Raw genomic sequence first — 56593 nt, forward strand, 5'->3', positions numbered from 1 at the left:
GGTCAAGGCCAACAAGCTCGCCATCGTGTACCTGACCTACAAACTGGCCGACGGACGCATCGTCCTGCACGGCCACGTCGGCGACATCGACAAGCCCTGAGTTGGCCACCATGAACCGGAAGAGCAGCGGGTCCATGACTTTAGATAACAGATCTCAGGATGACGTGGAAATGGACAATCGCAAGGGCGATGCAGTGGTGTCTAAGACCGCCGATGCCGTCATAACTCGTGAGGCCGCAATCGGCAGCGAGGCTAGGCTTTCGTGGCTGCTTTCGGGACTTGCGGGCATGGTCGGCGCGGTCGCCTTCCTGCACAGCGCAGGCTACTTCGTGACATTCATGACCGGAAACACCGAACGTGCGGTGCTGACGTGGTTCAAGGTCACCGACAAACAGCAGGTGGCGGGTGCGGGTCCGATTGCCGCTATCTCGATGATCGGGGCCTTCCTGTTCGGGGTGATCGTTGCCTCCTTCTGCCGGAGAAAATTTTGGAAGAATCATCCGCACGGTGCGACGGTGCTGACCACGGTGGGTCTCCTCGCGGCTGCCGCGGTCGACTTCTATCAGGACCGGAGTTTCACGGCGAACATTGACGTGCATTTCACGCCGATTCTGTTGTTGGCCTTCTCGATTGGAGCACTCAACACGTCGTTTGTGAAGAAGGGTGAAACCGCCATTCCCTTGAGCTATGTCACGGGAACCGTGGTCAAGTTGGGGCAAGGAATCGAACGCCATCTCTTTGGCAAGGGTTCGGTCTTTGAATGGCTTGGGTACGCAATGCTCTACCTGTCGTTCATCCTCGGTGCTGCAACAGGCGGGGTCATTGCCTCGGTCTACAGCGGATCCAAGGTGATACTCACTGTCGGATTAATATGTGGTGCAACGACACTCATCACATTCTTCCACTCGGATCGCAAGACCATTCTCGGTTGAGTGATACGGCGACCCTTGCCGGTTGCATCCCCAGATCGATTTTCCAGAACAGTTGTTCAACCAAAGTAGGAAGGAAGCGCGGCATGGAGCCCGGATTTCAGATTTACGAGTCCCACAAGGCTGAATCGAGCAGCCCCATCGAGCACATGAACGACCTCGCCACGGCGATGATCATTGCGGTCCTTTTCATCGCGCTGGGAGTGGCCAAGTTTGGGCCGCTTTGGCTCATCAACTACTGACCCTGCCTTGTCAACCGCGGTAACTCCTGTCTGGCCTGTGGGGTGATTCGCTATGGAACTGAGGCAGCTTGAGTACTTTCTCGCGGTCGCGGAACACTCGAATTTCACCCGCGCCGCGGAGGCTTTGCATGTCGCTCAGCCTTGGGTAAGTGCTCAGGTCCGGAGACTGGAGCGGGAGCTCGGCCACGAGCTTTTCGACCGTTCGAGCAGAGCGCTCAAGCTGACCGAGTTTGGCAAGATGTTGTTCCCGCTCGCCGAAACGGCACTTCAGACCGTGGGCAAGATACGGTCGACCGCAAGCGCCATGGCGGGTGTCCTGTGTGGGCATCTGGCTATTGGAACGGTCGATCATCCGCTGCCGTTACTCGCCGATGCCTTGGCCGCGTTCCACCAAGCGCATCCCGCAGTGTCGATCACACTGACCGAAGCGCGATCGGATCAACTCACGGCGGCGGTGCTAGAACGCAAACTCGACGTCGCCGTGGTCGGGCAGGGCTCGTCAACGCCCCCGCTGTTACGCGAGCAGCTTCTCACCCAACAGAACATCGTGGCCATCGTCCATCGCGACGACCCCTTGGCATCGCGTGCGTCGATCAGTCTTGAGGATCTGCGCAACCGTGCGCTCATCAGTCATCCGCAGGGGTCCGGGGTTCGGAAAATTCTTGATCAGGCTTGCCTGGCACAAGGATTCGTTCCTGACATCGCCTTCGAGACGAGCTCAGTCGACATGATGAATCACCTCGTTACCCGGGATCTGGGCGTCGCCGTAGCGCCGGAGTTTCCTGCTGATCGTCTGGACCGAGTTCGCCAGATCGACCTGTCCGATGAGGTGATGCGCGGGCGCCTCACGCTGGTGTGGAGAGAAAAAGGCGCCACGCCGGAAGCTGAGGCCTTCGCCGCGTATGTGAGCGAATTGTGCAGCGCGCAGACCGATCTCGTGGGTGTGCCGTAGTCACTGTCCGGAGGTCGGCAACGCGTACCACTCGAACGCGACGAATACCGCAAGCACGATGAGGATCACGTTGACCATGGTCAATTTCCATTCATTGCGGCGGACATGAACACCAAAGGCCCCCGCCTGTAACACTGCGAGTCCGGCAGCGGCAAGCGGACTCAGCACCGGGGCGATCCCGGTGGCGTGCGGGAGGACCACGCCGATTCCGCCGAGCACTTCCATCCCGCCGATCGCCTTGACCACGTGAGGTGTGAAATCGGTGGCCCAGGCGAGGTTGGGATTGGCGGCGATCTTTTCGTACGGGGTGATCAGTTTGAACACGCCCGCGCCGAGATGCACCACGGCGAGCACACCGGCGCAGATCCACAACCAGGTATCCATCGCGCCAGTATGCCCGGCGTAACGGTGGCATTCGGCAATCCCGATAAAGATCATGACCGTTGTGCGGAAGGCCTGAACGCGATTGCCAGCCAATGGGGGGATGATGGTTGGGAAGGAAGGATGTGGCGGATTTCGTGACTGAAGCGGGTGAGTTGACGCGGCGCCCTCGTGGCCGGCCGCGCAAAGGCGGCGAGGGAGTGTCGGCCGACGCGATCTTCACCGCGGCGCTGCAAGCGTTCGCCACGCACGGCTATCAGGGCATGTCGATGCGCACCCTCAATCGTGAGCTGGGCGTAAGCCATAACCTGCTACATCAACGTTTTTCGTCCAAGGAACAGCTGTGGTACGCGGCCGTCGACTGGGGATTTCAGGCGATCGTCGACAAGGTGCTGGCAGATGACGACGAGAGCCTGAATTCCGCGGAGCGGATCAAACGATTCATCAAGATGTTTGTGATCTTCGCGGCCGAACACCCCGAATTGATCCGGATCATGGACATCGAGGCGGGCCAGGACAGCGAGCGGCTGCAACACATCTGTCAGGCCTACGTCATCCCCATGCAAGAACGACTCGGGCCGGTGTACGAGGAGGCGGTCAAGGCAGGAGAGCTGCGCGATGTACCGCTGCAGACCAGCTTCTTTCTCATCACATCCGGCACCGCCGCCTTGTTCAGTAGCGGAGCGCTGGCTCGTACCGTCTTCGGCGATGCCGTGTTCGATCCGGATCAGGTGCACGCGCACGCCGAGGCCGCCGCAGAGCTGATCGTCAGGGGCATGCTGCCCTGACGAGGGCGCCCATTCACGGGCATTCCTCCGTATAGTCAAGGCAATTGACATGGAGGATTCGACGCAGGAGGCGATATGGCACGCCCGCTCCACGAGTTACAGGTCGTTCGCACCGAACAAGTGACTCCGCACATCACCCGGGTGGTGCTTGGCGGTAACGGATTCGACGGTTTCGAGGCCAACGCGGATACCGACAGCTACGCCAAGCTGATATTCCTTCCCGAGGGCCACGAAGGGCCTGGTCCGCGCGACATCGATCAGGCGCGCGACATGCAGGCCACGGTGCGCACGTACACCATCCGTTCCGTGGATGCCGACCGTCGCGAGATCGCCATCGACTTTGTGGTGCACGGCGACACTGGGGTGGCGGGCCCGTGGGCTGCACGGGCCACGGCAGGTGACAAGTTGTATCTCACCGACTCGCACGGCGCCTACTCGCCAGATCCCGCCGCTGACTGGCATCTGCTCGCCGGCGATGAATCGGCCGTCCCGGCGATCACCGTCGCCCTGCAAGCGCTTCCAGAGGGCGCCCGCGCCAAGGTGTTCATCGAGGTAGCAGGCCCGCAGGATGAGATCGCCTTCGACACCCGCGGCGATGTCGAGATTGTCTGGGTTCACCGGGGCGCTGGTGCCGACGAGGTCGATGAGAGCCTGGCGGGGGATAACGCCCCGTTGGTGGCAGCGGTGCGCTCGGCGGAGTGGCTGCCCGGACAGGTGCAGGTATTCATCCACGGCGAGGCTCAGACCGTCATGCACAACCTGCGGCCGTACATACGCAAGGAACGTGGGGTCGCACCGAAGTGGGCCGCCTCGATTTCGGGCTATTGGCGCCGTGGGCGAACCGAGGAGACTTTCCGCGTGTGGAAGCAGGAGCTAGCGGCCGCCGAAGCTACCGTGAGGGAGTGACTCCGCAGCTGACCGCGATTCTCGACGAGTTCGCCGAGCATCTGGCGCTGGAGCGCGGACGGTCGGTACACACCCAACGGGCCTATCGTGGCGATCTCACCTCGTTGTTTGATCACTTGTCGGCGACCAATCCGCAGGCGTCCCTGGCTGATCTGTCATTGCCGGTGTTGCGGTCATGGCTCGGCGCTCAGGCCCGGCAGGGTGCGGCGCGGTCTACGGTCGCGCGGCGTACTTCGGCGGCGAAGATTTTCACCGCGTGGGCGACCCGTCGCGGATTGATGAAGACGGATCCCGCGATACGCCTACAACAGCCCAAATCTCGACGCACCCTCCCTGCGGTGCTACGACAAGACCAGGCCGTGGCGGCGATGGAAGCCGCGCATTCGGGTGCCGAGCAAGATGATCCGATGGCACTGCGGGATCGGCTGATCGTGGAGATGCTCTACGCCACCGGGATTCGGGTCAGTGAGCTTTGCGGTTTGGATGTGGACGATATCGATAGGTCGCGAAAGGTGTTGCGCGTCTTGGGTAAGGGCGACAAGGAGCGCACCGTGCCGTTTGGAGGTCCCGCCGCCGATGCGCTGACGGCGTGGCTGGAGCGCGGTCGGGCGGATCTCGCCAACTCGGGCTCGGGTGCCGCGCTGCTCCTGGGTGCGCGTGGCCGGCGTATCGATCCGCGTCAGGTTCGCACCGTGGTGCATCAGACCATGTCCGCCGTGCCAGGAGCCCCGGATATCGGCCCGCATGGTCTGCGGCACAGCGCCGCAACGCATCTGCTGGAAGGCGGTGCGGACTTGCGTGTCGTTCAGGAGCTGCTTGGACACTCCACGCTGGCCACCACGCAGCTGTATACCCATGTCACCGTGGCGCGTCTACGAGCCGTCCACGATCAGGCGCATCCGCGGGCGTGATGTCGTGAGGCACTCAGGTCTCGTGCTCGTGTTTCCGTCGGCATGCCTGAGCAGGGTGGACGCGACTCCTCCAGCGTTGCCGTCGGTTACGGCGGGTTCGCGCCTCCAAACTCGCCTTTTCTTGCCGTGATTGCTTGCGCATCATGCGGTCCACTTCGCGTTGGTAGTAGCTCATCGACCCGCCATTCCCACCGGCCGCCCACAGGGCCACCACCACCAGGAACAGAAGCACTGCGGCGAACCCGGCTCCCGTAAGCACGGCCGTTACCCGCGGTTCCAAGCGTGCGGTGTGACAATGCTGAGCTGTAGTGGGCCGAGGTTCAATTCGCACCTGTGGTCATCGAGATATCTTGTGCCTAAGCGCATCTCGACAGAGGTGTGGGTTCCACCGGTTGATGAAAGGCCGCGCCACCGCATGTGTTGCTCACCTGCCTTGGTATTGAGCGGAATCCGCGTATGTCATCGCGACGCACCTACGAGCTGTGCGTGATCGTGCGGGCCCGAGGGCGTCGCGCCCTGGCGGACCGCGTCGCGGCTGGCGGCTCTGTCGTGTATCACCACTGGCCACCAGAACCAGCGGCCCAGCAGGGTCGCGATGGCGGGCACGAGGAACGATCGCACGATCAGGGTGTCCATCAGCAGGCCGAGACCGACCGCCGTACCGAGCTGGGCGATGTTGCGGGCCGGCGCAACGATCATCGCGAACATGGTGAAACCGAAGACCAGGCCCGCGGTTGTCACCACCCCGCCGGTGTTGGCCATAGAGCGGATGACACCCGTCTTGATGCCCGCGTGTATCTCTTCCCGGAACCGGGCCACCAGCAGCATGTTGTAATCGGCGCCGACGGCGACAAGGAACACGAATGACAGTGGTGCCACCGACCAATGCAGCGGGATGCCAACGAGGTCCTGCCAGACAAACACGGTGAGGCCCAGCGCCGAGACGTAGGACAGCGCGACAGTCCCGATGACCACCATCGCGGCGACGAGGCTGCGCAGCAGGATCAGTATCACGCAGAACACGAAGGCGAACGCGGCCACGGCGCTGGTAATGAAGTCCTCACGGGTGAAGGCCTCGATGTTCAGCAGGGTGCCGCCCGGCCCTCCGATACTCACCGTGCTGCCTGCCAACGATGTGCTCTTGATGGACTGCAGTGCCGTCGGGATGATCTCGGAGCTCAGGTCCATGGCCTCCTGGCTGAACCCCTCCTTTTCCGGAGTGACGACCATCCGGGTCACTTTGCCGTCGGGGGAGAAGAAGTACGGCATAGCGCTTTTGAAGAGTGGATTCTCGAAGGCCTGCGTGGGTATGAAGAAGGAGTTGCTCGGGTCGCCTGCCGTGAAGCTCTTGCTGAGGTCATCGGTGAACTGAGTGATCTCGGTGACCTGGGGCAGCAGGACTTGCAGGGTGCTCTGCAGTGGTGCGATAACCGCGTTGACCTGGGTGATGAAGTCCTTGAGTCCCGGCAGCTGCGCACCGAGTGCAGGCAAGGTCTGTGCCAGCGTGCCGGTTCCGTTCACCAGATTGCCGACAAGCCCGTCGAAACGGTGCAGATCGTCGAAGAGGGAGAACCCGGTGAGTGCGGCCTGGCAATAGTCGTTATCGCGGCAGTTCGGGATCCCGCCGATGAAGTCCTCGGCGGGTTTGGCCGTCCCGCGCAACGAGTCGACCTTCTGCACCACGGCGGCCAGGCTGGTGCGTAATTCCGTTGCACCTGAATGTATCTGGGTCGCACCTACGGTGCCGGTGCGCAGCGCCTGTTCCAAGCCCCGCACTGTCAGCGAAAGTTGGCCCACCCGGCCGCTGAGAGCGGTCAGGTCCTCGATGCGCTGCGTAAGCAGTTTGGTCATTTGGGTCAGCCGCCCACCGACATAACCGGCTTGCGCGGGCAGTGTCCCCAGTTCCAAGGGGGCCGCCAGCGGCCGGGTGATGCCCTGCACGTTGCTGATGCCGGGGATATTCAGTACGGCATTGCTCATTTTCGCCAGGGCGATCAGATCCGCGGAGTTGCGCATGTCGTGGTCTGCTTCCACGATGAAGACGCTGGGGGACATGATATTTGGCGGCAAATGACGGTCCGAGGCGGCGAAGCCGACGTTCGCGGGGGAGTCGCTGGGCTGAGCTTGCCGCTCGTTGTAACTGGGCCGGAACCCGGGTACCGCCAGAAATGCGATCGCGAGCACGGCCAAGCTGCCTGCCAACACCGGCCCCGGCCACCGCACCACGTACGTGGCGATGCGCCGCCACCGGCGCTGCGACTTCTCTTCGCGCGGCTCGAAGAATCCGAATCTGCTACCCGCAGCCAGCGCGGCGGGCGCGAGAGTCAGCGCTGCGGCGAGGGTGACCACCACCGCAACCGTGCAGGGCAGCCCCGACGTACTGAAGATGGCCAGGCGGGTGAAGACCATGCAGGCTGTCGCCCCGGCAACGGTGAGCCCCGAGGCGATAATGATGTGTTGCACCCCTGCCAGGGCCGTGTAGTAGGCCTCGACCGGGTCTTCGCCGGCTCGCCGTGCCTCCTGGTATCTGCCCAAAAGGAAAATGCCGTAGTCGATTCCGGCGCCCAGCACGATCACCGCCAGTAGCGCCGAGGCGAAGATCGACACGCCGATGACTTGGTGTTCGCCGAGGAACGCGACGATGGGTCGACCGACGGCAAGCCCCGCTCCCGCGACGAGTAGTGGCAGTGCGATGGTGATCGGCGAGCGGTACACCACCAACAAGATGAGGCCCACCAGCCCCGCACATGCGATCAGCAGGATCAGGATCGAGTCGTTGATTGACACCAGCTCGTCGTTCACCACCGCGGAGGGGCCCGTCAGGTGCGCGGTGATTCCTTTGGGCGGCGGGTACTGGGCGATGAGTTCGCGGATCTTCGCGGTCGATTCCATGGCCAGGGCAGTCCCCATATTGCCCTTGAGGTTGATCAGGACGTATGCGGCCTTCCCGTCGGCACTTTCGTTGGCCGGCGCGAACTGCGGATCCGACCACAGATCCATGGAGGAGTTGACGTGCTTCTTGTCCTGGTTGATCCGATCAAGGATCGACGAGTAGTACTGGTGCGCCTCGGCGCCCAGCGGAGCTTCGCCCTCGAGGAGGAGATAGACAAAGTTGTTGGTACCGGAACCGCCGAAGTAATCGCCCATCTTCGAGATCGCCTGTACAGAGGCGGCGTCATCGGGCAGAAACGAGCGGGCGTGCTGTTTGATCACCGTTTCCAGCTGGGGCACAGCGAGATTGAGAATGCCGGCCGCACCAAGCCACACCACGAGGATAGGTATGGAGAACCGGTAGAGCAGCCGCGCCAGCAGCGGTCGTCCCGGTGTGGGTGCCACGTCGGCGGGGCCGGCCCACAACTTGTCCCATACCTGTACGCGAAACTTGTCCAAGAGATTCACGCCACCGCCACCTGACAGGAGACGGCCGATGCGTCGGCCGCGCTTTGGTCACGTGTGAGCCCGTCGATCGTGATGCGACAAGACATCTGTCCCGAACTGGATTGCGCGACGAGTCCCGCTGGGACGACAAGTTGTTTGGCGTGCAGGGTGGTCTGCCAGGGGAGTGTCCCCGACACTTCGCGGACGGCGCCGTCGACGTCCAAGTAGGACGCCGTGATCGCGCTGCCTGCGGGCCCGTCGAGCCGGTATTCGACGACCTTGTCCCGTGGCTTGCCGATGACTGGGGGCTTGGCCGAATGGCCGATGGCAGGGTCAGGAATGTCGCTGAGCCGCAGATGGGCTATGTAGGCCCCGGCGATACAGAGGACCGCCGTCGATACCAGATACACCCACGCGCCACGCATTCCAGCTCCTCATTGATCCGGTTGGTGAGCGTTGACGTTAACTGGCCGATTGTTAATTTAACAGTTGGTCATATGAACATCACACCGATCGGTCTACTGTGATGCCGCGCACATGAATACTCGGCATGGGAAGGCTTGAGGCTGGTACAAGGGACTGGTGACACGGGCAGGTACCAAGGGCATGCCCCGCGCCGAGCGGGAGCAACAGATCCTCGATGCCGCGTGCCAGGAGTTCGGCCGCAGCGGATACGCGGGCATGTCCCTGGCGGCGGTGGCATCGGCGGTCGGCGTGTCCAAGCCCATGGTGCTGGCATATTTCGGGTCCAAGGAGCAGCTGTACATCGCGTGTGTGCAGCGCGCTGGAGCGATCGTCGGTGACCACATCGCTGCTGCAATGGAGGCGGCTCCGCCCACACTCGCGTTGCCGCGGGCCGTGCTGCAGGTCATCTTTCAGGCGTTGGCACCCCGCCCATCTGATTGGCTGGTGATCTGGGATCAGACGCTGCCCGAGGGCAGTGATGCGCTGGCGGCTGCCCGGATCGCCAGAATGCGTCTCGCTGCTCTGGCCGGCCAGGGCGTGGCCGCGGTGGGAAGTGCGGCCACCGAGTTGCGCGACCCGCAGGACATCGGTGTGCTCACGCAGGGCTGGATGGGCATGGTCGGCGCCATGATCACCTGGTGGATCCGGCATCCCGAGCAGAGCGCGGAGCAGATGGCCGAGCGTGCCGGCCGACTGATCACGATCATCGCCAGTGCCGGGATATCGGAGGCGGAGTCGCCCGACGGGGTTGCCACGCCACGCCCGGGCAAGCCCGTGCGGGGGTCCGGTTCCGGGCAGCCGCTCAACGCGGCATTCGACCTTTTCGGTCGCCGTTGGGCCATTCTGGCGCTCTGGGAGCTGCGGTCCGGGTCAAAGACCTTTCCGGAGCTCAGGCAGCATATGAGCGAGGTCGGGGAGGTATCGAGCGGCGTCCTCACCGCACGCCTTAGCGAGCTGACCGCCGCCCACATCGTGCGGAGCCAAGATGGGCAGTACTCGCTGACGGCGGTGGGCAAGGCGTTGCTCGTCGCGCTGGCCCCGCTGGAATTGTGGGCAAGGGCCTGGTCGAAATCGGTCCGATGATTAGAGTTCCAAGCATGCGCGCCGGAATTCTGGTGGCGGCCACTACCGCCTTTGTAGGCCTCGGACTCGTGGTACCGGGAACGGCGACCGCTGATGTGTACCCGCCGTGGTGGGTGTGCATGGCCAACGGCGGTGAGATGCGTGCGTTCTACCAAGTGGTCAGCGAACAGGACGCACTCGACAGATTCCATGACGCGGTCACCAGGCTGTCGCAGGCCACTGGAAAGCCCGCGCACGTCGACATCTGTCAGCCCGCCTGAAGCGGTTTGAGCCGTAGCGGCGTAGCGGCCAACAGTCCCAGCGGATCCAGGTAGTTCGCCGCTGAAGCAGGCCCGCGCAGCGCGCCCCAGTGCAAACAGGCTGCACCATCGCAGCCGGGATGTCCGGGCCGTAGTGTCCCGATGACCGATCCTTCGCTCACGCGCTGACCAGGCTTGACCAGCGGGGTAACCGGCTCGTAGGTGGTGCGCAGGCCGCCGACGTGTTCGATCGAGACCAGCGTCCTACCGGCGAGAGATCCTGCATACACCACGATGCCCGGCCCAGCCGCGGCCACCCGCTGATCGGGGAAGCCGGCTAAATCGACCCCGCGATGGCCCCGGTTCCAACGCTCCCGCGGCTTGTCGAAGTGCCGGGTTACCGCAGGTTGAGGACGTAGTGGCCAGCCGAAACGATCACCCGTGTCACCCGGTGCGGTGGTGGCCGCGGGGGAGGCGGTCAGCGCCACGGCCAGGATCAGTCCAGGACAGCCGACCCTTCTGAACCTCACGACATCATCGTGACCGGACGATTGTGGTGGAGGAAAGAGCCATTCCGGCCCTGTGGACAACCTCCGGGGTCCGCGCGCCCGATGCTTCGGTGCGTGGCGAAAAGCACTCGTCGCAGCATGTAAACTCATGACCGCAACTCGCCTAGCGGGTTGACTTCGCGCGTCTGTACACGAACTCGTGACCAGCATGCCGGGCGGTCCCATCCAGGGTTTCCTTCGGGAATCGAGGAATGGGTTCCGGCATCAGCAGACGCTAGGGCCCAGGATCACCCGATCCGGGGCGACAACCGACAAAAGGAACCATGGACTCATGGCTGTAGTAACTATGAAGCAGCTGCTTGACAGCGGCGCGCACTTCGGGCACCAGACCCGTCGTTGGAACCCCAAGATGAAGCGGTTTATCTTCACCGACCGCAACGGCATCTACATCATCGACTTGCAGCAGACGCTGACCTACATCGACAAGGCGTACGAGTTCGTCAAGGAGACCGTCGCCCACGGTGGGTCGGTCATGTTCGTCGGCACCAAGAAGCAGGCTCAGGAGCCCATCGCCGAAGAGGCGACTCGCGTTGGCATGCCTTACGTCAACCAGCGCTGGCTGGGCGGCATGCTCACCAACTTCTCCACTGTTCACAAGCGTCTGCAGCGCCTCAAGGAGCTGGAGTCGATGGAGCAGACCGGTGGCTTCGAGGGACGCACCAAGAAGGAAATCCTCATGCTCACGCGTGAGAAGAACAAGCTTGAGCGCAGCCTCGGCGGTATCCGGGACATGCAGAAGGTGCCGTCGGCGATCTTCGTGGTGGACACCAACAAGGAGCACCTCGCCGTAGCCGAGGCCCGCAAGCTGAACATCCCGATCATCGCGATCCTGGACACCAACTGCGATCCCGATGTCGTCGACTACCCGATCCCGGGCAACGATGACGCGATCCGCAGCGCCGCGCTGCTCACCAAGGTCGTCGCTTCCGCGATCGCCGAGGGCCTGCAGGCCCGCTCCGGCCTGGCCGGTGGCGACGAGAAGCCAGAGGCCGCCGAGCCGCTTGCCGAGTGGGAGCAGGAACTGCTTGCCTCCGCTGTCGCAACCACCGATGACGGTGCTGCGCCCGCGGCCGAGACCACCGAAACCACAACCGAGGAAGGCTAAATGGCGAATTTCACAGCCGCCGATGTGAAGCGGCTCCGGGAACTGACCGGTGCCGGAATGCTCGACTGCAAGAACGCCCTGGCCGAGTCCGACGGTGATTTCGACAAGGCCGTCGAGGTGCTGCGCATCAAGGGTGCCAAGGACGTCGGCAAGCGTGCCGAGCGTGCCACCGCCGAGGGCCTGGTTGTCGCGCGTGACGGCGCACTTGTCGAGCTGAACTCCGAGACCGACTTCGTCGCCAAGAACGCCGAGTTCCAGGGCCTGGCCGACGCCATCGTCGGTGCGGCCGCAGCCGGCAAGATCGGCGAGGTCGACGCCCTCCTGGCCGCCAAGGTCGAGGACGGCCGGACCGTTGAGCAGGCGATCGCCGACCTGGCCGCCAAGATCGGCGAGAAGTTGGAGCTGCGCCGGGTGGCGTACTTCGATGGAACTGTCGAGGCATACCTGCACAAGCGCGCCGCGGACCTGCCGCCGGCCGTGGGCGTGCTGGTCGAGTACACCGGTTCAGACGAGGGTGCCGCGCACTCTGTGGCGCTGCAGATCGCTGCGCTCAAGGCCAAGTACCTGACGCGCGAAGACGTTCCGGCCGACGTGGTCGAGAATGAGCGTCGCATCGCCGAGGAGACCGCCAAGGCCGAGGGCAAGCCCGAAGCCGCGCTGCCCAAGATCGTCGAGGGACGCGTGACTGGCTACTACAAGGATGTCGTGCTGCTGGATCAGCCGTCGGTATCCGACAACAAGAAGTCCGTCAAGGCTCTGCTTGACGAGGCCGGTGTCACCGTGACCCGCTTTGCGCGGTTCGAGGTCGGCCAAGCCTAGGTTTCTCAAAACAATTCGGCCCCGCCAGGATTCGTTCCTGTGCGGGGCCGAACTGTTTGTGCGCTAGCCTCGGGCAATGCCAGCTGTTGGGCCTGATGCAAAGCGGTATCCCAAAGGGGAGGCCAAGCGCCGGGAGATCCTCGCCGCGGCGTTGACGGTGTTGGAGCGCGACGGGGAGGCCGGCGCCTCGATGCGTGTCATCGCCAAGGAGGCCAACATCAGCCTGGCCGGGCTCATGCACTACTTCCCAACGCGCGATGTGATCCTCACCGAGATCCAGCGCGATGCCGATGCCAGATTTGAACATTGGTATGGCAATTCGGACTCCGAGATCGACCCCGGCGAGGTGCTCGCACAAGCGATGCTCGACAAGGCGAGTAAGCCCGGCTCCGGGACGGTGTATCTCTCACTGGCGGCCGCCGCGGCAGTTGACCCGGGCCACCCTGCCGGCGCTTACCTGCGGGACAGGTACGAAAGGATGCGCACACTCATCGCCGAGTACGTGCGAGGGCGCCAGGCCGCGGGCGAGGTTCCCGAGCATGTCGATGCCGAATTCGCTGCGGCGGCGCTGATCGCGGCCGCAGACGGCATTCAGATCCAGTGGATGTCGGATCCATCCATCGACATGGGCAGTCACATGCGGCGGGTGTGGGAGCGGCTACTGGCCTAGAAAACCATACAGTGTATGGTTTTCGTATGAAATGGATCGTCTCCGTAGTGGCATCGGCAGTCGTAGTGGCATTGGGATTGGCCGCTTGCAGCCCGCAGCAGGAGAGTTCGAAGGACGATTCCGCTTGGGATCGCGGGTTCTACTGGGGTACTGCAACTGCGGGCTACCAGGTGGAGGGCAGTGCTCCCGACAGCAATTGGCGACGCTATGTCGATCGCACCGCCGGTAGGCCGGTAGAGCCCGGGGCTGATCCACTAGGGGCTGGCCCGGTCGACCCGTACCGGCAGGCCGATGATTTCCGCCATCGATACGCCGAAGACATCGCCAATGCTCATGCCATGGGCGTCAATACATTTCGATTCGGGCTGGAGTGGTCGCGGGTGATGCCCGAGCCGGGCAAATGGGACGAGAAGGAACTGGCGTACTACGACTCCATCGTCGCGACGCTACGCGAGAACGGCATGACCCCGATGATCACGCTCATGCACTGGGTATACCCGGGCTGGGTCGCCGACCGCGGCGGCTTCATGAACAACATCGCGGCGTTCGAAGACTTCGCCAAGGCAATCACCAAACGCTATGCCGGACAAGGGGTGCTGTGGGTCAGCATCAACGAGCCGCTGGCTTTCGGGGCGATGGAGGTGCGCACCGGCGCGATCAAACCCAATCAGTTCGAAGGCTTCCTGGATCGTCTTGCGCAGGCTCATCGTGCGGTGTACCGGGCCGCGCACGACGCCGACCCCAAGGCCAAGGTGACCACCAACGAGGCCTACATCCCCCCGGATGTGTTGGCGCAGTTCGCAGGCTTCGGAGTGAAGGGTCTGGAGGGTTCGTTCTTCGACCGGGTCCCCGGCAGCCTGGATTACCTGGGCTTCGACTACTACACCGGCACCGCCCTGGACAATCCAGCCTCGGCGCAGAGCATGGCCGCACGCTGGAACATAAAGTTGCAGCCCGAGGACATCTACTACGTGTCGCGGCATTACGCGCAGCGATACCCCGGGCTGCCGATCTACATCGTCGAGAACGGCATGGTCACCGACAATGGAAAGCCGCGCTCTGACGGCGTGACCCGATCGCAGTACCTCAACGACACCGTCTTCTGGCTACAGCGGGCCAAGGCCGACGGTATCCCGATCATCGGGTACAACTACTGGTCGTTGGTCGACAACTACGAATGGGGAAGTTACCGGCCACGTTTCGGCCTCTACACCGTAGACGCGCTGGGTGATCCGGCACTGAAGCGCGTGCCCACCGATGCCGTCCAGACCTACACCCAGATCACCCGGGATGCAGGCACCGCAGTCGGCTACCGCCCGGCGATCCCGGCGGCGAAATGCTCCACGACGGTAGGGCAGGACAGCTGTGCGCCACTTGACCCGAACGGGCCGACGGTGCCGTTGCGCTAACGGCCGAGCAGGAAGTCGCGGTCGGGGTCGTCCGGTGGCACCGCGGGATCGCCGTCGACGATGAGGTCGGCGCGTGCCGCGGTGGGATCCCGACGGAAGTGCGCTTCCTCCTCGTTGAGCCACAATCGCCAGAACTCGCGGAGCTCCTCGCCATCGCGCACCTCAGCGCGGCGCCTACGGGTCAGTTGGCCGGTCTGCACCCAGATCAGCGAACTCAACCAGCGGCCGGCGGCTGCGCGGCCCGAGCCGACGCCCTCGAGAATCAGCACCGACGGCGGTGCGCACTGCTCCGGTGGGCCGAATTCTCGGGTCGTCCAGTCGTAGCGCTGGTACCGCGCCAAGTTGCCGTGCGCCCAGGGCGCGAGAATCTGCTCCTCGAACCGCGGCCACCACCCGAAGAACGTCTCCCAGGACGCGAAGTCGTCGGTGTGCAGCAGCGCCGTAGACGGGGTTGTCGCCGATACCGCTGCGTGTAGTCGTGCAGCAAAGGTGCTCTTGCCGGCGGCGCCCCTGCCGTCGATGGCCACAACACGCACATCGCCGCAGTGTGGCTCGCTCTCGCTGATGATCGTGGCCAGCCACGCGAAGCTTCGCAGTGGTGCCGGTGTCGCCATGGCGCGAGCTTACTGGTGCTCGGCTAGCCTGTTGCGGTGGACTGGACAGAGCTAATCGGCAGCCTGGCCGGTGTGCTGTTCGTGATCCTCGCTGTCCGCCAGAATATTTGGACCTTCCCGGTCGCGATCGTCAGCTCGCTGTTCTACATCGTGGTCTTTAGCCGGCAGACCCTGTACGCCGACGCTGCCCTGCAGGTCATGTTTATCGCGCTGGCCGCTCAGGGCTGGTACCTGTGGCAGCGGGGAAGCCCGGATCGGCATGGTGTCGCGGTGCGGCGGACGCCACGGCGGGCGTGGCTGCCGTTGGCGTTGTCCCTGGCGGTCCTGGTGGCGGGACTGTATGGGTTCCTGATCACGTTCACCGATTCCAATGCCCCTCAGCTTGATTCGGTGATCACCGGGCTCAGTATCGTCTCCCAATTCATGATGAACCGAAAATGGATCGAGAATTGGGCACTCTGGATCATCACCGACACGTTCTCCGTAGGTGTTTATCTGTTCAAGGGGTTGAACCTGACGGCAGGTCTATACGCGTTTCTCACCGTGATGGCCGCCGTCGGGCTATGGAGCTGGCGCAAAGAATTGCGGACGGAGACGACCGTCGACTCGGTATAACAACCTGCCCCTTCCAACATATATCGGACAGGGGGCCTTGCGGCAAGGCCCCGGTCATACCGCACAATCGCTGGCCGAACGTCAGATGCCATGAATGAGAACGGAAACGGGGAAGTCCAGTTGACGACATACGAGGAAGAACTGGAATCCGAGCGGGAGTACATCGCTGGGCTCTATGTGCGGCTCGACGCCGAGCGTGCGCGCGTTAAGGGGCGATACCGCAGCACCCTGCGTGCGCCTGTCGATCAGCAGAACGGTGCGGCCATGGTCGAGCGCGACGACGAGGTGCGCGCACTGGCCAGTCAGGCGCAACGCTTGGACGTCGCCGACGACGGACTGTGCTTCGGCCGGCTGGATGCCGTCTCGGGAGAGCGGTCCTACGTCGGACGCATCGGTCTTCTGGACGAGACGAATGACTACGAACCACTGTTGATCGATTGGCGGGCTCCGGCAGCGCAGGCCTTCTACATCGCCACCGGGGCCAACCCGGAAAACACTCGGCGCCGGCGCCAATTTCGGACTCGGGGACGTCACGTCGACGCGTTCTCCGACGAAATCCTGGGCCGTCCCGACAGTGAAGATCGCGACGGCGAGCGCGGAAGCATGAGTGATGCGGCGCTGCTCGCGGCCGTGAACGCACCGCGCGGCAACGGCATGCGCGACATCGTGGCGACCATCCAGGCCGAGCAGGACCGGATCATCCGGCTCGATCATCCTGGTGTGCTGGTCATCGAGGGCGGTCCCGGCACAGGCAAAACCGTCGTGGCGCTGCACCGCGTCGCCTACCTGCTGTACACCCAGCGCAAGCGGATGGAACGCCACGGTGTGCTGGTTGTCGGCCCGAATGCGGCTTTCCTCAGCCATATTTCGCGGGTCCTGCCGTCGTTGGGCGAGACGAACGTGGTGTTCACGACGGCGGGAGATCTGCTGCCCGGTCTGAAGGTGACGGCGGAGGACGGAGCGGAGGCCGCGCGTCTCAAGGGCTCGCTGCAGATTCTTGACGTGCTCGCGGCTGCGGTCGCGGATCGGCAGCGGACCCCCGTGGAACCACTGCGCATCCAGCTCACCGACGTTTCGGTGCGCATCGATGCCGACATAGCGCAGTGGGCCATCGAAGAGGCGCGTGCGAGCAGGCTCCCGCACAACGAGGCGCGAACGGTCTTCACCGACGTACTGACATGGGCGATCACGGAGCGGGCGATCCCGCGTATCGGCAAGGGGTGGCTCACACGCGAGGACCGCAAGGCCTGGGAGCACCTGCGCGCGGAGCTGCTGGATGAACTCGGGGATCACGAGGGATTCGCCGCCGCACTCGACGAGCTATGGCCGATGCTGACGCCGGAGATGCTCTTGTCGGAGCTGTACACCTCACCGGAGCGGCTGCGCGCTGCCGGTGCGGATCCCGCACTGGCACGCCCTGTCGGTGACGCATGGACGGTCTCAGACGTACCCCTGCTCGATGAGCTTGTCGACCTGGTGGGCCGCGATAAGGCCGCAGAGGAGGCGGCTGAACAAGAGCGCAGGGCCGAGGCCGAGTACGCGGCCGGGGTGTTGGACCTGATGACCGGCCGTGAAGACATGATGGACGACGAAGACCACCTCTTCGCCACCGATCTGCTCGGCGCCGAGGACCTCGCGGAACGATTCACCGAACGTGACACCCGCGACCTGGTCGAACGCGCGTCGGCCGACCGGGACTGGACGTACGGGCACATCGTGATCGACGAGGCGCAGGAGCTGTCCGAAATGGACTGGCGAGTTTTGATGCGCCGGTGTCCAAGCCGCTCGTTCACGGTGGTCGGGGACCTGGCTCAGCGCCGATCGGTGGCCGGTGCCACCTCCTGGGACGCGATTCTGGCCCCGTATGTGCCGGGACGCTGGCTGTACCGGTCGTTGTCGGTGAACTACCGCACCCCAGCCGAGATCATGGCCGTCGCCGCGGCGCTGCTTGCCGAGTTCGCACCGGGCGTCCAGCCACCCGAATCCGTCCGTTCCTGTGGCGTGCGCCCCTGGTCAAGACATCTCACCGAGGGCGAATTATCAAAAGCCATCGAGGAATTCACGAGCGATGAAGACGCTCGGGAGGGCACGAGTGTGGTGATCGGGCCACCGGGTGTACCCGGCACGGTGCCCGCCTCCGAGACCAAGGGCCTGGAGTTCGACGCGGTGCTGGTCGTCGAGCCGGAACGGATCCTGGCGGATGGGCCGCGAGGTGCGGCCGAGCTCTATGTGGCGCTCACCCGCGCCACACAGCGCCTGGGCGTGCTGCACGTGGCGCCGTTGCCGCAAGCTCTCGTCGGCCTCACCGAAACCACAGTCGGCCCCGGCTCGGTTCGCCGGGTCGTGCCAACGAGCGTCGCCCAATAAGGCAGGATAGACACCGCCGTCGCGGCCTTCCGATGAGCCGCTTGCGCGATGAGCGGAAGCAGCGGGCCCGATGGCTGAGTTTTGTGCACCGGCGTTGTTGAACCCGTACCGAGGAGGCGTGATGACTCGCGATGTGAGCCGCACCGGATATAAGCGGGTGCTGCTCAAGCTCGGCGGCGAGATGTTCGGCGGGGGAGCTGTCGGTCTTGACCCGGATGTGGTCCATAGGGTGGCCAGCCAAATTGCCGAGGTGGTTCGCAGCGGTGCCGAGGTGGCGGTCGTCATCGGCGGTGGCAACTTCTTCCGCGGCGCGCAGCTGCAGCAACGCGGGATGGAACGGACGCGCTCGGACTACATGGGCATGCTCGGCACCGTCATGAATAGCCTTGCACTGCAAGACTTTCTGGAAAAAGAAGGCATTGTCACGCGCGTGCAGACGGCTATCACCATGGGCCAGGTTGCCGAACCGTACATCCCGCTGCGGGCCAGGAGGCACCTGGAGAAGGGCCGCGTTGTCATCTTCGGTGCCGGCATGGGATTGCCGTACTTCTCCACCGACACCACTGCCGCACAGCGTGCGCTGGAGATCGGCGCCGAGGTGGTGCTGATGGCCAAGGCGGTCGACGGCATCTTCACCGATGACCCGCGCGCCAATCCTGACGCCGAGTTCCTGCCGGAGATCACGCACCGTGAGGTCATTGATCGCGGACTGCAGGTCGCCGATGCCACCGCGTTCAGCCTGTGTATGGACAACCGGATGCCAATCCTGGTGTTCAACCTGCTTACCGAAGGCAATATCGCCAGGGCGGTCGCAGGTGAGAAGATCGGAACGCTGGTAACACCATGATGAGCCGCTTGCGCGAAGATCATCAGACCCGATGGGAGATCAATCGTGATTGACGAGGTTCTTCTCGACGCCGAGGAGAAGATGGAAAAGGCCGTGTCGGTCGCCCGCGATGACTTCGCGACGATTCGTACGGGCCGTGCCAACCCTGGAATGTTTCAGCGGGTTGTCATCGACTACTACGGCACCATCACCCCCATCACGCAGATCGCCGGCATCAACGTGCCCGAGGCTCGCCTGGTGGTCATCAAGCCGTACGAGGCCAATCAGCTCAAGGCCATCGAGGAGGCGATCCGCAACTCGGACCTGGGTCTGAACCCGAGCAACGACGGCAGCATCATTCGCGTTGCCATTCCGCAGCTCACCGAGGAACGTCGTCGCGAGCTCGTCAAGCAGGCCAAGGGCAAGGGCGAGGACGCCAAGGTGACCCTGCGCAACATCCGGCGTAAGGCCAATGACGAACTGAACCGGATCAAGAAGGACGGCGAGGCCGGCGAGGACGAAGTGGGCCGCGCGGAAAAGGATCTGGACAAGACCACCTCCCAGTACGTGACTCAGATCGATGAGTTGGTGAAGCACAAAGAAGGCGAGTTACTGGAGGTCTAGGGCCCCCGGTAATGACGACCATGGGAGATACCGACGCGGCTCCGGCCCCTGGCAACAGCCCTGCGCCCCCTTCGGGGACGAAGTCCCGGGCCGGACGCAATTTGCCGGCGGCCATCGGCGTCGGCGCTGTTCTCGCCGCCATGATCATTTTCTCGCTGCTGTACCAGAAGGAGATCTGGGTCGGCATCATCTCGGTCTTCCTCGGGATCGCGATGTGGGAGGTGACCAAGAGGCTGCGCCAGGCCGACATCTCGGTGCCGTTCATCCCGCTGTTCTTCGGCGGGCAGGCCATGATCTGGCTGACCTGGCCGTGGGGCACCGCAGGATCGCTCGGTGCCTTCGGCGCAACCGTCGTAGTGTGCATGATCTGGAGACTGTTGAGTCAGGGGCTGGGCAGTCAGCCGGTGAACTATCTGCGCGACGTGGCCATCACCGTGTTCGTCGCCGCGTGGATCCCACTGTTCGCATCGTTCGGTGCACTGCTGGTCTATCCGGAGAACGGTGCGGAGCAGGTGTTCTGCTTGATGCTCGGTGTCACCTTCTCCGACATCGGCGGGTATGCGGCCGGTGTGCTGTTCGGTAAGCATCCGATGGCACCCGCAATCAGTCCCAAGAAGTCCTGGGAGGGCTTGGCAGGCTCGCTCCTGGTGGGCACGACCGCATCGACCCTGGCGGTGACCTTCCTGCTGGGTCACCATCCCTTTGTCGGTGTGGCACTGGGCATCATGCTCGTCATCACGGGAACCCTGGGCGACTTGGTCGAGTCGCAGGTCAAGCGCGACTTGGGCATCAAGGACATGGGCACGCTGCTGCCCGGACACGGCGGCATCATGGACCGTCTGGACTCGTTGTTGCCTTCCGCGGTGGCCACCTGGATTGTGTTGACGCTCTTTATCTAGGTTGTGTTTGACGCGGCTGCGCTTCGGTACAGCACCGTTTGATAAATCCCGCTGACGGTCACGGCGGTCAAGACTGCGGCCGCGATCCAGAGACCACCGCACAGTCCGAGCAGGCCCGCGAGCACTCCTTGGCCCACCGTGGCGGCGGCGAAAAGCAAAGCCGCACCTGGCAGTACCAGCACCAGGGTGAAGATGCGAAGACCCACCTGGGCAAGGACATTTTTGGTCAGCACGCGCCGGAGGACGCTCTTGGAGGCCTTGATGGCATCCGTGGTGCGTGCGTCGTGCAGGACGATTGCCGGAAGCACCTGGAATGAGACTGCGCGCCAGACGAGGTCGAGAAAGCGTCCGATGAAGAGAACGTGCACGAGGCTCCCGACATACAGGAGATTCTCGTCCATGACACCAATGCCCCAGGTGACGGCCGCATCGATGAGAACCCAGGGGACTAGCCGCCAGCGGTAGCGGGCTGCTGTCCGGAAACCGTTGGCGAAGATCGGCTTTCGACCCTCCAGTGCGGCGTCCGCCTGTGTTATGAGGGCCGTGAGCCAGAACATCACGAGGTACCACAGGATGAGGTAGTCGACGGTCAGCGCGGCACGGATGAACTGTGGCGCAGTCTTGTCGATGCCCGGCGGCAAGAGAAGTCCCAGGGTTATCAAGATCACGATGAACAGCGCCGCAGAGATGCCGGCGGCGACGGGGAAGAGCGCGAGCGTCCTGTGACGGCGCAGGAGGCGTATCGATGTCTTGAAAATGTCCCACGACGTCGGCAGTGCGTTGGAAGAAGCCACCGAGTCCCCTGATGTGTAACAACTCTTGTTACACAAGTTACCAGTGTGACAACTGAGGTGTGAGGAAGAGTGACAGGTGCCACCTGAATCCAGGATGGCGTGGAGGGCGTCTACCTGGTCTTGAGCGCCTGGCGCAGGTCTACTCCGGCGAACGGTCCCGGCACATGGCCATCAACCGTGAACCGGTACAGGGCGGTCTGAAAGATCCCGGTGAGTGCGGCTCCGATGATGGAGCCCGCCAGGATCCACAGTGCGCCGAGTGCCGCGAGCACGCCCGTCACAGCGGTGGCGTTCGCGGCGACTCCCAGATAGATCAACCCGGCCCCGGGCAGCGTCAACATTGCGGTGAAAAAGTTCAGGCCCACGACGCCGACGACGTTCTGGCCCCAGGCGTTCTTGAGCGTTTCCTTGGTCTTCTTGACGGCGTCGATCGCGCCGAGATTCTGCAGCACGATCGTGGGCAGCACCTGGAAGGACACCACGCGCCAGGCGACGTCCAGCAATCGCCCGACGAACGGCACCCGCTCCTCGATGGCGCTGATGATCCAGGAGACGACACCGGTGATAAGAACCCAGGGGAGCAGACGTCCGCCGCGCTGGGCTGCTGCCGAGATTCCCCCGGCGACGCTCGGGTCTCCGCCCTCTAGTGCGATGTTCGCCTGCGAGATGAGCGCCGCCTGCCAGAACGTCGCGACGTACATCAGCACGAAGTACCCGACGGCGAAGACCGGGTAAAAGAGCGGCGGCACCGAATCTCCGGTCGTCGCGGGCAGTAGCAGGACGCCGAGGGTCACCATTCCGATGAGCACAAGCAGCGCGGTGAGCCCGGACAAAATCGGGAAGACGACGAGCTCCTTACGTGAGCTCAGCACCTTCGCGGATGTCTTGAAGATTTGCCACGATGTCGACAGCGTGCTGGTGACGGCCATCCGATTCCCCCTGGTCATTGACGGATCAATGAGGCTCAAGATACCAGTGCAGTAGCTACCCGCATGGGTGGCTGGTTTGATGGACATATGTCTCGTCGCGACGTCCAGATCCCGACAGCCGACGGGCAATGCCCGGGCACTCTGCACCTGCCGGACCAGCCCGGCCCCGCCGTCATCCTCTACCCCGACGCCGGCGGTGCCCGCGAGGTCATGCGCGAGATGGGGGACCGCCTCGCGACGCTGGGGTACGTCGCGTTGGTGCCCGACGTCTACTACCGCGAGGGCGATTGGAAACCTTTCGATCTGGCGACAGCGTTCGGTGACCCGCAGGAGCGTGGTCGTCTCTTCGCGACCATGGCCACCCTCACCCCCGAGCGCATCGATGCCGACGCGGGGGCCTTTCTGGATTTCCTCGGCCAGCAGGTCGAGGTCACGGGCGACACGGTAGGTCTGACCGGATACTGCATGGGAGGGCGGATCTCGTTGCGAGTAGCGGCGACTCACGCTCCCCGGGTGGGCGCCGCCGCGTCATTCCACGGTGGCAACCTGGCCAAGGCTGACGATCCGAATAGCCCGCACCACCTCGCCGACCGGATCACCGGTGTAGTGCTGGTCGCCGCCGCAGAGCAGGACGCCTCCTTTCCGCCCGAGCAGGAGCAGCTCCTGGCGCAGGTGCTGACCGATGCCGGGGTGCGACACACCATCGAGACATACCCCGCCCGGCACGGGTTCGCGGTCACGGACAACGCCACCTACGACGAGGCGACGGCCGAGCGGCATTGGCAAGCCCTCGCCGAGCTCTACGGCTCACACCTGGGGGTTTAATGCTGTTCGAGCCCAGGCTGCGGGCCGGAATTCACGATGGCACCATCTCGGTGGCTTACCGCCGCTGGAAGCGCCCCCAGGTGAAGATCGGTGGTCGTTACCGCGTCGGCTCGGATCGCATTCGTTCCATGACCGAGTTCGATTTCATCGAGGTCGATGCTGTCGATGAGATCACGGCGCGCGACATCGACGATGCCGACGCGCTACTAGCCGGTTATCCCTCAGCCGCGGCAGCGCGAAGCGATGTCAGCGCGAGCGGTGACGATCTTTTGTACCGCTTGGCGTTTCGAAAGATAGCGATGGTCGATCCGCGTGCGGAGCTGGCCTCTACGGTGGTGCTCACAGATGCCGACATCGCCGACATCGACGCGCGATTGGATCGGATGGACCGCAGCGCCACGCCGGGACCGTGGACTCGCGAGGTGCTGCGAGAGATAGCCCAGCGCCCGCAGGTGCGTGCCAAAGACCTCGAATCTTGCTCCCGCTGGGCCGATTTGGCGACGTTCAAGGTTCACGTGCGCAAGCTCAAGAACCTTGGTCTGACCCTGAGCCTGCCGGTGGGTTATCGGCTCTCACCGCGCGGTGAGGAGTATCTGGCCCGGGCGCTGAGCTAGCAGCTGAATTCCCGGCCGCTGCCGTCGGATGGGGTGGTCTCTTTCAGGCAACCGAAGGGCTCGATCCCGGCATCACTGACCCGAATCGCGGACTTGGTTTTGGTGTTCGCACAGAACAGTCCGGAAGTCTCACTGCGGCAAGCGAAATCCCCGAACGTCAGGCGGCCTCCGTAGTCGAGTGGGTTTCCGTCGCCGCTTTGGAAGGGGCCTGGGTCGCCATGGAGCCCGCCCACGGTGACCTGCTGGCCATTGAAATCTGTCCATCCGCCGACCCAGTTACCCTCGGTACCGGCGGGCCGCTTTGGCGGATTCGTCAGGTTGACCAGGCAGGACAGTGTGCCGGGCTCGATGTTGCTCGTCATGCATCGCGTCTTGCCTGAGGGAGTCTTGAACGCGACATTCTCCCCGAGATCGGTCTTCTGGCCATCCTGGCTGGTCGCCGAGTGAAAGTTGGTGGCATTCACCGGCGCTCCCTTGGAAATCCACTGCGCCACGGCTTCATATGGCGTACCGGCGACGGGTTCCGGCAATTCGATGGGAGTCGTCGTGGTGGTCGTGGTGGGGGCCTTGCTTGTGGTGCTACTTGGCGTTGGTGTGCTCGATGAGGGAGTGGTCGGGGAGACCGAGGCTCCTTTCGAGCATCCTGCGACCAGGAGCGTCGCTCCCAGCATGATCAAACCACCGTGTAACAGGGCACGCATGCAGCCAGGCTAGCTGGCTGCCACCGACTGACGGGTAGGCGCGGCGGCTGCCACCTCGATTGCAGGATTCTTCTCAGCTGCGGCGGGCCTGCTGGCACGGGCGTTCAGCCAGCAGGCCAGTGCGCCGAGCGCCAGCCCGATACCGATGCCGACATCCACACGCTGGCCGAGAATCGCCCACGACAACAGTCCTGCGACGGCAGGGATGACGCAGAACAGCATGGCCACCGCGGAAGCGCCGAACCGGCTCACAGCGTGGACGTACGTGGAGATGCCGAGTACCGCGCTGAACACCACCATGGCGCACACCGCCCAGGTGGCCTTCCATGGATCATGTACGACAGTGGGCGTCAGCAGGGCCAATATGCCGGCGGGCACCAGCCCGGCGATGTTCTGGATGGTGCAGTTGACCCGAAAATCCACACCTGCGCAGAAACGCTGCTGGTACACGCCTCCCGCGGCCAGGCCGAGCAGCGCGATCAAGAGCAGCACCAGCACCGTGTCGACGCCGCCCGTCGCGAGCAGCCGGCTGGCGCAGGCGGCCAGCACGGCAACGATGCCGAGTACCAGGGCAAGGACTCGCCACCCGTTGAGCCGCTCACCCAGAAACAGGGCCGCGAGCACTGCGGTGACAACAGGATTCATGGAAATGACGACCGCGCCAAGGACGGCGGGCGCGCCGTGTTCGAGGGCTTCGTACAACGCGCAGAACTGCACCGCCTGCATCAACAGGCCGGTAATGACGACGTGCCCGAGCTTGCGACCCGTCGGCCAGGCCGCCTTGGCCAGTAGGGCCCAGGCGGCGACGATCAGACCGGCGAAGGTGAAGCGGGCGACCAGCACCAGCATGGGTGTCATGGCGGACACCGCGAGCGCGCCAACGGGGTAGCCCAGTGCGTAGAGGAATGTCAGCATCGACGCGAACCACATCGGCATCTTCTGCATGCCTGCCATGGTCGCCGGTCTCGACGACCGATGTCCAACGATAATTACTGATCAAAATCAATCAGCAATTGTTATCAATTGATACGTCCCCGCCCAGTGTGGAGCTCATGATCACCCGACGTGGAGAAACATTGATCAAGAATTGTGATCGGACTACGGTGGCGATATGGCGAGTTCGACACTCGATATCGCACCGCTGCGGTCGCTGGTCGCAGTGGCGGATTGCGGGGGATTCCACCGGGCCGCGGCCGTGCTGCATCTGACCCAATCCGCGGTCAGTCAGCATGTGCGCAAGCTGGAGGCCGCGGTCGGAGAGCCGGTGGTCCGGCGTTCGGGGCGCGGTGTGGTGTTCACCGATAAGGGTGCGCAGCTGCTGGCGCACGCTCGTCGTATCCTTGCCGCGCACGACAGTGCGGTCGACGATCTGATCGCCGGCCAAGAACGCACGCTGATTCTGGGTGTCACCGAGCACGGCGCGGATTTGATACTGCCCAGCATCACCACTGCGCTGCGCAGTCATCTCCCGGATTGGTCGGTGCGGGTGCGGTTCGATCGCAACCTTTATCTCGCCGAATCCGTGGACCGGGGGAGCATGGATCTGGCGGTCATCCTCGACGGATCGGGCCTGGATCGGGCCAACGCGGTGGGCACCGTTCGGCTGCGGTGGGTTGCGGCGCGTGGCTACAAGGCGAGTTCCATTGAGCCCCTGCAGGTCGTGACCTTCACCGAACCGTGCACCCTGCGTGCGCCCATGTTCAGCGCGCTGCACACGCTGGGGCGCCAGTACCAGATTGTGGGGGAATCACCGGACTTATCGGGGTTGTACGCGGGCCTGCGATCCGGGTTGGGAATGGCGCTGCTGCCCATCATCGGGTGGCTGCCCGACGGCATCGCCCCGGTCGAGGCCATGCCCGCGGCGAACCTGGCGACCCTATCGGTCGTCGGCCGCCGCGGGCTTGAAGCCGGCGTGTATGCCGCTGTGGAAGGGGCTGCACGCGAGGCGCTTTCGGGCGCCGCCGCGGCGATCGCCTAGACCAATTCTGCGGCAGCGGTGCGGTGGGCTCTCAGCACCGTATCGGCGATATCGAACTCCTCATCGTCTCGCGTAAATGTGCGGTTGCGTGACTCGGCGACGAGGATGCGCCACAGGTCAGGATCGAGCGTGTCGGCGATGTCCTCGGCGGTGAAGTACCAGTCGGGCAGGTCCGGCCGGCCAATCGCCGCGTGCATGTCCGACGGATGGTGCCCGACGATCAGCAAGGTGCCCCCCGGTGCCACTGCTGCGGCCAGGGCGGCGAACACGGGCTCGCGCAGCTTTGTCGGCAGGTGCATGAAATGCGAGGTCACCAAATCGAATTGCCGATTCGGCTGCCATGTTGTCAGGTCGGCCTGCATCCAGGTGATCCTGTTGGCGAGCTCGGGGTCGGCTCTGGTGGCATTGTCGGCGGCACGAAGCAGGGCGGTCTCCGCGAAATCCATTCCGGTGACCTGCCAGCCCTTCTGGGCCAGCCAGATCGCGTCACCGCCCTCGCCGCAGCCGGCGTCGAGCGCGGTTCGTGGCGGCAGTGACGAAATCTCATTGACCAGTTGTGGATTGGCGTTCCCGCTCCATAGTGCGTCGTGCGACCGGTAAAACTCATCCCAGGACTTCTCGTCGGACGGCGGGTTCTGGTGATCACGCATGTTGTAACTCCTGGGCGTCGGCGACCGCGAGGTCGGCGTTGATGATCGCGGCGACCTCGGTTCCGGCCGCCGCAGAAGTGATGACCTGTGCCTTGATATCGGTGACGTTTCCGGCGGCGTAGATCCCCGGCGCCGCGGTGGCTCCTCTGGTGACCGGCAGATATGTCCCCAACAGATGGTCTTCGAGTCGCATTTCCTGCGCCGTCAGGCGTACCGGCGCCAACATGTCGACGCGCGCCGACACCACGGTCGCGACGACCAGCGCATCACACGGAAGCACGGCGCCGGTTCCCAGCTCTACCGCGGTGAGCGAGTCATCGCTGATCCGCAGGCGTGCAACGGGGCCGTCCACCACGCCGATGTCCCGGCGAGCCAGCTGCACCGCGTCCTCGAGTGATAGCGGAAAATCGTTGTGCCGCACCAGGCTGACGTTATCGCTGAGCTGGCGGAAGAGCAGCGCGTGGTGAACCGCTAGTGGGCCGGTGCCGAGCACGGCGATGGCGCGATCGCGCACTTCCCAGCCGTGGCAGTAGGCGCAGTGCAGGACGTCACGGCCCCAACGCTCGGCCAGGCCCTCGATATCGGGTAGTTCATCCACCACTCCGGTGGCCACCAGAACGCGGCGGGCTTGCACCGTTGAGGTCGTGCCGTCTGGACAATCCACTGTTACGTCGAAGTGGTTGTCCGCGTGGGACACCGAGGTGGCGCGCGCGTCGCGGAAGGCCGCGCCGTACTGTGCTGCCTCGCCGCGCCCGATATCAAACAGCTCGGACGGCGGAGTCGACTCGCGTCCGAGGTAGTTGTGAACCCGATCCGCCGGCGCGTTGCGTGGGTGGTGATCGTCGATCACGACCACCGACCGCCGCGACCGAGCGAGGGTGATGGCGGCCGACAGGCCCGCGGCGCCGCCACCGATGATGGCTACATCCCAGAGTTTGTTCATGACACCACTATTGGGGCGGACCTGCGAAACAAGCAAGCTTTCTTGCCAAAGTAGCAATTTGGCCGCCATCATGGTTGGTATGGACGACCAGAACCAGCGGTTAGAGGCCGTGCTTGATGCGTTGGGGCCCCGGCTGCGGGCGCTGCGCCTGCATCGTCAGGTCACCCTGGCGCAGTTGTCCGACACGACGGGTATTTCCGAGAGCACGTTGTCGCGCCTGGAATCCGGTCAGCGGCGGCCCACTCTGGAACTTCTGCTGCTACTGGCCGAGGCACACCAGGTGCCGCTCGACGAGCTGGTGAACGCACCCGCCACGGGTGACCCGCGCATCCACCCCAAACCGTTCAAACGACACGGGTCGGTCTATCTGCCGCTGTCACGCCGTCCCGGTGGGGTGCAGTGCTACAAGCAGATCATCCCGCCGCATTCGCCGAAGGGGGAACCGAACCTGAAGGTCCATGAGGGCTATGAGTGGATGTACGTGCTCTCCGGAAAGGTCCGCCTACTGCTCGGTGAGCTGGACCTGATTCTGCCCGCCGGTGAAGCCGCCGAGTTCGATACGCATATCCCGCATTGGTTCGGCAATCCGACCGATAAACCCGTCGAGGTATTGCACATTTTCGGCCCGCAGGGGGAGCGGATGCATGTGCGGGCACGTTCCGGTTCGGGGAACTAGCGCGAGCCTGGGATACTAGGTGGGTTATGTCTGCCGATAAAGGGTCCCTGCCGCTGGTTTTCGACGCGCCGCGCCGGGCCATGCCGCCGCGTCACCTGGCGGATATGACGGCCGAGCAGACGCGTGAGGCTGTGACCGCATTGGGGCTTCCGGCGTTTCGTGCCAAGCAAATCGCCAACCAGTACTACGGACGGCTGGTGGGCGACCCTGCGGCAATGACAGACCTTCCAGCGGGCGCGCGCGATGGCGTGGGCGACGCGCTGTTTCCCCGGCTGCTTCATCCGCTGCGCCAGGTGGCCTGTGATTCCGGGGATACTCGAAAGACCTTGTGGCGCTTACACGACGGCAGCACCGTCGAGTCGGTACTGATGCGCTACACCGACCGCAACACGCTGTGCATCTCTTCGCAGGCCGGGTGTGGGATGGCCTGCCCGTTCTGCGCCACCGGTCAGGGTGGACTGACGCGTAACCTCTCGGCCGCCGAGATCCTGGAGCAGGTTCGTGATGCCGCGGCCTCACTGCGTGACGGTGAGCTGCCGGGCGGCCCCGGCCGGTTGTCGAACATCGTCTTCATGGGCATGGGTGAGCCCCTGGCCAACTACAACCGGGTGCTCACAGTGCTGCGCAAGATCACGGCGCCGCCCCCCGACGGATTCGGTATCTCGCAGCGTGGTGTCACGGTCTCGACAGTGGGGCTGGCCCCGGCCATTCGCAAACTTGCCGATGAGGGACTAGGGGTCACTCTGGCGGTGTCGTTGCACTGCCCGGACGATGAGCTGCGCGACACCCTGGTGCCGGTCAACACCCGGTGGGCGATCAGCGAGGTGCTCGATGCCGCGCGGTACTACGCCGATGTCACGGGACGTCGGGTGTCCATTGAATACGCGCTCATCCGCGATGTGAACGATCAGCCCTGGCGCGCTGACATGCTCGGCAAGAAGCTGCGAAAAGCCTTGGGTCAGTTCGTTCATGTGAATCTGATTCCGCTCAATCCGACGCCGGGCAGTCAATGGGATGCCAGCCCGAAGCCGGTCGAGCGTGAGTTCGTGCGACGCGTGCGGGAGCACGGGGTTTCCTGCACGGTGCGTGATACCCGAGGTCGCGAGATTGCCGCCGCATGCGGCCAACTGGCCGCGTCCGAGCGCTAGCTAGCGGATACGGCCCGAGCGGCGACCGAAGTAGTCGTTCGCGGTGAAGGCCAGCACGATGACGGCGAAACCGACACAGAAGATGTCTTCGACCTTGCCGACGTGATTGCCCTTGAGGAGCAGGAGCAAGAAGGCCGCGATGGCGAGGCCCAGGATGTGGAAGATGCGGGGGTTCTGGCCTGAGAGCCCACGCCCGAACGCTGCGGACGGCACGTCCTCGACATCGACTCCGTCGTGCTTGACAACCTCAGTCGTGGCCACCGCCAGCCCTCCAATCTCAGACGTCTACTACAGCCCATAGTGTGCCACGCCCATCCGCTCCCGGGTAAGCACACCCCGCGCGAAGGGAAAATGTTGAACTGCGCGGTCCGGTGGGAGTCGCGGGCTAGCCCAGGCCGCACAATATGTAGGTGACACGTAGTCCAGAGGTCTGTCGGGTGTTGCTGCTCGGCAGCACCGGATCCATCGGCACCCAGGCACTCGAGGTCATCGCCGCCAACCCCGAGCGCTTCGAGGTCGTCGGCCTGGCTGCGGGCGGCGGCAACGTCGATCTGCTGCGACAGCAGATCGACGACACCGGCGTCACCAACGTCGCGGTAGCCGATAAGCATGCCGCCGAACGCCTCGACCTACCCGTGCTGAGTGGGCCTGGTGCCGTCACCGAGCTGGTGGAGAACACCGAGGCCGACGTGGTGCTCAATGCGCTGGTCGGAGCGCTGGGTCTGCGTCCGACACTGGCCGCGCTGAAGACAGGGGCACGGCTGGCGCTGGCCAACAAGGAGTCTCTGGTGGCCGGTGGGCCGCTGGTCACCAAGGCGGCGGCTCCCGGCCAGATCGTTCCCGTCGACTCAGAGCACTCCGCGCTGGCGCAATGCCTGCGCGGCGGCACCCGTGGCGAGGTGGCACAGCTGATCCTGACCGCATCCGGCGGCCCGTTCCGGGGCTGGAGCACCCAGCAGCTCGAAGACGTCACGCCGGAGCAGGCCGGAGCGCACCCGACCTGGTCGATGGGGCCGATGAACACCCTCAACTCGGCCTCGCTGGTCAACAAGGGCCTGGAACTCATCGAGACCCATCTACTGTTCGACGTGCCGTACCAGCAGATCGGTGTCGTAGTTCACCCGCAGTCGATCGTGCACTCGATGGTGACGTTCACCGATGGGTCGACCCTGGCGCAGGCCAGTCCGCCTGACATGAAACTGCCCATCGCCCTGGCGCTGGGGTGGCCGGACCGGGTACCTGCCGCAGCCCCGGCCTGCGATTTCAGCACCGCGTCTACCTGGGAGTTTGAGCCACTGGATGCGCAGGTGTTTCCCGCCGTCGACCTGGCCCGGAGCGCCGGAGAGGCGGGGGGATGCATGACCGCCGTCTACAACGCCGCCAACGAAACCGCGGCCGCTGCCTTCCTGGCCGGACGTATCGGATTCAGGTCGATCGTGCGAACAATTGCCGATGTGCTTGATGCCGCAAGCCAATGGGAGGGAACCTCGGGAGAACCCGCTACCGTTGACGATGTACTCGACGCGCAGCACTGGGCTGACCAGCGGGCTGCGCAATTGATCTTGGCGGAGGAAAATCGAACCTGATGGCTGCGTACGCGATCGGAATTGCGTTGTTCGCGCTGGCGATCTTGGTATCGGTGGCGCTGCACGAGTGTGGGCACATGTGGGTGGCGCAGGCCACCGGCATGAAGGTGCGTCGCTACTTCGTCGGATTCGGGCCGACATTGTGGTCGACAAAGCGCAAGAGCAACCGCGGTGCCAACGACATCATCGAGTACGGCTTCAAGGCCGTTCCGCTCGGTGGCTTCTGTGATATCGCGGGCATGACCTCGGTGGAACAGCTCACTCCCGAGGAATCCGACCGTGCCATGTACAAGCAGAAGGTCTGGAAACGGGTGGCGGTGCTGTTCGCCGGACCGGCCATGAACTTCCTCATCGGCATCGTGGTCTTCTACGGCGTCGTCCTGTTCTGGGGTCTGCCCGACAACAACGCGCCCACACACCCGGAGATCAAGCAGACGAGCTGCGTGGCAGCGCAAAAGAGTGCTGACCCCAAGGACATGGCGATGTGCACCGGGGAAGGGCCAGCGGCGCTCGGGGGCCTGCGCGAGGGTGACCAGGTGCTCGCCGTCGCAGGCAAGCAGCTCAGCACATCCAGCGATATGGTCACCGCGATCCGGGAGCTGCGCGGTCCGCAGGTCTTCGAGATCATCCGCGATGGCAAGCAGCAATCGCTCCTCGTCAACGTCGCCGAGACACAGCGCTGGGATGAGAAGGCAGGCAAGCTCATCTCGGTAGGTGCCGTGGGTGCCTCGCTGGGCACCTACGTGCCGCAGAAGCACTACAACCCATTGACGGCGGTTCCTGCCACCGGAAACCTCATCGGGACCGTTGCCGTCGAAACCGTAAAGGCCATCGGAAAGATCCCCACCAAGGTCGGTGCCCTCTGGGACTCCATCACCGGTAGTGAGCGGGCGATGGACACTCCGATGAGCATCGTCGGTGCGAGCCGTATGGGCGGCGAGACGGTGGAGCACGACATGTGGATCATGTTCTGGATACTGTTGGCGCAGCTCAACTTTGCGCTCGGTGCCATCAATTTGTTGCCGTTGCTGCCGTTCGACGGAGGGCACATCGCGGTGGCCACCTACGAGAAGCTCCGCAACATGGTCCGGTCGGCGCGCGGGCTCGCGGCAGGAGCTCCCGTCAACTACATGAAGTTGATGCCGGCGACATATCTCGTTTTGGTGGTGGTGGTCGGCTACATGCTGCTGACGATCACCGCCGACATCGTCAACCCGATTAGACTTTTTCAGTAGCGATCCAAACGGAGGATCACATGACCAGCCTGGGCATTCCGAGTGCACCGCCGCCGACACTGTCGCCGCGACGCAAGACACGTCAGCTGATGGTCGGAAGCGTGGGAGTGGGAAGCGACTCGCCGGTGTCGGTCCAGTCGATGTGCACCACCAAGACCCACGACGTGAACTCGACCCTGCAGCAGATCGCCGAGCTGACCGCCTCCGGCTGCGACATCGTGCGCGTCGCCTGTCCGCGGCAGGAGGACGCCGATGCGCTCTCCGAGATCGCCCGTAAGAGCAAGATCCCGGTCATCGCCGATATTCACTTCCAGCCCAAATACATCTTCGCGGCGATCGACGCCGGTTGTGCGGCGGTGCGCGTGAATCCGGGGAACATCAAAGAGTTCGACGGCCGCGTCAAGGAGGTCGCCAAGGCCGCCGGTGACGCCGGGATCCCGATCCGCATCGGCGTGAACGCGGGCTCGCTCGATCCGCGCATTCTGGGCAAGTACGGCAAGGCGACACCGGAGGCACTCGTCGAGTCGGCGCTATGGGAGGCCGGCCTGTTCGAAGAGCACGGCTTCGGAGACATCAAGATCAGCGTGAAGCACAACGATCCGGTGATCATGGTCGCTGCCTACGAACTGCTCGCCTCGCAATGCGATTACCCGCTCCACCTCGGTGTCACCGAGGCCGGCCCGGCATTCCAGGGCACCATCAAGTCGGCCGTCGCCTTCGGTGCGCTGTTGTCCAAGGGCATCGGCGACACCATCCGGGTGTCCCTCTCGGCGCCGCCCGCCGAGGAAATCAAGGTGGGCAACCAGATCCTGGAATCGCTCAATCTGCGTCCGCGGAAGCTGGAGATCGTGTCTTGCCCGTCCTGTGGCCGCGCGCAGGTGGACGTCTACACCCTGGCCAACGCAGTTTCCGCCGGGCTTGAGGGTATGGAGGTGCCACTGCGCGTCGCGGTCATGGGCTGCGTCGTGAACGGACCGGGTGAGGCTCGCGAGGCCGACCTGGGCGTGGCGTCCGGAAACGGCAAGGGGCAGATTTTCGTGAAGGGCGAGGTCATCAAGACCGTGCCGGAGGCGCTGATCGTCGAGACACTCATCGATGAGGCCATGCGCTTGGCCGAGGAGATGGGCACCGAGATCGGAACCGACGGAACTCCTCCTGGCCAGCCGGTCGTGACCGTAAGCTGAACAAAGCTCGGCGTAACGGGACACACGGGAGCGATTGCCGATGACGACAACACTGCCGGCGCACGGTGCGCCCGGAGCGTCGTCGTCCGATGCCGTTCGCGTCCTCGGACTATCGGATACCGAGGCGGTGCGTGCGGTCCTGGACGCCGACCCGGTGGCCTCGTGCATGCTCGCCGCACGCGTCGAGGCTCGCGGCGCCGATCCCACGGCCATCGGTGGCGAGATCTGGTCCACGGGAGCGTTGACCGATTCCCTGTGCTTCGTCGGAACCACAATCATTCCTCTGGCCGGCGGTCCCGAGGCCACCCGATTGTTTGCCGAACGCGCCATTGAGCAGCACCGGATCTGCCCCTCCCTGGTCGGCCCGGCCGATGTGGTGCTCGACATGTGGGGCCATCTCGATCCGGTCTGGGGCCCCGCGCGCGAAGTCCGCGCCTGCCAGCCCCTGCTGGCGATGCTCGACGCGCCGACATGTGCCGTCGACTCCGCGGTACGGCAGGTGCGCGCCGAGGAACTCGACCAGTATTTGAACGCTTCGATCCAGATGTTCATCGGCGAGATGGGTGTCGATCCGCGCAACGGTGATGGTGGCCGTGGGTACCGGCGGCGGGTGGCCGGCCTTATCGAGGCGGGCAGGGCGTGGGCACGTTTCGAGGATGGGCGGGTCATCTTCAAAGCGGAGATCGGATCGCAATCGCGGTGCGTGAGCCAGATCCAGGGCGTATGGGTTGACCCGGAGTTCCGTGGCCGCGGACTCGGCACTGCCGGGGTGGCCGCCGTGGCGGCAGCGGTCCATCGCAGCAGCCGCATCCCCAGCCTGTACGTGAACAGCTTCAATGAAGTGGCCCGTGCGTCCTATGCCCGGGCAGGATTTACGCGCATCGGCACATTCGCGACCGTTCTCGTTAGCTGATTCTGGCGAGCTAGTGCTCGCTACGTCCGTGCGCCTGCGGGGTTTTGGAGGCTCACGGCCATAACATCGACCCGATGTTCAGACGTGTGTGGTCCCTGCCGTTGTTCGGCACCGCCCTGTTGGTGGCCGGCGCGGTCGCGTGCACCCCGCGCCCCGACGGGCCCGGCCCGGTCGCAGAGAAGTTCTTCGAGGCGCTGGCCAACGGTGACACCGCCTCGGCGGCGAAGATGACCGATGACCCCGATGGCGCGAAAGTGGGTTTGGATCAAGCTTTCTCGGGCTTACAGGCAACCTCATTCAAGGCCGCCGTGAACGGATCGCAATACACTCAGGACACCGGTAGCGCCGACGCGACGTACGTCTGGCAATTGCCCAGAAAGCGCACCTGGACCTATAGCGGGCGCCTGGAGATGCTGCGTACCGCGGGCAGTTGGCAGGTCCGCTGGGCGCCGAGCGACCTGCACCCCAAACTCGGTGAGCGCCAATCGCTCTCGCTGCGGACCGATCCAGCCAAGCGGGCAACCGTCAACGAGTCGGGCGGTACGACGGTGCTGGCGCCGGCCAACCTGTACAAGATCTCCTTCGACGCGTCGCAGGCCGGTAAATCGCTGATGAGCACCGCCACCGCGCTGGCCGATGCCATCCGGCCCTACGACGACCAGATCAACGCTGCCTCCCTGGCTGAGCAGGCGAGCGCCCAGACCTCGCCGATGAATCTCATCACGCTGCGCAAGGACGATTGGGACAAGGTCTCCATCGCGCTGGAGACGCGGCCAGGGGCATTGCGACCCGGCGTGGTGATGACGCAGATCGCCGATCTGCTGCCCACCGATGATCGCTTCGCACCCGATATCGTCGCGCAGGTCAAGAAGGCAGTGCTCGATGAGCTGGATGGCGAGGCCGGCTGGCGGGTGGTCAGTGTCAACCAGAACGGTGTTGACACCGCGGTGCTCAACGAGGTGAAACCCAATCCGGCTCCGTCGAAGACGATCAGCCTGGATCGTGCCGTGCAGAACGCGGCGCAGAACGCCGTCAACACTCGCGGTCAAAAGGCCATGATGGTGGTGATCAAGCCGTCGACGGGGGACATCCTGGCGGTCGCGCAGAACGCCGCTGCCAATGCCGACGGGCCACTGGCCACCACGGGTCTGTTCCCGCCCGGATCGACATTCAAGATCATCACCGCGGGTGCGGCGCTCGAGCGCGGCATGGCCACTCCGGACACCATGGTGGGCTGCCCGAAGCGAGTCACCATCGGAGACCGCAGCATCCCCAACTACAACGAGTTCGATCTCGGCACGGTGCCCATGTGGCGGGCCTTCGCGAATTCGTGCAACACGACCTTCGCCAAACTGGCCAGTGAGATGCCGCTGGACGGTTTGACCGTCGCCGCTTCGCAATTCGGCATCGGTCCGGATTACGACGTCGCGGGGATCCCCACCATCTCCGGAAACGTGCCGCCCACGGTCAACCTGACTGAACGCACCGAGGATGGTTTCGGGCAGGGCAAGGTGCTGGTCACGCCGTTCGGCATGGCGCTGGCCGCGGCAACCGTCGCCAATGGAAAAACGCCTGTACCGCAGCTGATCTCAGGCCAGACCACCGGAATCACCGGTGAGCGTCCGCCGGTGACGTCCACAATGATCGATGGCCTGCGCGGGATGATGCGCGAGACCGTGCTCAGCGGTACCGCGATGGACCTCAAGGGCGAGGGTTCTGTCTACGGGAAGACCGGTGAGGCCGAGTTCCCGGGCGGTTCACACGCCTGGTTCGCGGGGTATCGCGGCGACATGGCCTTCGCCACGCTGATCGTCGGCGGCGGCGGCTCGGAAGCCGCTGTGCGGGCCACCCGGGTCATGTTCCAGTCGCTGCCGCCGGACTACCTGGCCTAGTCGGCGCTTGGCGCCAGTACGCAGAATTCGTTGCCCTCTGGATCGCCGAGCACGATCCAGCTCGATTCGCCCTGGCCGACGTCAATTCTGGTAGCGCCATGTTCCAGAAATCGATCCACCGCAGCCTGCTGGTCGGCACCGCGAAAGTCCAGGTGCAACCGGTTCTTGGCCACCTTCCGGTCGGGGGTTCCCAGGAAAAACAAGGACGGTGGATGTCGGTCGGGCTGGAACACCTCGACGGCCCCGTCATCGTCGATCGCGTACGGCCACTCCAGCGCGTCGGCCCACCAACGGCCGAGTGTGGCCGCATCATGGCAGTCGATCACAATCGCTTCTAATGTGAGTCCGGCGGACAGCCCCATGAAGCCGATTGTGCTCGCTGTCGCTAACGTTCCGCCAGGCGATTACGAACTACCATGTAGTAAAACAGCATCCAGGGAGGATCGAGAGCTTGCGCAAAGCATTTCGGAGTGTGCTTGTGGTGACCGGGCTCGCCAGCCTCCTGATGAACGTGGCCATCACCACACCAGCGACCCTCGGCCAGGCAACGGCCGCATCCCCTCGCGGGGTGGCATCCGTCTCACCCACTCCGGGTCAGACGGTCGGGGTGGCCATGCCGGTGACGGTTCATTTCGCGGCCCCTGTCGCCGATCGGCCCGCCGCGGAGCGTTCCATTAATTTCTCCGCGTCCAAGGTTCCGTCCGGGACATTCAGCTGGGTGGACGATGCGACGGTTCGTTTCACTCCTCGTGAGTATTGGCCCGCGCATTCGTCGATCACGGTGTCCGTGAACGGCGTGAGCGGTATGAAGTACAAGTTCCAGACCGGCTCGGAGGTGCTGGGCATCGCCAGCATCAGCGCGCACACGTTCACGGTCAAGATCGACGGCACGGTCATGCGTGAGATGCCCGCGTCGATGGGAAAGCCCAAGCACCCCACACCGGTCGGCTCGTTTACCGCCCTGGAAAAGCAGAGTCCGGTGGTCATGGATTCGCGGACCATCGGTATTCCGCTGAATGATCCAGAGGGCTACAAGCTGACCGTGTACTACGCGGTGCGGGTCACCTGGGGTGGCGTCTACGTGCACAGTGCCCCGTGGTCGACGGGAGCGCAGGGTAATTCGAACGTCAGCCACGGCTGCATCAACCTGAGTCCCGACAACGCAGCCTGGTACTACAACACCGTCGGTATCGGCGACCCCATCGTCATCAACGCGTAGCGATCTCGGCAGGCCCCGCTACGCTGCCTTCATGACTGTTCGTGCCGCATTGCGTCCGGGAACGCTGTCTCCCGAGCGCCAGGTTCCCGTGTCGATCGACCGCCCCGAGTACGTGGGCAAGTCCGAGGTCGCGGAGGCCATCGGAGAGCCGTACGTTCAGACACCCGAGGTCGTCGAGAAGATGCGCGTCGCCGGCAGGATCGCGGCGCAGGCGCTGGCGCTTGCCGGTGAGGCCGTGGCCCCCGGGGTCACCACCGACGAGCTGGACCGGATCGCCCACGACTACATGGTTTCCCAGGGTGCTTACCCGTCAACGCTGGGGTACAAGGGATTTCCCAAGTCGTGCTGCACATCGCTCAACGAGATCATCTGCCACGGGATACCGGACTCGACCGTGATCGAGGACGGTGACATCGTCAACATCGACGTCACCGCCTACATCGACGGCGTGCACGGAGACACCAATGCCACCTTCCTGGCGGGGAATGTCTCCGAGGAACACCGCCTTCTGGTAGACCGCACCCGGGAGGCAACCATGCGGGCCATCAATGCCGTCAAGCCGGGCCGGGCACTCAGCGTCGTCGGACGGGTGATCGAGGCCTATGCAAAGCGTTTCGGTTACAACGTGGTTCGCTCCTTCACCGGGCACGGTGTGGGCCCCACGTTCCACAACGGGCTCATCGTGCCGCACTACGATGACCCCAATCTGGACATCGTCATCGAGCCGGGCATGACGTTCACCATCGAACCGATGATCAACCTCGGATCGCTGGACTATGAGATCTGGGACGACACCTGGACAGTGGCGACCACCGATAAACAGTGGACCGCGCAGTTCGAGCACACCATGGTGGTCACCGACGACGGAGTAGAGATTCTGACACTGCCATGACGGGCGCCGTGTCCGGCGCGCTGCTGGTAGGGGGCGTCAGCTCCGACGCCGGTAAGAGTCTGGTGGTGACCGGCCTGTGTCGGCTACTGGCCCGCAAGGGGATTCGTGTCGCGCCGTTCAAGGCACAAAACATGTCCAACAACTCCGTGGTGACGATGGACGGGGGAGAGATCGGACGCGCGCAGGCATTGCAGGCACGCGCCTGCGGCCTGGAACCTTCGGTCCGATTCAATCCGGTACTGCTCAAGCCCGGCAGTGACCGGACCTCGCAGCTGGTGGTACGCGGGCAGGCGACAGGGAACGTCAGCGCGCGTTCCTATATCGAGCATCGCGAGGAACTGCGGCAGGTGGTGGCCGCGGAATTATATTCGCTGCGTGCGGAATTCGATGTAGTTATCTGTGAGGGTGCCGGCTCGGTCGCCGAAATCAACCTGCGAGCAACCGATATCGCCAACATGGGGCTGGCACAGGCAGCGAGCCTGCCGGTGGTTCTGGTCGGCGATATCGACCGGGGCGGTGTGCTGGCCCACCTGTTCGGATCGGTGGGCGTGCTCGAGCCCGCGGATCAACGACTCGTCGCCGGATTCATCGTCAACAAGTTTCGTGGTGACCGCACACTGCTGGATCCGGGACTCGAGCAGCTTGCCGCGCTGACCGGCCGAACCACCTACGGTGTGCTGCCCTACGACGACCAATTATGGCTTGATGCAGAGGATTCGGTTTCTGTCGTGGCGTCGGCTCAGGTGGGCCGCCCCGCCACACCCATCGGGAGGGAATGGCTCCGGGTGGCCGCGGTGCGCCTGCCCCGAATCTCCAACTCGACCGATATCGAGGCCATCGCGTGCGAGCCCGGGGTGATCGTGCGGTGGGTTGCTCATCCCGCCGACATCGCCGATGCCGATGTGGTGGTCCTTCCCGGCACCAAGGCCACCGTCGCCGATTTGGCCTGGATACGAGGCAACGGGATCGCCGACGCGGTTGTCGCACATGCCCGTTCGGGCGGCCCGGTGCTGGGCATTTGTGGTGGGTTCCAGATGCTTGCCACCACGATCGATGATCGCGTCGAGTCGGGTGCCGGCACGGTCAGTGGCTTGGGTCTGCTCGATATCGACATCGCCTTCCAGCCGGTTAAGACGCTGCGGCACTGGCAGTCTCCGGGGCTGAGCGGCTATGAGATCCACCACGGAACGGTCACCCGCTCGGCGGTGCCGCCGTGGCTGACCGATCATCACGAGGGTGCTGCCCACGGTGCGGTCCGGGGCACCCATTGGCATGGACTGCTGGACAACGACGATTTCCGGCGCAGATGGCTCACCGAGGCGGCGTCCGCGGCCGGACGCTCGGGATTCACCGTCGCGGCGGACACCAACGTCGCCGACCGCCGTGCGGCTCAGCTGGACAGATTGGCCGATCTCATCGACACCCACATCGACGTCGATGCGCTGGCAGCCGTGTGGCAAGACGCCGGTCGTCCGGGATCGGAGCCGTCATATCCGGTAATCGAGCACAGTCGGTGATTAGGGCGCTGGTCGAATAGCCTGTGCGGGTGCACCGGGGCTTCAGGAACATCACAGCTATCGCAGCATTCACACTGGCGCTTGTGGGCTGCACCCAGACGGTGTCGGGTACCGCCACCTGGCCGGGGGCGCGCATCGCGCAGTCGCTCCTGACGGCCGATGAGCTGCCGCAGGGCGCCAAGTACGACAGGGTTGTCGCCGATCTGGGGCCCGTGACGGTCAACAACCAGCAGGTAATCGGTGCGATGCCCTCGAATCCGCAAGGATGCGCGGACGGCTTGTCGCCCCGTTTGGCCAATGCGGGTAGAGCGGGCCCCGAGAACACCGCGCGCTACATCGCGCGGTTCAACGGCGCGAACATCATCGTCAGCCTGTTGCGCGACACCATCGACCTGGCCAACGTGCAAGCGGTGGCGAGCCGGTGCGCCAAGTACGAGGTGTTCTTCGACAAGAGCTCGCCCGGGACGCCGATGATCACCGATCCGGTGCAAGGCGGACCTGTCGGCGTCCTCGTCTACAAGCAAACAATGATCATGCCCAAGGGCACGACTTCCCGGTACATGGCTTTCGCCAATATCCGGGGCGTGGCGATGGTGGCGACCTCCTTCGACCTGCGCGATCCGTCAGTCAAGGCAGTCGCGACGATGCCCCATACCTTCCTGGACATCGTGGCGAAACAGGTCGACAAGATCGAACGCACCTGACGGCTCTGGGTGAAAGTTTCCTGAAAGGGCTGGTTAAAAGCCCAACCGGAACGGTCGTACTCAGGTAGCGTGCGCCCATGCCCAAGGTCTTCGCGCAAGCGGCTCATCTATGAGTCCGCCGCCCGAGCTTCGCCCCCCGCGCCCAGGGCCTCCACCTGCGCGTGACGGTGAATTGCACCAGGTCGTCACGATTGACGGCCGTACTGTGCAGGTCAACGTTTCGGGGCCGGACAAGGGAACCACCGTCGTCATGCTGGCCGCTGCCGGGCATTTCGCGCTCAGTTATCGCTCGGTATGCGAGCGGCTGCACACCGCGGGGCTGCGCACCGCGGTGATCGGCCACGACCCACATCTTCACGCCAAAGCCATCACCGGAGTACTCGACGACATCGGCGTCAAGGTTGCGCTCCTGGTGGGAGATCGTGCGGGCGGTGAGCTGGCCTGGGATCTGGCTGCCAGCAAACTCGACAGGTTTATTGGTCTCGTGGCGATCGACCGTGGACACCCGCGGGTCGCCGACCGTGCCGGGCTGATCCGGGACAAACACTGCCCGCCGGTGGAGATCAATACCACCGTCTTGGTCACCTCGGACGCGACCCGCGCCATCGCACGCGCCAGCCAGCGCTTCGTCTACGGCGACTATCGGATTGTCGAACTGATGGGCCGCCGATCGGCGACTCGTGACCTCACGCCGGAACTGGCGGCCGAAGTGGTCCTGCGCAGCAGCTCCTGGTGAGCTAGCTGCCCGCCTCGTACCAGTCCAGCCAGGAGTTCAACTCCCGGTAGGCCCGTGTGCGTGGTTCCGCGACCGACAAGAACACATCGTGTTTGGCATCGGGGATCGGGATGACCCGTTGATGGTTGCCGATACATCCCGCCCATCGCGCGATTTGCTGAACATCCAGCACCGCATCACCGTGCAGTGCCGCCGCCGCGCTGACGTCGCCCGGGAGGCTGCGGTCCGAGCGCAGGATCAGGTTGGGCACCCCGACGTCCAGGCCGCGATGTAGTTCGGCGTGCCCACGCCGGATCGCACTGATCCACCCGAACCGCACCGGAAATCCGCCGACCGGCTTCCATTCCAGGTTGTAGTCGAACTCTCCGTGGAAATCCTTATGCAGGCTCGCTCCGTACGCGCCTTCGTGCGGAAGCGGAATCGCTTGTTTGGCGCGGAACCTCGAAATCGCCTTGACGGCCGCAGTGGTGCCACCGCTGCGGAGGAGAGGACGGCCCTGAAGATCCAGCCAGGGGCTGTTGAGGATGAGACCCGAGACATCGCCCAGGCCGGTGGACACCCGTAGACGGTTGAGCCACAGCGAGACGATCAGACCGCCGGCGGAGTGCCCGTACACGAGCAGCGGTGCACCTGCGCTGTGTCCGGTGATGATGTTCACCGCGGCGTTGAGCTCGGCGTCGTAGAGCGATAGGTCGCTGATGTAGTGCGGGGTTTGGTGAGCGCGCCGGGAGCGCCCGCATTTACGCAAGTCGAGCGCGAAGAAGCGATAGCCGCGGGCCGAGAAATGTTCGGCAAGCTCGGTGTGGAAGAAGTAGTCGGTATATCCGTGCACCATCAGCACCGCGCGCCCGGTATCCGGCTGAATTTCCGGCCGCACCAGTGTGGCGGTAATTACACCTTCGCCGTCAGGGTCAATGCCCAGTTCAATGGTTTTTCGAAGGTAGCCATCGAGGACATCGGATTCCCATGTCACGGGCATAGCCTAGTTGAAGGAATGACTGAATTACCCGCGCGATAACCTGTGTGTACTCCCCGGTAGTGGCGAAGCGTTGCCACTCCATCAGATTCGAAAAGGACAGTGAACCGGTGTCAAAAGCGCAGGTGGAGCAGACAGACGTTGCCCTGATTGGGTCAGGGATCATGAGCGCGACGCTCAGCGCCTTGCTGCGATTGGTCGAACCGGACCTGTCGATCACCTTGATCGAGCGCCTTGATGCGGCCGCCAGCGAAAGCAGCGACCCGTGGAACAACGCGGGTACCGGGCACTCGGCGCTCTGCGAGCTCAACTACACGCCGCAGAAGGCAGATGGCTCGATCGACATCACCAAGGCCATCACCGTCAACGAGCAGTTCCAGGTGTCGCGCCAGTTCTGGGCATACGCCGTTGAGAACGGTGTGCTGCCCGACGTCCGCGGATTCCTCAACCCCATCCCGCATGTGAGCTACGTGCACGGAGCCGACAAGGTCGAGTTCCTTCGTAAGCGCCACGATGCGTTGGTCGGCAACCCGCTGTTCGCGAAGATGGAGTTCATCAACGACGACGACGAGTTCGCGCGCCGACTGCCGCTCATGGCCGCCGGACGCGATTTCTCCGATCCGGTGGGATTGAACTGGAGCCAGGACGGCACCGATGTCGACTTCGGTGAGCTGTCAAAGCAGCTGGTGGGCTTCGGAGTCCGTACCGGTACCAACGCGATTTTCGGTGTCGAGGTCCGCAACATCAGCCGTGAGAGCGACGGTGGATGGCTTCTCAAGCTGGTCAACGGTCGTACAGGCGAGAAGCGCAAGCTCAAGGCCAAGTTCGTATTCGTCGGCGCCGGTGGTGGAGCTCTGGGTCTGCTGCAGAAGGCCGGAATCCCCGAAGCCAAGGGCTTCGGCGGGTTCCCGGTGAGTGGTGCCTTCTTGCGCACCAACAACACAGATCTCACCGAGGGGCACAAGGCCAAGGTGTACGGCTTCCCGCCGCTCGGTGCCCCGCCGATGTCCGCGCCGCACCTGGACACTCGCGTGATCAACGGCAAGGAATGGCTGCTTTTCGGACCTTTCGCCGGGTGGTCGCCCAAGTTCCTGAAGATGGGCAAGATCACCGATCTGCCCTCGACGGTGAAGCCCAACAACCTGGCGTCGATGATCGGTGTGGGTCTGACGGAGTTCGGTCTGGTGAACTTCCTGCTGAGCCAGTTACGTCTGACACCGGACGATCGAATCGACATGCTGCGTGAATTCGCGCCCAAGGCACAGCGTTCCGATTGGGAGCTGATCACCGCCGGGCAGCGCGTACAGGTTATTCGGCCGGCCAAGGGCAAGGGTGGTGCGCTCGAATTCGGGACCATGGTGCTCAATTCGGCCGACGGCAGCATCGCCGGCCTGCTCGGAGCGTCGCCGGGTGCCTCCACCGCGGTGCCCGCCATGCTCGACGTCATGCAGCGTTGCTTCCCCGACCGGTTCGCGAACTGGATGCCCAAGCTCAAGGAAATGATTCCGTCGCTCGGCATAAGCCTGTCGGACGAGCCGTCACTGTTCGGTGAGGTATGGGACTGGGGGACACAGGTTCTCGGCCTGGAGCAGTGAGTACGGGGTGGTCCTGGTCCGCTGACCTGGACGCCGCGACACTCTACGGACTGCTGCGGTTGCGTGCCGAAGCATTCATTGTCGGCCAGAACTGCGCCTATCAGGATCTCGATGGTCGTGATCTCGAACCAGAGACCCGGCACTTCTGGATCAAGAACGAGAACGGCGATGTCGTCAGCGGCCTGCGCGTGCTCGCGGATCCTGGCGGATCGGGTTTCTGGATCGGGCGGGTGTGTACGGCGGCACACGAGCGTGGCCGCGGGCATGCGGCGCACCTGGTACGTGCGGTACTGACAGAGATCGACGGCGCACGCTGTCGTTTGAATGCGCAGGCACACCTGAAGGACATGTATGGCAAGCTGGGATTCGTGGTCTCCGGTGATGAATTCCTCGAGGACGAGATTCCGCACGTGCCCATGACCTGGATGGCCGGAAATGGCTAGCACCACAGACGTTCCGGGGTATCCACTCAGTGCGATAGTCGGGCACGACCAGTTGCGGCTGGCACTCGTGCTTTCTGCGGTGCGCCCCGATATCGGTGGAGTGCTCATTCGTGGAGAGAAGGGCACTGCCAAGTCGACGGCGGTTCGTGCGTTGACGTCAGTGCTGCGGACGGTCGATGGTGCGCGTCTGGTCGAGCTACCGATCGGCGCGACAGAGGATCGGGTGGTCGGATCCCTAGACCTGCAAAAGGTCTTGCGCGATGGCGAACACGCTTTCTCCCCAGGGCTTCTGGCGCGTGCCGACGGCGGCGTGCTCTACGTGGACGAGGTCAACCTGCTGCATGACCATCTCGTTGACGTGATCCTCGATGCGGCGGCGATGGGCCGGGTGCATGTCGAGCGTGATGGCGTATCTCATTCCTACGATGCGCGATTCGTACTGATCGGCACCATGAATCCCGAAGAGGGGGAGCTGCGCCCGCAGCTGCTCGACCGTTTCGGATTCGCGGTCGATGTACATGCCTCACGCGATGTGGCGGTGCGCGCCGAGGTCATCCGCAGGCGCCTCGCGTACGAGGCTGACCCGGCGGGGTTTGTGACGCGCTACGCATCCGAGGAGGCCGAGCTGGCGGCGCGGATTGCCGACGCCCGGCGCCTGCTGCCGCGAGTTGTCCTGCCTGACGCTGAACTACAGCGTGTCGCGGCGTTGTGCGCGGCCTTCGATGTGGATGGGATGCGTGCCGATCTGGTGGTGGCGCGTGCCGCCGTCGCGCATGCGGCATGGCGTGGTGCCGAGGTGGTCGGCGAGCCTGATATCAGGGTGGCCGCCGAGTTGGCGCTGCCTCACAGGCGGCGCCGGGACCCGTTCGACGAACCCGGCCTGGATCCCGAACAGCTCGACCAGGCGATGCGCGATAGCGCGCCGCCGCAGGATCACGGCCCCGGCAACGACGATCCGGATCCCGATCCGGACGGCCCCGGTGGCGGCACGCCGGAACCTTCCGCGAACCCGCCAAAAACCAATGATTCACAGCAGGATTCGTCATCGGCGCCGGCTCCGCCGCGGCAGAGCCCGGCGCCTTCTGCGACCTTTCGTGCGAAGACATTTCGGGTGCCCGGCGTCGGTATGGGGGCCCCGGGACGACGCTCGGCCGCACGCAACCGCACCGGCAAGGTCATCTCCCCGAGCTCCGATGAGGGATTCGGGGTACACGTAATCGGCACGCTGATGTCCGCGGCTGGCCGGGTGACCGAACCCGGCAGGCTGCCCAAACCGGTGCTGTCCGATCTACAGTGGGCCATCAGGGAAGGCCGCGAAGGCAATCTGGTGATTTTCGTAGTCGATGCGTCCGGGTCGATGGCGGCACGTCAGAAGATGTCGGCGGTCAGTGGTGCCACCTTGTCGCTGCTGCGTGATGCGTATCAGCGACGCGACAAGGTTGCGGTCATCACCTTCCGCGGTCAGCAGGCGGCCACGCTGCTGGCACCGACGAACTCGACGCATATCGCGGGGCGCAAGCTGCAGCAGTTCGATACTGGCGGCAAAACACCGCTGGCACAAGGACTTTTGGCGGCTCGAGATTTAGTGGCCCGTGAGCGAGGCCGCGATCCGCATCGCCGCGCGCTCGTGGTGGTGCTCACCGATGGCCGGGCTACCGGCGGGCCGGATCCGTTGGGCCGGACGCGTCGAGCCGCAGGGATGTTGCGCGCCGAGCAGGTTGCGTGTGTGGTGATCGATTGCGAGACCTCTTTCGTGAGAATGGATCTGGCAGTCACACTGGCCCAGCAGCTTGATGCGCCGGTGATGCAGTTGGATCATCTGAACGCCGACCGGCTTGCCGGCGTGGTGCGCGGCGCCACTGCCGCCGCGTGAGATAGCGGAGGGCTTCAATGCCACAGGGACAACCGTTGGTGGTGCCAGAGGACGGGCTCACCACCAAGGCGCGGAGGAACGCACCGATACTGGCTGTGCACACGGGTGCCGGAAAAGGTAAGTCCACAGCCGCTTTTGGTATGGCGTTGCGGGCCTGGCATCACGGTGCCGACGTCGCTGTGTTCCAGTTCGTCAAGAGTGCGAAGTGGCGCGTCGGTGAGGAGTCGGTCTTCGGCGAGCTCGGCAAGCTGCACGACGAGCACGGGATCGGCGGCTCGGTGCAATGGCACAAGATGGGTTCAGGGTGGTCCTGGTCGCGTAAGTCGGGTACCGAGACCGACCACGCCGCCGATGCGGCCGCCGGATGGGCCGAGATCGCGCGGCGGCTGGCCGCGGAGGAACACGGCTTTTACGTGCTCGACGAGTTCACCTACCCGCTCAAGTGGGGGTGGGTGGATGTGGATGAAGTTGTCGAAGTACTTCGTTCCCGCCCCGGCACACAGCATGTGGTCATCACCGGACGCGACGCGCCACAACAGCTTCTGGATGCGGCCGACCTGGTGACCGAGATGACGAAGATCAAGCATCCGATGGACCAGGGCCGTAAGGGCCAACGCGGTATCGAATGGTAGAGCGTGGGGTCCGCTAGCGTTCCCGCGATCGTGATTGCCGCTCCCGCCTCGGGAAGCGGGAAGACCACGGTGGCCACGGGTTTGATGGGCGCGTTGCGACGGGCCGGGCACGCGGTGGCCCCGTTCAAGGTGGGGCCGGATTACATCGATCCCGGATATCACAGCCTGGCGACCGGTAAGCCGGGCCGCAACCTCGACAGCGTGCTGGTGGGTTCGGAGTTGATCGGCCCGTTGTTCCGCCACGGCGCGCACGGCGCGGATATCGCTGTGGTGGAAGGGGTCATGGGTCTCTTCGATGGGCGTATCACCGATGAAAAGGGCTCTACGGCCGAGATCGCGGGCCTCCTGAACGCGCCGGTGGTGTTGGTCGTGGATGTGAAGGGGCACAGCCAGAGCCTGGCGGCACTGTTGCACGGATTCGTGGTGTACGCCGCGGAGGCGGGCATCAGGATCGCTGGCGTGATCCTCAACCGGGTTGGTTCGGCACGGCATCGGGCGATCCTCACGGCGGCGGCCGATCGTGCCGGACTATCGGTACTGGGTGCGCTGCCGCGTACCGAGAAGTTGTCGGTTCCTTCGCGCCACCTGGGGCTGGTGACGGCTATCGAACATGGCCAGGCTGCCCTCGACGCGGTGGACGCGATGACCCACTTGGTCGCCGAACATGTGGACCTGCCCGCGATCGTCGCTGCCGCGCGTAGCGACGTGGCGCCGGTTGCGTGGGATCCGGTGGACGTTGTCGGCGCCCCGGTGGCCGGCGAGCCGGTGGTCGCGTTGGCGGCGGGTCATGCGTTCACGTTCGGATATGCCGAGCATCGTGAGCTGTTGGCCGCGGCGGGTGCGGTGGTAGCCGAGTTCGACCCGCGCCGTGATGCCCTGCCCGACGAGACCTCAGCTCTGGTGCTCCCGGGAGGATTCCCGGAACAGTTCGCCACCGATCTGTCGTCCAATGAGCCACTGCGTCAACAGGTCCGTGACATGTCCGGACCGATACACGCCGAATGCGCCGGCCTCACCTACCTGTGCAACGACCTCGACGGGGCTCCGATGTGTGGCGTGATCGACGCGCAAGCCCGCTTCACCGACTCACTTACCCTCGGATACCGCGAGGCGGTCTCGATCACCGGCTCCACCCTCTTTGATGAGGGAGAACGGTTGAGCGGGCATGAGTTTCATCGCACCACGGTCGACTACCGCGACGACACCCGACAGCCCGCCTGGGCCTGGAGCGCTGTCGGCGGCATCCGCCGCGAGGGCGTGGTGGCTGGGGAGGGGCGCATTCACGCCTCGTATCTGCACACGCATCCGGCGGCGAACCCCAGCGCGGTGGCCCGGTTCGTGTCACGCGCCGCCACCTAGCGGCATAGACCGCAGGCTCTGAGCAGAGGGCGATAGTGGCAAATCCGAATAGTATGCGTGATTCGTGAAGACGTCAGCTGATATGTAGGCCCAGCCACTGGCATCAGTCTCAGGCTTTTGAAAGCCCACATGCGTGCCGATCGAACTCATGTATGCGAAGTAATACGCACAATCACGAAATCGCTGACACTGTAGAACGAAAACAGCTGTAACAGAGAATATTTAGGGGCTACAAGGCTTAGTACTAGAGCAGCGAAATTTGCCTGGTACCATCGTTGACATGCCGGGCCGCGGGGTATCTAAGTACCAGCTGCGCTCTGCGGTCGTACTGGCAATTTTGTGCTTGTTCTTCGGAAGCGCTTGCCTGTTGCCCAGTGAGAGTTCGCTTTTAGCAAATGCGGCGACCTCGGCCTCGTTGTATGACACTGCCGAGGTTCATCATTGGGAACCCGTGCAGCACGGCATGGCCGTCACCCGTATCCGGCATGGGTTGATTGTGCAGCCGGTCGGTCTGCCGCTCGCCGTGTGGGTCTTTTCGCTTGGTGCCGCGGCACTGTTGGTTCTGTTGACGTCACGTCGCAGTGCGGTACTTTCACATGCCCCGGATAACGCTGGGTGGCAACGACTCCTGTATCTAGGGATCAGTCGGCGCTGAGTGCTGCCGAGGCGGTGATGACTACCCGTCTTGTGCGAACCGAACCTTCACCAGCCGTGCAACGCGTCTTTCCGTACGCCTGGGCGGCTCCATTTCCGATGATTGGACTGTTTTCTCGTGGCGACTTCTGCCTCTTTCTATGGAATTTCGTTGATTGTGAGCTTGCGCGTTGAATGGTGGATCTCATGATTGCGCGCCTTATATGCACAGGCTTCTTCCTGGCCGCGGCGGGGCTAACCGAGGTGGCCACGGCCGTCGCGGAGCCAAAAGATATGGCACCGCAGCTATATTCGAAGACCACGCGCGATGGATGGCATCTTGAGATCCGGCTGGACAACGAACGTGTCAATTCGGTGCCCAACCTGGCCGGGGCCGCCAACTCACGCGAGGCCTTCATTACGCTCTCGGGCACCGCGACCGCGACCGGTGGTGCCAACCCGATTACCGATAGCCTCTTCCTCATTGGCTATCAGCTCGGTTGCCAGTCCGACGTGTCATCCGGATTGCAGATCGGCGGATCTGCCGGCGTCGCGCCGTCAGTGAACGTTGGTGTGCTTCCGCTGCAAACGGTGGGCGTTGGTGGCAGTGCCGGAGTCAGCGGCTTTGTGCAAACCGTGTTGCAACCAGGCGTCATTGTCAATCTGCCACTGGGCAACATGGTGTTGTCGTCGGGCAATACAGGGGCGTTGGATCTGGACAACGTGCACGTGAAGGCCGATGCCTGCGGAGGGGATGTCACTATTCGGTCCTTTGCCTCACTGCGCGTGTCCACCGGATTCGGTCACACCGAGTTCGCCATCTACGGCGACCCGATCAAGATCTGAACAATGCGATTATTTTGCGTGGCAATGCTCTTGGGCCTCCTGATGTGGCAAGCTCCGGCGACCGAGGCGGTGGCCGAACCTCCGCCGATTAACCCGATGCCCGCTGTTCCGGTGACGGTACCGGGCAGTGCGCCGAACAATCATGCGGCGACCCCGTCGCAGCCGGCGTTTGGATTATTACCCCTCCCCGGGCCAGGCACTCAGGTTTCGGCCGGGTTCGAAGCGGGGCACTCGGCTCGCATCAGTGGTGGGATGACGGGCGGGCGATTGGAAGACCCGTGGGGGATTAGCGAGGGAACTGCTCGGTGATTCGATTACTTTGTGTCGCAGTGATTGTCATGTTCTTTACCGTCGGCCTTGCCGCACCTGCGGCGGCGGAACTGTTACCGCCTAATCCGGCTCCTCATGGTCCGGTGATCGCGCCAGGTCAGTTGCCTGCGTTGAACGTGACGCGTGGGACTCGGTTGCCGTCTTCGATGTCCGGGGCGCATCGGCCGCGGATATCCGGTGGGATGGATGGGACCGGAGCATCCGGTGGTGTCAAGGCGAGTGCTGGATTCGGGGGCGGGAGCCCGGGGAGCTCCGCCGCAGTCCCATGACACGGTGATGGGGCCTGGTCCAGAGGCAGAACCTCCTCGTCGACGATGCGGGACCTGTAGGTCTCGTCGATAACAGTCCGCTGGCTTCGATGATCATCCCGGCGTGCCAGCCGGCCGCGTGTCTGCAATACTTGGCGATAATGAAAACCGTTATCATCATGACGCAACAGGCCACCTCAAGGGCTGATCGAGAGTAGGTTTCGTTAAGAAGCCACGGTGCGTGATGAAGCGTGACTCAAATACTTTGAGCGAAAGGGCGATTGGCTGATGGTATGGCACGCAGTACTAGCGAAGGCCGCATCGACGGTGGTAACCGGTGCGGTGGGAGTCGCCGCTTACGAGGTTGCGCGCAAGGCCGCCGCCAAGGTTCCCGTCCGTGACGCCAGTGTCACCGTTGCCTCCTGGGGGCTGCGCGGTGTGCGTAAGGCCGAGGAAGGCGCCGAACGTGCACGACTGGCGATCGGTGATGTTGTCGCGGAGGCTCGCGAGCGCATCGGGGAAGAGGCCCCGCCGCCCGTGGTAGGAGAATCCGGTCACGACCACGAACACTGAGCCGCACATGGTCACTGTCGTATCTGACGCGGCCGGACGTCTGCGTGCCATCGCGACTGAGTTGAGCGGTGATGTGCGGCGCGCGGTGCTGATCGAGGACACGCTGCTGCATGTACAGGGAGTTCGTGCCGTACACGCGTATCCGCGCACGGCCGCGGTGGTGGTGTGGTACTCAAAGGCAAGTGGTTCGGCCGAGGACATCCTCGACGCGCTGGCACGCGCCCTCGAAGCTCCGGTGCCGGAAACGCTGACCCGAGAACCACATTCGTCCGATGTGCGCAATGCCGACGTGGTGCGCATGGGCGTGGGCGCGGCGGCCCTGGTAGTACTCGGACTTCGTCGATATCCGCTGCGGCGGCCGCCCCTGCTGGGACCCACCAGTCGCCTGTTGGCAACGGCGGTCACGATTTTCAGCGGATATCCGTTCCTGCGGGGGGCGCTTGCCGCATTGCGCAGCGGCCGATCGGCAGGCACGGATCTGCTGGTATCCGCGGCCACCGTGGCCAGCCTGGTGCTGCGCGAGAACGTGGTCGCACTGACGGTGTTGTGGCTGCTCAACATTGGCGAGTATCTGCAGGATCTGACGCTCCGGCGCACCCGTCGCGCCATCGCGGATCTGCTGTCGGGCAGTCAGGACACCTCGTGGGTCCGTCTCAGGGATGGCACCGAGGTCCAGGTCTCTACCGATTCACTGGCGGTCGGCGACGAGGTGGTGGTGCACGAGCAGGTGGCCATTCCGGTGGACGGGGAGGTCGTGGAGGGTGACGCGATCGTCGACCAGTCGGCCATCACCGGCGAAACCCTGCCAGTCAGCGTCGCCGCCGGGGGGCGCGTGCATGCCGGATCGGTTGTCATGCGCGGTCGCATCGTTGTGCGTGCCGCGGCGGTGGGAGGGCAGACGATCATCGGCCGGATCATCACCCGGGTGGAGCAGGCGCAACGCGATCGGGCCCCGATTCAGACTGTCGGCGAAAACTTCTCGCGGCGATTCGTGCCGGCCTCGTTCCTGCTGTCCCTGGGCACCCTGGTGGTGACCAGGGATGTGCGGCGGGCCATGACGATGCTCTTAGTGGCCTGCCCGTGTGCGGTGGGCCTGTCTACCCCAACCGCGATTAGTGCCGCCATCGGCAACGGGGCACGCAGGGGAATCCTGGTCAAGGGCGGGTCACATCTGGAACTGGCCGGCAGAGTAGACGCGTTCGTGTTCGACAAGACCGGAACGCTCACCATCGGACGTCCGGTGGTGACGAACATCGTTGCCTTCGAAGACGGCTGGGAACCCGAGCAGGTGCTCGCGTACGCGGCAAGCTCGGAGATCCACGCGCGGCACCCTTTGGGGGAGGCGGTTATTCGCTCGACCGAGGAACGCCACATCGCAATCCCGCCACACGAAGAGTGCGAAGTGCTCGTTGGCCTGGGGATGCGTACCAGAGCCGATGGGCGGACCCTGCTGCTGGGCAGCCCCGCACTGCTGACCAAGGAGAGCGTCCGGGTGACTCCGGAAGCCGACGAGTGGGTGGCCAAGCTCCGCCGCCGCGCCGAGACTCCGCTTCTGCTGGCGGTCGACGGTGTACTCGTCGGTCTGATCAGCCTGCGCGACGAGATCCGTCCCGAGGCCGCCGAGGTGCTGCAGGCGCTACGGTCCTCGGGTGTCAAACGGGTGGTCATGCTGACCGGTGATCACGCTGAAACGGCGCGTGCGGTGGCCGAGGAGCTGGGTATCGCGGAGTGGCAGGCCGAGGTGCTGCCCGAGGACAAACTCCAGGCTGTGAGTCGGCTCCGCAGCGACGGGCATTTTGTCGCGATGGTCGGTGACGGGGTCAACGACGCACCGGCGCTGGCGGCGGCTGATATCGGAATCGCGATGGGACTCAACGGAACCGATGTGGCCGTGGAAACCGCTGATGTTGCCCTGTCCAGTGACGATCTGCGCAAGCTGCTCGATGTACGGGGTCTGGGCAGCCGGGCCGTGACCGTCATCCGGCAGAACTACGCCATGTCTATTGCCGTCAACGCGATCGGGCTGGTGATCGGTGCCGGGGGCGCGCTCTCGCCGGTTCTGGCCGCAATTCTGCACAACGCGTCCTCGGTCGCGGTGGTCACCAATAGTTCGCGTCTTATCGGCTATGAACTCGCCAATCGCCCTGCCCTCGCGTCGGTGCAACATCGGCCCGCGCCGTCAGCCCTGTCCGCAGTGGAGACGTGACCTTCCAGCAGAAGAGGCTGTGTCAGAAGAAATTCCGGGAATCAGGACCGATCTACGGGAGCTTGCACAAGGGGAAGAATCACGTCGTCAACCATGCGGCGCATGTACGTCTCATCGATGACGGTTCGCTTGAGAGCCGCTGTCAGGCTGAGTCCCAGCGGGATGTCGTAGACGAGTGATAGATCACGATCCCGCGCAATCTCACCGCGCTCCACGGCTCGGGCGAACACGATCTCCATTCGCTTCTGAGTCTGCGATGCCAACAGATCATCCAATGCCTCCGCCAACGTGGAGTCGTTGACGGCTTCGGCGATGATCCCCGCCAGCAAGTTGCCGGTGAGGATACTGCTTTCTTCCAGATCGCTGTAGTCCCGTGCCTCGTATAGAGCATGCAAATCCCCGCGCAAGCTCCCGGTGTCCGGTACGTCATCGAGTTTCCCCAGTGAAGGCCGTCCGTGCAGGATTGCATCGGCGGTGAGGGCCGCCTTGGAAGACCATCGCCGGTAGATGGCAGCCTTGCCGACCCCGGCGCGCGCGGCGATCTCGTCCATGCTCATCGCGTCGTAACCGTGTTCGGCGAGCACGATGAATGCTGCCTCCAGGATCGCGAGATCCAAGGACCTGTTCAGGCGTCCGGATGTTCTTTGCCGCTGGATGGCAGTGTTTTTCGTCATCGGGTCCGCGCTGGAGTGTATTCGCGGAGGTTGAGCGGCCACCAAAACCAACGGCCCAGGAGTGCGGCGATGGCCGGGGTCATGAAGGACCGCACGATCAGGGTGTCGAACAACAACCCGAGGCCGATTGTCGTTCCGAGCTGCCCGACGATACGCAGGTCGCTAACAACCATGGCGCACATGGTGAATGCGAACACCAGGCCCGCATTCGTCACCACCTTGCCACTGCCGCCCATGGCCCGGATGAAACCTGTCTTAAGTCCGCCGTGGAGCTCTTCCTTGAATCGTGCGATGAGCAGCAGGTTGTAGTCCGATCCCACGGCCAACAGGATGATGACCGACAACGGGACCACGAACCAGTGCAGATCCATACCCAGCAGGTCCTGCCAAATCAGGACCGAGACCCCGATCGATGCGCCGAGTGAGATCGCTACCGTGCCGACGATGACTAGGGCCGCGACCACACTGCCGGTCACCAACAGCATGATGATGAAGATCAAGCACAGTGATGCGATGCCCGCGAGAATGAGGTCATACTTGGCTCCTTCCTGCAGGTCCTTGTTCGCCGCGGCGGTCCCGCCCAGGTAGACCTTGGCGTTCTCGAGCGGGGTGCCCTTGATCGAATCAGCCACCGCCTCTTTGATATTGCCGACGGTCGCGATCCCTTCCACCGAGGCCGGATTGCCTTGATGGGAGACGGTCATCCGGACGGCCTTCCCGTCGGGGGAGAGGAACATCTTCAGGCCGCGCTTGAAATCTGGATTGTCGAACACCTCGGGCGGCAGGTAGAACGAGTCATCGTTCTTGGCTTCGTCGAAGTACTTGCCCATCAGGGTGGAGTTTTTGGTGCTCTCATCCATCTGGTTCATGATCCCGGACATGGTGCTGTGCATGGTCAGCAATGTGCCGTGCATGGACTTCATGATGGCGATCATGGGTGGGAACTCGGCGAGCATGCGGGGCATCAGGACATCGACTTTGTCCATGTTCACCAGCATGCCGTCCATGTCCTCGACCATCGCATCGACGCCGTCGAGAGCATCGAATACCGTCCGGCTGGCCCAGCAGATCGGAATGTCGGCGCAGTGCTTCTCCCAGTAGAAGTAGTTGCGAATCGGCCTGAAGAAGTCGTCGAAAGTTGCCATCAGGTCACGCATGTCGTGCATCCGGCCTTGCATGACCTTCATCTGGCCGGTCATGTCGTGCATGATGCCGGTGAGCTCGCGCATCATGTCGTAGACGCGTTCCATGGTGCCGATCAAGGTCCCCATTTGATCGGCCATGGTCAGCATGTCCGCCATGCGGTCCTTCATGTACTTCATGTTCTGGATCTGGCCGGCGCCCTGGAGGCCGATCTGGAACGGAATCGAACTGTGCTCGATGGGTGTGCCCAGCGGCCGAGTGATCGCCTGCACTCGTCCGACGCCACGGGCATGAAACGCCGTCTTGGCAATTCGATCGATGACCAGCATGTCCGAGGGATTTCGCATGTCATGGTCGGCCTCGATCATGAGCATTTCGGGGTTCATCCGGGCTGGCGAGAAATGTCGTTCCGCTGCCGCGTAACCAACTTTCGAAGGCACGTTATCGGGCATGTACTGACGGTCGTCATAACCGGGGGTGTATCCGGGCAGGGTAAGTAGACCGATGAGTGCAATCCCCAGTGTCACAATGAGAATCGGTCCCGGCCAGCGCACCACCGCTGCTCCGATGCGCCGCCAGCCGCGTTCATCGTGTTTGCGTTTGGGCTCGAACAGCCCGAAGCGGCTGCCCAACGCCAGTACCGCGGGAGCCAGGGAGAGGGCTGCGGCGACGATGACGAGAATGACCAGTGCGCAGGGCACACCCATGGAACGAAACAGCGGCAGACGTGTCAGGCTGAGACACAAGGTAGCGCCGACAATGGTCAGCCCAGATCCCAAGATGACATGTGATACACCGGAATACGCGGTATAGAAGGCGGCCTCTCGATCCTGGCCGGATTGCCGCGCTTCGTGATAACGACCCAGCAGGAAGATTACATAGTCGGTACCCGCGGCGATGCCCAGCATCGTGACCATGCTTACGGCATAGGTCGAGAGGCCAATGACATTGAGATTGCCCAATGTTGCGACAACGCCCTGGCCCGCCATCAGCTCGACGCCGACGATCACCAGCGCCACGAACATGGTGATCACGGATCGATACACGAAGAGCAGCATCACGACGACGACGCCCACCGCTATCAGAGTTGTCTTCTGCATGCTCTTGTTGCCGGCCGTTCCGGTGTCCGCGCTGG

Annotated in this window: 60 protein-coding genes and 1 pseudogene (1 of these 61 cut by a window edge); 44 read left to right on the forward strand and 17 right to left on the reverse strand. The window is 63.9% G+C overall.

Annotation, left to right across the window (positions count from 1 at the left end; translation table 11 throughout):
• The 4 genes and pseudogenes from AOT83_RS15140 to AOT83_RS15150 form a co-directional block, all read left to right on the forward strand.
• A pseudogene (locus AOT83_RS15140) lies at window positions 1–100 on the forward strand (carbonic anhydrase); the annotation flags it as partial.
• A gap of 10 nt (window positions 101–110) precedes the next feature.
• Entirely contained in the window at window positions 111–932 is an 822-nt protein-coding gene (locus AOT83_RS15145; RefSeq protein WP_030094021.1) for a YoaK family protein, read from the forward strand.
• 83 nt (window positions 933–1015) lie between these two features.
• A complete protein-coding gene (locus AOT83_RS27400; RefSeq protein ID WP_044103995.1) occupies window positions 1016–1171 on the forward strand; it encodes a hypothetical protein in 156 nt (51 codons plus the stop codon).
• Window positions 1172–1223: 52 nt separating this feature from the next.
• Window positions 1224–2123 (forward strand): LysR family transcriptional regulator, encoded by a 900-nt coding sequence (locus AOT83_RS15150; protein WP_057966183.1) that lies wholly within the window; start codon window positions 1224–1226, stop codon window positions 2121–2123.
• On the opposite strand, the gene AOT83_RS15155 is transcribed toward AOT83_RS15150, so the two are convergent.
• Window positions 2124–2507: a DoxX family protein gene (locus AOT83_RS15155; RefSeq protein ID WP_057966211.1), complete on the reverse strand. Its 384-nt coding sequence runs from the start codon at window positions 2505–2507 to the stop codon at window positions 2124–2126.
• A gap of 197 nt (window positions 2508–2704) precedes the next feature.
• Between AOT83_RS15155 and AOT83_RS15160 the strand changes: the two genes are divergently transcribed.
• The 3 genes from AOT83_RS15160 (at window position 2705) to AOT83_RS15170 (ending at window position 5109) form a co-directional block, all read left to right on the forward strand.
• Window positions 2705–3292 (forward strand): TetR/AcrR family transcriptional regulator, encoded by a 588-nt coding sequence (locus AOT83_RS15160; protein WP_030094019.1) that lies wholly within the window; start codon window positions 2705–2707, stop codon window positions 3290–3292.
• Window positions 3293–3367: 75 nt separating this feature from the next.
• Entirely contained in the window at window positions 3368–4198 is an 831-nt protein-coding gene (locus tag AOT83_RS15165; protein WP_030094018.1) for a siderophore-interacting protein, read from the forward strand.
• Window positions 4195–5109 carry a tyrosine recombinase XerC gene (locus tag AOT83_RS15170; protein WP_030094017.1) on the forward strand — a complete coding sequence of 305 codons (915 nt, stop codon included), beginning with the start codon at window positions 4195–4197 and terminating at the stop codon, window positions 5107–5109. The genes AOT83_RS15165 and AOT83_RS15170 overlap by 4 nt, the downstream gene beginning before the upstream one ends.
• Before the next feature lie 13 nt (window positions 5110–5122).
• Here AOT83_RS15170 and AOT83_RS28185 read toward each other — a convergent pair whose 3' ends face one another.
• The 3 genes from AOT83_RS28185 to AOT83_RS15180 all read right to left on the reverse strand — a co-directional run bounded on the left by AOT83_RS28185 (window position 5123) and on the right by AOT83_RS15180 (window position 8912).
• On the reverse strand, window positions 5123–5368 hold the full coding sequence (locus AOT83_RS28185; RefSeq protein ID WP_044103994.1) for a hypothetical protein: 246 nt from the start codon (window positions 5366–5368) through the stop codon (window positions 5123–5125).
• A gap of 200 nt (window positions 5369–5568) precedes the next feature.
• Window positions 5569–8508: an RND family transporter gene (locus tag AOT83_RS15175; protein ID WP_057966182.1), complete on the reverse strand. Its 2940-nt coding sequence runs from the start codon at window positions 8506–8508 to the stop codon at window positions 5569–5571.
• Window positions 8505–8912, reverse strand: coding sequence for an MmpS family transport accessory protein (locus tag AOT83_RS15180; protein WP_030094014.1), 408 nt, complete (start codon window positions 8910–8912; stop codon window positions 8505–8507). The genes AOT83_RS15175 and AOT83_RS15180 overlap by 4 nt, the downstream gene beginning before the upstream one ends.
• 157 nt (window positions 8913–9069) lie before the next feature.
• Between AOT83_RS15180 and AOT83_RS15185 the strand changes: the two genes are divergently transcribed.
• The gene (locus tag AOT83_RS15185; RefSeq protein ID WP_057966181.1) at window positions 9070–10035 is read left to right on the forward strand and encodes a TetR family transcriptional regulator; all 966 of its coding nucleotides are present in this window, start codon (window positions 9070–9072) and stop codon (window positions 10033–10035) included.
• A gap of 14 nt (window positions 10036–10049) precedes the next feature.
• Window positions 10050–10295 (forward strand): hypothetical protein, encoded by a 246-nt coding sequence (locus AOT83_RS15190; RefSeq protein WP_057966180.1) that lies wholly within the window; start codon window positions 10050–10052, stop codon window positions 10293–10295.
• Here the strand turns inward: AOT83_RS15190 and AOT83_RS15195 are convergent.
• Window positions 10283–10756, reverse strand: coding sequence for a M23 family metallopeptidase (locus tag AOT83_RS15195; RefSeq protein ID WP_057966210.1), 474 nt, complete (start codon window positions 10754–10756; stop codon window positions 10283–10285). The genes AOT83_RS15190 and AOT83_RS15195 overlap by 13 nt on opposite strands.
• Window positions 10757–11114: 358 nt before the next feature.
• On the opposite strand from AOT83_RS15195, the gene rpsB reads away from it, so the two are divergent.
• The 4 genes from rpsB (at window position 11115) to AOT83_RS15215 (ending at window position 14846) form a co-directional block, all read left to right on the forward strand.
• Window positions 11115–11948, forward strand: a complete 834-nt coding sequence (gene rpsB, locus AOT83_RS15200) for a 30S ribosomal protein S2 (RefSeq protein WP_030094010.1) — start codon at window positions 11115–11117, stop codon at window positions 11946–11948.
• Window positions 11949–12767, forward strand: coding sequence for a translation elongation factor Ts (gene tsf, locus AOT83_RS15205; protein ID WP_046254186.1), 819 nt, complete (start codon window positions 11949–11951; stop codon window positions 12765–12767).
• Between the two features lie 76 nt (window positions 12768–12843).
• Window positions 12844–13437, forward strand: coding sequence for a TetR/AcrR family transcriptional regulator (locus tag AOT83_RS15210; RefSeq protein WP_057966179.1), 594 nt, complete (start codon window positions 12844–12846; stop codon window positions 13435–13437).
• A gap of 26 nt (window positions 13438–13463) precedes the next feature.
• The gene (locus AOT83_RS15215; protein ID WP_057966178.1) at window positions 13464–14846 is read left to right on the forward strand and encodes a family 1 glycosylhydrolase; all 1383 of its coding nucleotides are present in this window, start codon (window positions 13464–13466) and stop codon (window positions 14844–14846) included.
• Here AOT83_RS15215 and AOT83_RS27870 read toward each other — a convergent pair.
• Window positions 14843–15460, reverse strand: a complete 618-nt coding sequence (locus AOT83_RS27870) for an aminodeoxychorismate synthase (RefSeq protein WP_030094006.1) — start codon at window positions 15458–15460, stop codon at window positions 14843–14845. The genes AOT83_RS15215 and AOT83_RS27870 overlap by 4 nt on opposite strands.
• Window positions 15461–15496: 36 nt before the next feature.
• On the opposite strand from AOT83_RS27870, the gene pnuC reads away from it, so the two are divergent.
• The 5 genes from pnuC to AOT83_RS15245 all read left to right on the forward strand — a co-directional run bounded on the left by pnuC (window position 15497) and on the right by AOT83_RS15245 (window position 20791).
• Window positions 15497–16075, forward strand: a complete 579-nt coding sequence (pnuC, locus tag AOT83_RS15225) for a nicotinamide riboside transporter PnuC (protein ID WP_030094005.1) — start codon at window positions 15497–15499, stop codon at window positions 16073–16075.
• A gap of 90 nt (window positions 16076–16165) precedes the next feature.
• Window positions 16166–18442: an RNA polymerase recycling motor ATPase HelR gene (gene helR, locus AOT83_RS15230; protein WP_030094004.1), complete on the forward strand. Its 2277-nt coding sequence runs from the start codon at window positions 16166–16168 to the stop codon at window positions 18440–18442.
• A gap of 121 nt (window positions 18443–18563) precedes the next feature.
• Entirely contained in the window at window positions 18564–19289 is a 726-nt protein-coding gene (gene pyrH / locus AOT83_RS15235) for a UMP kinase (RefSeq protein WP_030094003.1), read from the forward strand.
• 45 nt (window positions 19290–19334) lie between these two features.
• Window positions 19335–19892, forward strand: a complete 558-nt coding sequence (frr, locus tag AOT83_RS15240) for a ribosome recycling factor (protein ID WP_030094002.1) — start codon at window positions 19335–19337, stop codon at window positions 19890–19892.
• A gap of 20 nt (window positions 19893–19912) precedes the next feature.
• On the forward strand, window positions 19913–20791 hold the full coding sequence (locus AOT83_RS15245) for a phosphatidate cytidylyltransferase (RefSeq protein WP_057966209.1): 879 nt from the start codon (window positions 19913–19915) through the stop codon (window positions 20789–20791).
• Here the strand turns inward: AOT83_RS15245 and AOT83_RS15250 are convergent.
• Together AOT83_RS15250 and AOT83_RS15255 are read right to left on the reverse strand one after the other, a co-directional pair.
• Window positions 20788–21585, reverse strand: coding sequence for a DUF6159 family protein (locus AOT83_RS15250; protein ID WP_057966177.1), 798 nt, complete (start codon window positions 21583–21585; stop codon window positions 20788–20790). The genes AOT83_RS15245 and AOT83_RS15250 overlap by 4 nt on opposite strands.
• Before the next feature lie 110 nt (window positions 21586–21695).
• Window positions 21696–22532, reverse strand: coding sequence for a DUF6159 family protein (locus tag AOT83_RS15255; protein WP_057966176.1), 837 nt, complete (start codon window positions 22530–22532; stop codon window positions 21696–21698).
• A gap of 69 nt (window positions 22533–22601) precedes the next feature.
• Here AOT83_RS15255 and AOT83_RS15260 point away from each other — a divergent pair, with 69 nt between their 5' ends.
• Together AOT83_RS15260 and AOT83_RS15265 are read left to right on the forward strand one after the other, a co-directional pair.
• Window positions 22602–23339, forward strand: a complete 738-nt coding sequence (locus tag AOT83_RS15260) for a dienelactone hydrolase family protein (protein WP_057966175.1) — start codon at window positions 22602–22604, stop codon at window positions 23337–23339.
• Window positions 23339–23953: a hypothetical protein gene (locus tag AOT83_RS15265; protein WP_057966174.1), complete on the forward strand. Its 615-nt coding sequence runs from the start codon at window positions 23339–23341 to the stop codon at window positions 23951–23953. Before AOT83_RS15260 ends, AOT83_RS15265 begins: the two co-directional genes overlap by 1 nt.
• Here AOT83_RS15265 and AOT83_RS15270 read toward each other — a convergent pair.
• Together AOT83_RS15270 and AOT83_RS15275 are read right to left on the reverse strand one after the other, a co-directional pair.
• Window positions 23950–24654 (reverse strand): hypothetical protein, encoded by a 705-nt coding sequence (locus tag AOT83_RS15270; RefSeq protein WP_057966173.1) that lies wholly within the window; start codon window positions 24652–24654, stop codon window positions 23950–23952. The genes AOT83_RS15265 and AOT83_RS15270 overlap by 4 nt on opposite strands.
• Before the next feature lie 9 nt (window positions 24655–24663).
• Window positions 24664–25608, reverse strand: a complete 945-nt coding sequence (locus tag AOT83_RS15275) for a DMT family transporter (RefSeq protein ID WP_234797669.1) — start codon at window positions 25606–25608, stop codon at window positions 24664–24666.
• Between the two features lie 157 nt (window positions 25609–25765).
• Here AOT83_RS15275 and AOT83_RS15280 point away from each other — a divergent pair, with 157 nt between their 5' ends.
• Entirely contained in the window at window positions 25766–26632 is an 867-nt protein-coding gene (locus tag AOT83_RS15280) for a LysR family transcriptional regulator (protein WP_030093994.1), read from the forward strand.
• On the opposite strand, the gene AOT83_RS15285 is transcribed toward AOT83_RS15280, so the two are convergent.
• Window positions 26629–27282 carry a class I SAM-dependent methyltransferase gene (locus AOT83_RS15285; RefSeq protein ID WP_030093993.1) on the reverse strand — a complete coding sequence of 218 codons (654 nt, stop codon included), beginning with the start codon at window positions 27280–27282 and terminating at the stop codon, window positions 26629–26631. The two genes, AOT83_RS15280 and AOT83_RS15285, sit on opposite strands and share 4 nt — an antisense overlap.
• A complete protein-coding gene (locus AOT83_RS15290; RefSeq protein WP_057966208.1) occupies window positions 27275–28225 on the reverse strand; it encodes an NAD(P)/FAD-dependent oxidoreductase in 951 nt (316 codons plus the stop codon). The genes AOT83_RS15285 and AOT83_RS15290 overlap by 8 nt, the downstream gene beginning before the upstream one ends.
• Before the next feature lie 70 nt (window positions 28226–28295).
• Between AOT83_RS15290 and AOT83_RS15295 the strand changes: the two genes are divergently transcribed.
• The gene (locus tag AOT83_RS15295; protein ID WP_030093991.1) at window positions 28296–28901 is read left to right on the forward strand and encodes a helix-turn-helix domain-containing protein; all 606 of its coding nucleotides are present in this window, start codon (window positions 28296–28298) and stop codon (window positions 28899–28901) included.
• A gap of 26 nt (window positions 28902–28927) precedes the next feature.
• Window positions 28928–30049, forward strand: a complete 1122-nt coding sequence (gene rlmN, locus AOT83_RS15300; RefSeq protein WP_030093990.1) for a 23S rRNA (adenine(2503)-C(2))-methyltransferase RlmN — start codon at window positions 28928–28930, stop codon at window positions 30047–30049.
• Here rlmN and AOT83_RS15305 read toward each other — a convergent pair whose 3' ends face one another.
• On the reverse strand, window positions 30050–30310 hold the full coding sequence (locus AOT83_RS15305; RefSeq protein ID WP_030093989.1) for a DUF2631 domain-containing protein: 261 nt from the start codon (window positions 30308–30310) through the stop codon (window positions 30050–30052).
• A 149-nt stretch (window positions 30311–30459) separates the two neighbouring features.
• Between AOT83_RS15305 and dxr the strand changes: the two genes are divergently transcribed.
• The 5 genes from dxr (at window position 30460) to AOT83_RS15330 (ending at window position 36859) form a co-directional block, all read left to right on the forward strand.
• Window positions 30460–31635, forward strand: a complete 1176-nt coding sequence (dxr, locus tag AOT83_RS15310) for a 1-deoxy-D-xylulose-5-phosphate reductoisomerase (protein WP_030093988.1) — start codon at window positions 30460–30462, stop codon at window positions 31633–31635.
• Entirely contained in the window at window positions 31635–32870 is a 1236-nt protein-coding gene (locus tag AOT83_RS15315) for a M50 family metallopeptidase (protein WP_030093987.1), read from the forward strand. The genes dxr and AOT83_RS15315 overlap by 1 nt, the downstream gene beginning before the upstream one ends.
• A 20-nt stretch (window positions 32871–32890) precedes the next feature.
• Complete coding sequence (gene ispG, locus AOT83_RS15320; RefSeq protein WP_044103991.1) at window positions 32891–34054, forward strand: flavodoxin-dependent (E)-4-hydroxy-3-methylbut-2-enyl-diphosphate synthase; 1164 nt, start codon at window positions 32891–32893, stop codon at window positions 34052–34054.
• 40 nt (window positions 34055–34094) lie between these two features.
• A complete protein-coding gene (locus tag AOT83_RS15325; RefSeq protein WP_044103990.1) occupies window positions 34095–34967 on the forward strand; it encodes a GNAT family N-acetyltransferase in 873 nt (290 codons plus the stop codon).
• A 74-nt stretch (window positions 34968–35041) separates the two neighbouring features.
• The gene (locus AOT83_RS15330; protein ID WP_044103989.1) at window positions 35042–36859 is read left to right on the forward strand and encodes a penicillin-binding transpeptidase domain-containing protein; all 1818 of its coding nucleotides are present in this window, start codon (window positions 35042–35044) and stop codon (window positions 36857–36859) included.
• On the opposite strand, the gene AOT83_RS15335 is transcribed toward AOT83_RS15330, so the two are convergent.
• Entirely contained in the window at window positions 36856–37221 is a 366-nt protein-coding gene (locus AOT83_RS15335; protein WP_030093983.1) for a VOC family protein, read from the reverse strand. The two genes, AOT83_RS15330 and AOT83_RS15335, sit on opposite strands and share 4 nt — an antisense overlap.
• Before the next feature lie 116 nt (window positions 37222–37337).
• Here AOT83_RS15335 and AOT83_RS15340 point away from each other — a divergent pair, with 116 nt between their 5' ends.
• From AOT83_RS15340 to AOT83_RS15360, 5 genes are all read left to right on the forward strand, one after another.
• Window positions 37338–38078, forward strand: coding sequence for a L,D-transpeptidase (locus AOT83_RS15340; RefSeq protein ID WP_044104075.1), 741 nt, complete (start codon window positions 37338–37340; stop codon window positions 38076–38078).
• 31 nt (window positions 38079–38109) lie between these two features.
• A complete protein-coding gene (gene map / locus AOT83_RS15345) occupies window positions 38110–38970 on the forward strand; it encodes a type I methionyl aminopeptidase (protein ID WP_044103988.1) in 861 nt (286 codons plus the stop codon).
• Window positions 38967–40487, forward strand: a complete 1521-nt coding sequence (locus AOT83_RS15350; protein ID WP_057966171.1) for a cobyric acid synthase — start codon at window positions 38967–38969, stop codon at window positions 40485–40487. The genes map and AOT83_RS15350 overlap by 4 nt, the downstream gene beginning before the upstream one ends.
• Before the next feature lie 83 nt (window positions 40488–40570).
• Window positions 40571–41191 carry a hypothetical protein gene (locus AOT83_RS15355; protein WP_030093979.1) on the forward strand — a complete coding sequence of 207 codons (621 nt, stop codon included), beginning with the start codon at window positions 40571–40573 and terminating at the stop codon, window positions 41189–41191.
• A 109-nt stretch (window positions 41192–41300) separates the two neighbouring features.
• On the forward strand, window positions 41301–41927 hold the full coding sequence (locus AOT83_RS15360; protein ID WP_078285373.1) for an alpha/beta hydrolase: 627 nt from the start codon (window positions 41301–41303) through the stop codon (window positions 41925–41927).
• A gap of 1 nt (window position 41928) precedes the next feature.
• Here the strand turns inward: AOT83_RS15360 and AOT83_RS15365 are convergent, their stop codons facing one another.
• Complete coding sequence (locus AOT83_RS15365; RefSeq protein ID WP_030093977.1) at window positions 41929–42906, reverse strand: alpha/beta hydrolase; 978 nt, start codon at window positions 42904–42906, stop codon at window positions 41929–41931.
• Between the two features lie 107 nt (window positions 42907–43013).
• On the opposite strand from AOT83_RS15365, the gene mqo reads away from it, so the two are divergent.
• The 11 genes from mqo (at window position 43014) to AOT83_RS15410 (ending at window position 53641) form a co-directional block, all read left to right on the forward strand.
• Window positions 43014–44498, forward strand: a complete 1485-nt coding sequence (gene mqo, locus AOT83_RS15370) for a malate dehydrogenase (quinone) (RefSeq protein WP_044104074.1) — start codon at window positions 43014–43016, stop codon at window positions 44496–44498.
• Entirely contained in the window at window positions 44495–44941 is a 447-nt protein-coding gene (locus tag AOT83_RS15375) for a GNAT family N-acetyltransferase (RefSeq protein ID WP_078313518.1), read from the forward strand. Before mqo ends, AOT83_RS15375 begins: the two co-directional genes overlap by 4 nt.
• Complete coding sequence (locus tag AOT83_RS15380; RefSeq protein WP_057966169.1) at window positions 44934–46814, forward strand: VWA domain-containing protein; 1881 nt, start codon at window positions 44934–44936, stop codon at window positions 46812–46814. Before AOT83_RS15375 ends, AOT83_RS15380 begins: the two co-directional genes overlap by 8 nt.
• Window positions 46815–46831: 17 nt before the next feature.
• Window positions 46832–47446 (forward strand): cob(I)yrinic acid a,c-diamide adenosyltransferase, encoded by a 615-nt coding sequence (gene cobO, locus AOT83_RS15385; protein WP_030093973.1) that lies wholly within the window; start codon window positions 46832–46834, stop codon window positions 47444–47446.
• Window positions 47447–47473: 27 nt separating this feature from the next.
• Window positions 47474–48805 carry a cobyrinate a,c-diamide synthase gene (locus AOT83_RS15390; RefSeq protein WP_057966207.1) on the forward strand — a complete coding sequence of 444 codons (1332 nt, stop codon included), beginning with the start codon at window positions 47474–47476 and terminating at the stop codon, window positions 48803–48805.
• Window positions 48806–49172: 367 nt separating this feature from the next.
• Complete coding sequence (locus tag AOT83_RS28435; RefSeq protein ID WP_057966206.1) at window positions 49173–49460, forward strand: hypothetical protein; 288 nt, start codon at window positions 49173–49175, stop codon at window positions 49458–49460.
• 185 nt (window positions 49461–49645) lie between these two features.
• Window positions 49646–50284: an MspA family porin gene (locus tag AOT83_RS15400; RefSeq protein ID WP_030093970.1), complete on the forward strand. Its 639-nt coding sequence runs from the start codon at window positions 49646–49648 to the stop codon at window positions 50282–50284.
• A 3-nt stretch (window positions 50285–50287) separates the two neighbouring features.
• Entirely contained in the window at window positions 50288–50593 is a 306-nt protein-coding gene (locus AOT83_RS26900; RefSeq protein ID WP_078344479.1) for a hypothetical protein, read from the forward strand.
• Window positions 50590–50883 carry a hypothetical protein gene (locus AOT83_RS26905; protein WP_044103986.1) on the forward strand — a complete coding sequence of 98 codons (294 nt, stop codon included), beginning with the start codon at window positions 50590–50592 and terminating at the stop codon, window positions 50881–50883. Before AOT83_RS26900 ends, AOT83_RS26905 begins: the two co-directional genes overlap by 4 nt.
• Before the next feature lie 267 nt (window positions 50884–51150).
• Window positions 51151–51435 carry a DUF1490 family protein gene (locus AOT83_RS15405; RefSeq protein WP_030093967.1) on the forward strand — a complete coding sequence of 95 codons (285 nt, stop codon included), beginning with the start codon at window positions 51151–51153 and terminating at the stop codon, window positions 51433–51435.
• A 7-nt stretch (window positions 51436–51442) separates the two neighbouring features.
• Window positions 51443–53641: a cation-translocating P-type ATPase gene (locus AOT83_RS15410; RefSeq protein ID WP_057966168.1), complete on the forward strand. Its 2199-nt coding sequence runs from the start codon at window positions 51443–51445 to the stop codon at window positions 53639–53641.
• Between the two features lie 41 nt (window positions 53642–53682).
• Here the strand turns inward: AOT83_RS15410 and AOT83_RS15415 are convergent, their stop codons facing one another.
• Window positions 53683–54315 (reverse strand): TetR/AcrR family transcriptional regulator, encoded by a 633-nt coding sequence (locus AOT83_RS15415; protein WP_057966167.1) that lies wholly within the window; start codon window positions 54313–54315, stop codon window positions 53683–53685.
• A protein-coding gene (locus tag AOT83_RS15420) for an RND family transporter (protein WP_109394684.1) crosses the window boundary here: on the reverse strand, window positions 54312–56593 show its 3' portion. Its footprint extends 547 nt past the window's final position; only the last 2282 of its 2829 coding nucleotides appear in the window; its start codon lies off the right edge, out of view; it ends in the stop codon at window positions 54312–54314. The genes AOT83_RS15415 and AOT83_RS15420 overlap by 4 nt, the downstream gene beginning before the upstream one ends.

This window comes from Mycobacteroides sp. H001 (assembly GCF_001440005.1).
GTDB classification, from domain to species: domain Bacteria; phylum Actinomycetota; class Actinomycetes; order Mycobacteriales; family Mycobacteriaceae; genus Mycobacterium; species Mycobacterium gwanakae.

Coding starts and splice junctions, on each gene's coding strand:
- helR (WP_030094004.1), top strand. CDS start 16,166: ATGAATGAGAACGGAAACGGGGAAGTCCAGTTGACGACATACGAGGAA.
- AOT83_RS15270 (WP_057966173.1), bottom strand. CDS start 24,654: ATGCGTGCCCTGTTACACGGTGGTTTGATCATGCTGGGAGCGACGCTC.
- rpsB (WP_030094010.1), top strand. CDS start 11,115: ATGGCTGTAGTAACTATGAAGCAGCTGCTTGACAGCGGCGCGCACTTC.
- AOT83_RS15295 (WP_030093991.1), top strand. CDS start 28,296: ATGGTTGGTATGGACGACCAGAACCAGCGGTTAGAGGCCGTGCTTGAT.
- AOT83_RS27870 (WP_030094006.1), bottom strand. CDS start 15,460: ATGGCGACACCGGCACCACTGCGAAGCTTCGCGTGGCTGGCCACGATC.
- AOT83_RS15290 (WP_057966208.1), bottom strand. CDS start 28,225: ATGAACAAACTCTGGGATGTAGCCATCATCGGTGGCGGCGCCGCGGGC.
- AOT83_RS15405 (WP_030093967.1), top strand. CDS start 51,151: ATGGTATGGCACGCAGTACTAGCGAAGGCCGCATCGACGGTGGTAACC.
- cobO (WP_030093973.1), top strand. CDS start 46,832: ATGCCACAGGGACAACCGTTGGTGGTGCCAGAGGACGGGCTCACCACC.
- AOT83_RS15190 (WP_057966180.1), top strand. CDS start 10,050: ATGCGCGCCGGAATTCTGGTGGCGGCCACTACCGCCTTTGTAGGCCTC.
- AOT83_RS15315 (WP_030093987.1), top strand. CDS start 31,635: ATGGCTGCGTACGCGATCGGAATTGCGTTGTTCGCGCTGGCGATCTTG.
- pyrH (WP_030094003.1), top strand. CDS start 18,564: ATGACTCGCGATGTGAGCCGCACCGGATATAAGCGGGTGCTGCTCAAG.
- AOT83_RS15210 (WP_057966179.1), top strand. CDS start 12,844: ATGCCAGCTGTTGGGCCTGATGCAAAGCGGTATCCCAAAGGGGAGGCC.
- AOT83_RS15215 (WP_057966178.1), top strand. CDS start 13,464: ATGAAATGGATCGTCTCCGTAGTGGCATCGGCAGTCGTAGTGGCATTG.
- AOT83_RS15400 (WP_030093970.1), top strand. CDS start 49,646: ATGATTGCGCGCCTTATATGCACAGGCTTCTTCCTGGCCGCGGCGGGG.
- AOT83_RS15360 (WP_078285373.1), top strand. CDS start 41,301: ATGAGTCCGCCGCCCGAGCTTCGCCCCCCGCGCCCAGGGCCTCCACCT.
- AOT83_RS15150 (WP_057966183.1), top strand. CDS start 1,224: ATGGAACTGAGGCAGCTTGAGTACTTTCTCGCGGTCGCGGAACACTCG.
- tsf (WP_046254186.1), top strand. CDS start 11,949: ATGGCGAATTTCACAGCCGCCGATGTGAAGCGGCTCCGGGAACTGACC.
- AOT83_RS15285 (WP_030093993.1), bottom strand. CDS start 27,282: ATGCGTGATCACCAGAACCCGCCGTCCGACGAGAAGTCCTGGGATGAG.
- AOT83_RS15265 (WP_057966174.1), top strand. CDS start 23,339: ATGCTGTTCGAGCCCAGGCTGCGGGCCGGAATTCACGATGGCACCATC.
- AOT83_RS15380 (WP_057966169.1), top strand. CDS start 44,934: ATGGCTAGCACCACAGACGTTCCGGGGTATCCACTCAGTGCGATAGTC.
- AOT83_RS15410 (WP_057966168.1), top strand. CDS start 51,443: ATGGTCACTGTCGTATCTGACGCGGCCGGACGTCTGCGTGCCATCGCG.
- AOT83_RS15275 (WP_234797669.1), bottom strand. CDS start 25,608: ATGGCAGGCATGCAGAAGATGCCGATGTGGTTCGCGTCGATGCTGACA.
- rlmN (WP_030093990.1), top strand. CDS start 28,928: ATGTCTGCCGATAAAGGGTCCCTGCCGCTGGTTTTCGACGCGCCGCGC.
- ispG (WP_044103991.1), top strand. CDS start 32,891: ATGACCAGCCTGGGCATTCCGAGTGCACCGCCGCCGACACTGTCGCCG.
- AOT83_RS15165 (WP_030094018.1), top strand. CDS start 3,368: ATGGCACGCCCGCTCCACGAGTTACAGGTCGTTCGCACCGAACAAGTG.
- AOT83_RS27400 (WP_044103995.1), top strand. CDS start 1,016: ATGGAGCCCGGATTTCAGATTTACGAGTCCCACAAGGCTGAATCGAGC.
- AOT83_RS15280 (WP_030093994.1), top strand. CDS start 25,766: ATGGCGAGTTCGACACTCGATATCGCACCGCTGCGGTCGCTGGTCGCA.
- AOT83_RS15330 (WP_044103989.1), top strand. CDS start 35,042: ATGTTCAGACGTGTGTGGTCCCTGCCGTTGTTCGGCACCGCCCTGTTG.
- map (WP_044103988.1), top strand. CDS start 38,110: ATGACTGTTCGTGCCGCATTGCGTCCGGGAACGCTGTCTCCCGAGCGC.
- AOT83_RS15260 (WP_057966175.1), top strand. CDS start 22,602: ATGTCTCGTCGCGACGTCCAGATCCCGACAGCCGACGGGCAATGCCCG.
- AOT83_RS15145 (WP_030094021.1), top strand. CDS start 111: ATGAACCGGAAGAGCAGCGGGTCCATGACTTTAGATAACAGATCTCAG.
- AOT83_RS15335 (WP_030093983.1), bottom strand. CDS start 37,221: ATGGGGCTGTCCGCCGGACTCACATTAGAAGCGATTGTGATCGACTGC.
- AOT83_RS15155 (WP_057966211.1), bottom strand. CDS start 2,507: ATGGATACCTGGTTGTGGATCTGCGCCGGTGTGCTCGCCGTGGTGCAT.
- AOT83_RS15365 (WP_030093977.1), bottom strand. CDS start 42,906: ATGCCCGTGACATGGGAATCCGATGTCCTCGATGGCTACCTTCGAAAA.
- AOT83_RS15350 (WP_057966171.1), top strand. CDS start 38,967: ATGACGGGCGCCGTGTCCGGCGCGCTGCTGGTAGGGGGCGTCAGCTCC.
- AOT83_RS15255 (WP_057966176.1), bottom strand. CDS start 22,532: ATGACCAGGGGGAATCGGATGGCCGTCACCAGCACGCTGTCGACATCG.
- AOT83_RS26900 (WP_078344479.1), top strand. CDS start 50,288: ATGCGATTATTTTGCGTGGCAATGCTCTTGGGCCTCCTGATGTGGCAA.
- AOT83_RS15325 (WP_044103990.1), top strand. CDS start 34,095: ATGACGACAACACTGCCGGCGCACGGTGCGCCCGGAGCGTCGTCGTCC.
- AOT83_RS15415 (WP_057966167.1), bottom strand. CDS start 54,315: ATGACGAAAAACACTGCCATCCAGCGGCAAAGAACATCCGGACGCCTG.
- AOT83_RS15180 (WP_030094014.1), bottom strand. CDS start 8,912: ATGCGTGGCGCGTGGGTGTATCTGGTATCGACGGCGGTCCTCTGTATC.
- AOT83_RS15245 (WP_057966209.1), top strand. CDS start 19,913: ATGGGAGATACCGACGCGGCTCCGGCCCCTGGCAACAGCCCTGCGCCC.